The sequence below is a fragment of the Piscibacillus salipiscarius genome (assembly GCF_042685285.1).
In the GTDB taxonomy this organism is placed as follows: domain Bacteria; phylum Bacillota; class Bacilli; order Bacillales; family Alkalibacillaceae; genus Piscibacillus; species Piscibacillus salipiscarius.
Genome location: NZ_JBHUMZ010000052.1, coordinates 1 through 57,671 on the forward strand (window position 1 = coordinate 1; position 57,671 = coordinate 57,671).

The 57,671-nt window shown below is 37.3% G+C and carries 59 protein-coding genes, 1 pseudogene and 1 riboswitch (1 of these 61 running past the window's edge); of the genes and pseudogenes, 49 read left to right on the forward strand and 11 right to left on the reverse strand.

Annotated features, from left to right (window positions below; translation table 11 throughout):
• Positions 1-464: 464 nt before the first annotated feature.
• Positions 465-1,850, forward strand: coding sequence for a 23S rRNA (uracil(1939)-C(5))-methyltransferase RlmD (gene rlmD / locus ACFSW4_RS14960; RefSeq protein WP_054753379.1), 1,386 nt, complete (start codon positions 465-467; stop codon positions 1,848-1,850).
• Between the two features lie 143 nt (positions 1,851-1,993).
• On the opposite strand, the gene ACFSW4_RS14965 is transcribed toward rlmD, so the two are convergent.
• Positions 1,994-2,770 carry a Uma2 family endonuclease gene (locus ACFSW4_RS14965; protein ID WP_377330266.1) on the reverse strand — a complete coding sequence of 259 codons (777 nt, stop codon included), beginning with the start codon at positions 2,768-2,770 and terminating at the stop codon, positions 1,994-1,996.
• Between the two features lie 68 nt (positions 2,771-2,838).
• Positions 2,839-3,405 carry a choline uptake/conversion transcriptional regulator CudC gene (gene cudC / locus ACFSW4_RS14970; RefSeq protein WP_377330268.1) on the reverse strand — a complete coding sequence of 189 codons (567 nt, stop codon included), beginning with the start codon at positions 3,403-3,405 and terminating at the stop codon, positions 2,839-2,841.
• Between the two features lie 223 nt (positions 3,406-3,628).
• Between cudC and betB the strand changes: the two genes are divergently transcribed.
• Together betB and betA are read left to right on the forward strand one after the other, a co-directional pair.
• Positions 3,629-5,095, forward strand: a complete 1,467-nt coding sequence (betB, locus tag ACFSW4_RS14975) for a betaine-aldehyde dehydrogenase (RefSeq protein ID WP_377330270.1) — start codon at positions 3,629-3,631, stop codon at positions 5,093-5,095.
• Positions 5,096-5,125: 30 nt separating this feature from the next.
• Positions 5,126-6,811, forward strand: a complete 1,686-nt coding sequence (gene betA, locus ACFSW4_RS14980) for a choline dehydrogenase (RefSeq protein ID WP_054753375.1) — start codon at positions 5,126-5,128, stop codon at positions 6,809-6,811.
• 377 nt (positions 6,812-7,188) lie between these two features.
• Here betA and ACFSW4_RS14985 read toward each other — a convergent pair whose 3' ends face one another.
• A complete protein-coding gene (locus ACFSW4_RS14985; RefSeq protein ID WP_054753374.1) occupies positions 7,189-7,407 on the reverse strand; it encodes a hypothetical protein in 219 nt (72 codons plus the stop codon).
• Between the two features lie 169 nt (positions 7,408-7,576).
• Between ACFSW4_RS14985 and ACFSW4_RS14990 the strand changes: the two genes are divergently transcribed.
• The 4 genes and pseudogenes from ACFSW4_RS14990 to ACFSW4_RS15005 all read left to right on the forward strand — a co-directional run bounded on the left by ACFSW4_RS14990 (position 7,577) and on the right by ACFSW4_RS15005 (position 10,144).
• Entirely contained in the window at positions 7,577-7,723 is a 147-nt protein-coding gene (locus tag ACFSW4_RS14990) for a hypothetical protein (RefSeq protein WP_279401577.1), read from the forward strand.
• 338 nt (positions 7,724-8,061) lie between these two features.
• Positions 8,062-8,796 (forward strand): DUF899 domain-containing protein, encoded by a 735-nt coding sequence (locus ACFSW4_RS14995; protein WP_369404897.1) that lies wholly within the window; start codon positions 8,062-8,064, stop codon positions 8,794-8,796.
• A gap of 278 nt (positions 8,797-9,074) precedes the next feature.
• Positions 9,075-9,485, forward strand: a pseudogene (locus ACFSW4_RS15000) (penicillin-binding protein); the annotation flags it as partial.
• A gap of 17 nt (positions 9,486-9,502) precedes the next feature.
• A complete protein-coding gene (locus ACFSW4_RS15005) occupies positions 9,503-10,144 on the forward strand; it encodes an HAD family hydrolase (RefSeq protein WP_377330412.1) in 642 nt (213 codons plus the stop codon).
• A gap of 54 nt (positions 10,145-10,198) precedes the next feature.
• Here the strand turns inward: ACFSW4_RS15005 and ACFSW4_RS15010 are convergent, their stop codons facing one another.
• On the reverse strand, positions 10,199-11,080 hold the full coding sequence (locus tag ACFSW4_RS15010; RefSeq protein ID WP_377330273.1) for a glycine betaine ABC transporter substrate-binding protein: 882 nt from the start codon (positions 11,078-11,080) through the stop codon (positions 10,199-10,201).
• A gap of 424 nt (positions 11,081-11,504) precedes the next feature.
• Between ACFSW4_RS15010 and ACFSW4_RS15015 the strand changes: the two genes are divergently transcribed.
• The 12 genes from ACFSW4_RS15015 (at position 11,505) to ACFSW4_RS15070 (ending at position 19,894) form a co-directional block, all read left to right on the forward strand.
• Positions 11,505-12,194, forward strand: a complete 690-nt coding sequence (locus tag ACFSW4_RS15015; RefSeq protein WP_377330275.1) for a TMEM164-related integral membrane acyltransferase — start codon at positions 11,505-11,507, stop codon at positions 12,192-12,194.
• Between the two features lie 48 nt (positions 12,195-12,242).
• The gene (locus tag ACFSW4_RS15020; protein WP_377330277.1) at positions 12,243-12,449 is read left to right on the forward strand and encodes a hypothetical protein; all 207 of its coding nucleotides are present in this window, start codon (positions 12,243-12,245) and stop codon (positions 12,447-12,449) included.
• Between the two features lie 20 nt (positions 12,450-12,469).
• Positions 12,470-12,964, forward strand: coding sequence for a hypothetical protein (locus tag ACFSW4_RS15025; RefSeq protein WP_377330279.1), 495 nt, complete (start codon positions 12,470-12,472; stop codon positions 12,962-12,964).
• Between the two features lie 64 nt (positions 12,965-13,028).
• The gene (locus tag ACFSW4_RS15030) at positions 13,029-13,724 is read left to right on the forward strand and encodes a response regulator transcription factor (protein ID WP_054753366.1); all 696 of its coding nucleotides are present in this window, start codon (positions 13,029-13,031) and stop codon (positions 13,722-13,724) included.
• Between the two features lie 2 nt (positions 13,725-13,726).
• On the forward strand, positions 13,727-14,662 hold the full coding sequence (locus ACFSW4_RS15035) for a sensor histidine kinase (protein ID WP_054753364.1): 936 nt from the start codon (positions 13,727-13,729) through the stop codon (positions 14,660-14,662).
• Positions 14,663-14,804: 142 nt separating this feature from the next.
• A complete protein-coding gene (locus tag ACFSW4_RS15040) occupies positions 14,805-15,728 on the forward strand; it encodes an ATP-binding cassette domain-containing protein (RefSeq protein ID WP_377330281.1) in 924 nt (307 codons plus the stop codon).
• Positions 15,721-16,395: an ABC transporter permease gene (locus ACFSW4_RS15045; RefSeq protein ID WP_054753362.1), complete on the forward strand. Its 675-nt coding sequence runs from the start codon at positions 15,721-15,723 to the stop codon at positions 16,393-16,395. The genes ACFSW4_RS15040 and ACFSW4_RS15045 overlap by 8 nt, the downstream gene beginning before the upstream one ends.
• Before the next feature lie 164 nt (positions 16,396-16,559).
• The gene (locus ACFSW4_RS15050; RefSeq protein WP_054753360.1) at positions 16,560-17,477 is read left to right on the forward strand and encodes a class I SAM-dependent methyltransferase; all 918 of its coding nucleotides are present in this window, start codon (positions 16,560-16,562) and stop codon (positions 17,475-17,477) included.
• A gap of 28 nt (positions 17,478-17,505) precedes the next feature.
• Positions 17,506-17,946: a pyridoxamine 5'-phosphate oxidase family protein gene (locus tag ACFSW4_RS15055; RefSeq protein WP_054753358.1), complete on the forward strand. Its 441-nt coding sequence runs from the start codon at positions 17,506-17,508 to the stop codon at positions 17,944-17,946.
• Positions 17,947-18,019: 73 nt separating this feature from the next.
• The gene (locus tag ACFSW4_RS15060) at positions 18,020-18,481 is read left to right on the forward strand and encodes a DinB family protein (protein WP_377330284.1); all 462 of its coding nucleotides are present in this window, start codon (positions 18,020-18,022) and stop codon (positions 18,479-18,481) included.
• Between the two features lie 128 nt (positions 18,482-18,609).
• Entirely contained in the window at positions 18,610-18,933 is a 324-nt protein-coding gene (locus ACFSW4_RS15065; RefSeq protein WP_054753356.1) for an ArsR/SmtB family transcription factor, read from the forward strand.
• A 13-nt stretch (positions 18,934-18,946) separates the two neighbouring features.
• Positions 18,947-19,894 carry a cation diffusion facilitator family transporter gene (locus tag ACFSW4_RS15070; RefSeq protein WP_377330286.1) on the forward strand — a complete coding sequence of 316 codons (948 nt, stop codon included), beginning with the start codon at positions 18,947-18,949 and terminating at the stop codon, positions 19,892-19,894.
• 46 nt (positions 19,895-19,940) lie between these two features.
• Here the strand turns inward: ACFSW4_RS15070 and ACFSW4_RS15075 are convergent, their stop codons facing one another.
• The gene (locus ACFSW4_RS15075) at positions 19,941-20,381 is read right to left on the reverse strand and encodes a cell wall hydrolase (RefSeq protein ID WP_054753354.1); all 441 of its coding nucleotides are present in this window, start codon (positions 20,379-20,381) and stop codon (positions 19,941-19,943) included.
• 251 nt (positions 20,382-20,632) lie between these two features.
• On the opposite strand from ACFSW4_RS15075, the gene ACFSW4_RS15080 reads away from it, so the two are divergent.
• The 8 genes from ACFSW4_RS15080 (at position 20,633) to ACFSW4_RS15115 (ending at position 31,101) form a co-directional block, all read left to right on the forward strand.
• Entirely contained in the window at positions 20,633-21,310 is a 678-nt protein-coding gene (locus tag ACFSW4_RS15080; protein WP_377330288.1) for a hypothetical protein, read from the forward strand.
• Between the two features lie 95 nt (positions 21,311-21,405).
• Positions 21,406-21,933, forward strand: a complete 528-nt coding sequence (locus ACFSW4_RS15085) for a hypothetical protein (RefSeq protein ID WP_377330290.1) — start codon at positions 21,406-21,408, stop codon at positions 21,931-21,933.
• Positions 21,934-22,026: 93 nt separating this feature from the next.
• Positions 22,027-23,223 (forward strand): DUF6361 family protein, encoded by a 1,197-nt coding sequence (locus tag ACFSW4_RS15090; protein ID WP_377330292.1) that lies wholly within the window; start codon positions 22,027-22,029, stop codon positions 23,221-23,223.
• A complete protein-coding gene (locus ACFSW4_RS15095) occupies positions 23,216-24,982 on the forward strand; it encodes a hypothetical protein (RefSeq protein ID WP_377330294.1) in 1,767 nt (588 codons plus the stop codon). Before ACFSW4_RS15090 ends, ACFSW4_RS15095 begins: the two co-directional genes overlap by 8 nt.
• The gene (locus tag ACFSW4_RS15100; RefSeq protein ID WP_377330296.1) at positions 24,982-28,242 is read left to right on the forward strand and encodes a DEAD/DEAH box helicase; all 3,261 of its coding nucleotides are present in this window, start codon (positions 24,982-24,984) and stop codon (positions 28,240-28,242) included. Before ACFSW4_RS15095 ends, ACFSW4_RS15100 begins: the two co-directional genes overlap by 1 nt.
• A gap of 63 nt (positions 28,243-28,305) precedes the next feature.
• On the forward strand, positions 28,306-28,740 hold the full coding sequence (locus ACFSW4_RS15105; protein ID WP_377330298.1) for a hypothetical protein: 435 nt from the start codon (positions 28,306-28,308) through the stop codon (positions 28,738-28,740).
• A gap of 146 nt (positions 28,741-28,886) precedes the next feature.
• On the forward strand, positions 28,887-30,824 hold the full coding sequence (locus ACFSW4_RS15110) for a DNA/RNA helicase domain-containing protein (protein ID WP_377330300.1): 1,938 nt from the start codon (positions 28,887-28,889) through the stop codon (positions 30,822-30,824).
• On the forward strand, positions 30,778-31,101 hold the full coding sequence (locus ACFSW4_RS15115; RefSeq protein WP_377330302.1) for an NUMOD4 domain-containing protein: 324 nt from the start codon (positions 30,778-30,780) through the stop codon (positions 31,099-31,101). Before ACFSW4_RS15110 ends, ACFSW4_RS15115 begins: the two co-directional genes overlap by 47 nt.
• A 76-nt stretch (positions 31,102-31,177) precedes the next feature.
• On the opposite strand, the gene ACFSW4_RS15120 is transcribed toward ACFSW4_RS15115, so the two are convergent.
• From ACFSW4_RS15120 to ACFSW4_RS15130, 3 genes are read right to left on the reverse strand one after another with little or no spacing between them, the layout of a single operon-like run.
• Positions 31,178-32,062, reverse strand: a complete 885-nt coding sequence (locus ACFSW4_RS15120) for a fumarylacetoacetate hydrolase family protein (protein ID WP_054753336.1) — start codon at positions 32,060-32,062, stop codon at positions 31,178-31,180.
• 23 nt (positions 32,063-32,085) lie between these two features.
• A complete protein-coding gene (locus ACFSW4_RS15125; RefSeq protein ID WP_377330304.1) occupies positions 32,086-34,050 on the reverse strand; it encodes a sodium:solute symporter family transporter in 1,965 nt (654 codons plus the stop codon).
• A 1-nt stretch (position 34,051) separates the two neighbouring features.
• Complete coding sequence (locus ACFSW4_RS15130) at positions 34,052-34,828, reverse strand: cyclase family protein (RefSeq protein ID WP_054753329.1); 777 nt, start codon at positions 34,826-34,828, stop codon at positions 34,052-34,054.
• A gap of 141 nt (positions 34,829-34,969) precedes the next feature.
• Here ACFSW4_RS15130 and ACFSW4_RS15135 point away from each other — a divergent pair, with 141 nt between their 5' ends.
• The 13 genes from ACFSW4_RS15135 (at position 34,970) to ACFSW4_RS15195 (ending at position 48,582) form a co-directional block, all read left to right on the forward strand.
• Positions 34,970-35,668, forward strand: coding sequence for a VCBS repeat-containing protein (locus tag ACFSW4_RS15135; protein WP_377330307.1), 699 nt, complete (start codon positions 34,970-34,972; stop codon positions 35,666-35,668).
• An 87-nt stretch (positions 35,669-35,755) separates the two neighbouring features.
• On the forward strand, positions 35,756-36,358 hold the full coding sequence (locus tag ACFSW4_RS15140; RefSeq protein ID WP_377330309.1) for a TetR/AcrR family transcriptional regulator: 603 nt from the start codon (positions 35,756-35,758) through the stop codon (positions 36,356-36,358).
• A 55-nt stretch (positions 36,359-36,413) separates the two neighbouring features.
• Positions 36,414-37,658, forward strand: coding sequence for an MFS transporter (locus tag ACFSW4_RS15145; protein ID WP_377330311.1), 1,245 nt, complete (start codon positions 36,414-36,416; stop codon positions 37,656-37,658).
• Positions 37,659-38,050: 392 nt separating this feature from the next.
• Entirely contained in the window at positions 38,051-38,584 is a 534-nt protein-coding gene (locus ACFSW4_RS15150) for a glycerol-3-phosphate responsive antiterminator (protein WP_377330313.1), read from the forward strand.
• Positions 38,585-38,846: 262 nt separating this feature from the next.
• Positions 38,847-40,865: an alpha/beta fold hydrolase gene (locus ACFSW4_RS15155; protein ID WP_377330315.1), complete on the forward strand. Its 2,019-nt coding sequence runs from the start codon at positions 38,847-38,849 to the stop codon at positions 40,863-40,865.
• A gap of 63 nt (positions 40,866-40,928) precedes the next feature.
• On the forward strand, positions 40,929-42,419 hold the full coding sequence (glpK, locus tag ACFSW4_RS15160) for a glycerol kinase GlpK (RefSeq protein ID WP_377330317.1): 1,491 nt from the start codon (positions 40,929-40,931) through the stop codon (positions 42,417-42,419).
• Positions 42,420-42,587: 168 nt separating this feature from the next.
• Entirely contained in the window at positions 42,588-44,228 is a 1,641-nt protein-coding gene (locus ACFSW4_RS15165; RefSeq protein ID WP_377330319.1) for a glycerol-3-phosphate dehydrogenase/oxidase, read from the forward strand.
• Between the two features lie 77 nt (positions 44,229-44,305).
• A complete protein-coding gene (locus tag ACFSW4_RS15170; protein WP_054753327.1) occupies positions 44,306-45,421 on the forward strand; it encodes an MBL fold metallo-hydrolase in 1,116 nt (371 codons plus the stop codon).
• 137 nt (positions 45,422-45,558) lie between these two features.
• Positions 45,559-46,038: a GNAT family N-acetyltransferase gene (locus ACFSW4_RS15175; protein WP_054753325.1), complete on the forward strand. Its 480-nt coding sequence runs from the start codon at positions 45,559-45,561 to the stop codon at positions 46,036-46,038.
• A 53-nt stretch (positions 46,039-46,091) separates the two neighbouring features.
• Entirely contained in the window at positions 46,092-46,352 is a 261-nt protein-coding gene (locus ACFSW4_RS15180; RefSeq protein ID WP_054753323.1) for a hypothetical protein, read from the forward strand.
• Between the two features lie 280 nt (positions 46,353-46,632).
• On the forward strand, positions 46,633-47,130 hold the full coding sequence (locus tag ACFSW4_RS15185; protein WP_377330321.1) for a hypothetical protein: 498 nt from the start codon (positions 46,633-46,635) through the stop codon (positions 47,128-47,130).
• Positions 47,131-47,151: 21 nt separating this feature from the next.
• Positions 47,152-48,027, forward strand: coding sequence for a phosphotransferase family protein (locus ACFSW4_RS15190; protein ID WP_054753314.1), 876 nt, complete (start codon positions 47,152-47,154; stop codon positions 48,025-48,027).
• Positions 48,028-48,099: 72 nt separating this feature from the next.
• Positions 48,100-48,582 carry a GyrI-like domain-containing protein gene (locus ACFSW4_RS15195; protein WP_054753312.1) on the forward strand — a complete coding sequence of 161 codons (483 nt, stop codon included), beginning with the start codon at positions 48,100-48,102 and terminating at the stop codon, positions 48,580-48,582.
• 717 nt (positions 48,583-49,299) lie between these two features.
• On the opposite strand, the gene ACFSW4_RS15200 is transcribed toward ACFSW4_RS15195, so the two are convergent.
• Entirely contained in the window at positions 49,300-50,016 is a 717-nt protein-coding gene (locus tag ACFSW4_RS15200; RefSeq protein WP_377330324.1) for a GNAT family N-acetyltransferase, read from the reverse strand.
• Between the two features lie 133 nt (positions 50,017-50,149).
• On the opposite strand from ACFSW4_RS15200, the gene ACFSW4_RS15205 reads away from it, so the two are divergent.
• The 4 genes from ACFSW4_RS15205 to ACFSW4_RS15220 are packed head-to-tail and all read left to right on the forward strand — an operon-like array spanning position 50,150 to position 52,341.
• Positions 50,150-51,382, forward strand: a complete 1,233-nt coding sequence (locus ACFSW4_RS15205; RefSeq protein ID WP_377330326.1) for an MFS transporter — start codon at positions 50,150-50,152, stop codon at positions 51,380-51,382.
• Positions 51,382-51,828, forward strand: a complete 447-nt coding sequence (locus tag ACFSW4_RS15210; protein ID WP_377330414.1) for an NUDIX domain-containing protein — start codon at positions 51,382-51,384, stop codon at positions 51,826-51,828. The genes ACFSW4_RS15205 and ACFSW4_RS15210 overlap by 1 nt, the downstream gene beginning before the upstream one ends.
• 19 nt (positions 51,829-51,847) lie before the next feature.
• Entirely contained in the window at positions 51,848-52,138 is a 291-nt protein-coding gene (locus ACFSW4_RS15215) for a hypothetical protein (RefSeq protein ID WP_377330328.1), read from the forward strand.
• Entirely contained in the window at positions 52,135-52,341 is a 207-nt protein-coding gene (locus ACFSW4_RS15220; RefSeq protein ID WP_054753300.1) for a hypothetical protein, read from the forward strand. Before ACFSW4_RS15215 ends, ACFSW4_RS15220 begins: the two co-directional genes overlap by 4 nt.
• Before the next feature lie 92 nt (positions 52,342-52,433).
• On the opposite strand, the gene ACFSW4_RS15225 is transcribed toward ACFSW4_RS15220, so the two are convergent.
• Entirely contained in the window at positions 52,434-53,141 is a 708-nt protein-coding gene (locus tag ACFSW4_RS15225; RefSeq protein WP_377330330.1) for a DUF421 domain-containing protein, read from the reverse strand.
• Between the two features lie 206 nt (positions 53,142-53,347).
• Between ACFSW4_RS15225 and ACFSW4_RS15230 the strand changes: the two genes are divergently transcribed.
• The 5 genes from ACFSW4_RS15230 (at position 53,348) to ACFSW4_RS15250 (ending at position 57,461) form a co-directional block, all read left to right on the forward strand.
• The gene (locus ACFSW4_RS15230) at positions 53,348-53,875 is read left to right on the forward strand and encodes a GNAT family N-acetyltransferase (protein WP_377330416.1); all 528 of its coding nucleotides are present in this window, start codon (positions 53,348-53,350) and stop codon (positions 53,873-53,875) included.
• A gap of 136 nt (positions 53,876-54,011) precedes the next feature.
• Positions 54,012-54,461: a DUF2243 domain-containing protein gene (locus tag ACFSW4_RS15235; RefSeq protein ID WP_377330332.1), complete on the forward strand. Its 450-nt coding sequence runs from the start codon at positions 54,012-54,014 to the stop codon at positions 54,459-54,461.
• Positions 54,454-55,014 carry a DUF1541 domain-containing protein gene (locus tag ACFSW4_RS15240; RefSeq protein WP_377330334.1) on the forward strand — a complete coding sequence of 187 codons (561 nt, stop codon included), beginning with the start codon at positions 54,454-54,456 and terminating at the stop codon, positions 55,012-55,014. Before ACFSW4_RS15235 ends, ACFSW4_RS15240 begins: the two co-directional genes overlap by 8 nt.
• A 100-nt stretch (positions 55,015-55,114) precedes the next feature.
• Positions 55,115-55,216, forward strand: a riboswitch (purine riboswitch).
• Positions 55,217-55,349: 133 nt separating this feature from the next.
• Positions 55,350-55,940, forward strand: a complete 591-nt coding sequence (locus tag ACFSW4_RS15245) for a xanthine phosphoribosyltransferase (RefSeq protein WP_054753293.1) — start codon at positions 55,350-55,352, stop codon at positions 55,938-55,940.
• Positions 55,941-55,943: 3 nt separating this feature from the next.
• Positions 55,944-57,461, forward strand: a complete 1,518-nt coding sequence (locus ACFSW4_RS15250) for an NCS2 family permease (protein WP_377330336.1) — start codon at positions 55,944-55,946, stop codon at positions 57,459-57,461.
• A gap of 110 nt (positions 57,462-57,571) precedes the next feature.
• Here the strand turns inward: ACFSW4_RS15250 and ACFSW4_RS15255 are convergent, their stop codons facing one another.
• Positions 57,572-57,671: the 3' portion of an exodeoxyribonuclease III gene (locus tag ACFSW4_RS15255; protein WP_377330338.1), read on the reverse strand. 653 nt of this gene lie beyond the right edge of the window; the window shows 100 of its 753 coding nt (coding positions 654-753); its start codon lies off the right edge, out of view; its stop codon occupies positions 57,572-57,574.

A 57,671-nucleotide genomic window follows, 5' to 3' on the forward strand; every position in this document is an offset into this window, starting at 1 on the left:
AATTATATACGACCTTTTTCAAAATTAAATTGCCACAGCCCTGTTGAATACAGGACCGTGGCAGCATAGGTGTTTTTTCTTGTCTCATTTCCCTGGGTCAGTTCACAAGTCTAGTAGCTTTTTCTTTTTGTTTAATCTATTTATTTTTGATAGAACGACCAAGATAGCATTAAAGTATTATTTATCTTTAGGACTGATTGATTGTCGATAGGAACAGAGTGAATGTAGTTAGAAACATGCAAAATAACATTAGAGATCAAAAAATAAAGATGATTTTTTTGTCATTAGTATTCTGAATCATGTACAAAAAAATTTTAGCTCATTTATAATTGTAAGAATTGAGATAAGGAAGCTTTTGCGTGCGCGCAAAAGCATCTTTTTAATATCATCTAGAGTTGAAATATGGTATTTTCTATATGTACGATTGGAAAAGCTATTGGTGTGAAGTTAAGGAGGATTTACATATGTCCGATGAAAATAGAGAAGAGTATCAGGCTAAAATCGAAAGCTTAGACAGGAGAGGTTCTGGTCAAGCAGTGGTTTGGCGGGAAAATGAAAAAGGAAATCCGAAGAAATTAAAATTAGTCGTTCCGCAAACTATTCCTGGTGAAGAAGTGAAAGTGGACGCTTTGTATCCAACTAAAAAGTGGAGCAAAACAGAACTAAAAGAAGTGGTAGAAGCAAGTTCCGAACGTACGATTGCGCCGTGTCCTCATTTTGATATATGCGGCGGGTGTGTTTGGCAGCATTGGGAATACTCAGGACAGTTAAAGCATAAAACTGAATACGTTAAAAGAGCGATTGAGAGTCAAGGTTTTGATCCTGAACTCGTGAAACCAACGATCGGTATGGATCGTCCGTGGGATTACCGTAATAAGATGGAATTCACTTTCTCACCTGAAGGTAACATGGGCATGCATGAACAAGGTAATTTTAGAAATGTCTTTGACCTTGAAACCTGCTTAATCGCAAGTGATGATATGGTCAACGCATCGCTAGAAGTCTCCAAGTGGGCTAAAGACCATGACCTAAAAGGTTACGAGAAAGAAGCACACACTGGTTTATTACGACATTTAATGGTTCGCCAGTCCTTTACAACAGGTGAAATCATGCTAGCTTTAATTGCAACTCAGCCACCGAGCGGTGAACTTAAAGAAGCTGTAAACGACTTGGTTGATCGAATCAGTCCATATAAAAAAGTCAAAAGCTTAATGTGGTTAGAAAATACGCTTTGGGCTGACCGGGTTGATGCAGAAGCAATTCATGTGTTAGCAGGTCGTGATTTTATTTACGATGAAATTTATGGTTATCAGTATCGCTTATGGTACGATACATTCTTCCAAACAAATCCGACTCAAGCTAAGAAGTTAATCGACTTAGCATTAGAGATGGGACAACCTAAAGAGCATGAAACGATGATTGATTTATTTTGCGGAGTTGGGACGTTCTCATTACCATTTGCGAGCAGAGTTAAGAAACTTGCGGGTGTTGAAATCGTTGAAAGCTCTATTGAGTCGGCGAAACGAAATGCTGAAGAAAATGGCATTGATAATACTTATTTCTTGGCGCAAGATGCACGAAGAGGAATCGACCATGTATTAGAAGAATTCGGTCAGCCTGATATCTTATTATTAGATCCACCACGTTCAGGTGCAGGTGGAAAAGTTATGCGCCGAATTGGCCGTTCAAAGCCGAAACGAATTGTCTACGTGTCATGTAATCCAAGTTCATTTGCGGAAGATGCTGCTGAGTTAAGGCAGTTTAACTACGAACTAAAATCTGTGCAACCAGTAGATCTGTTTCCTCATACGGTGCATGTGGAATTAGTTAGCATTCTTGAATTAAAATAAATTATTTATTAGAGCATCATAGACGGATTAAGTCTATGATGTTTTTTATATACGCGCAGGGTTTTATCATATTGAATTAAATCACTACAAGTGAGTTGATCAAGAATTTATGACAAAGAAAGACCAGAAGTCTTGAATAAGAACTATGCTGTTCTAAATATTTTAAGCAAATCTATTTCTAATCCTGTAAATATAAACGAACTAGCTTTCTCGTCATTTTTATATGTTTTGTATTTTTTAATATTAAAATTGTCAAAATGATAAATCATAACTTCTTGGTTATCAGGGTTTACGATCCAATACTCTTTTACACCGCATGACATATAAAGGTTTAGTTTAAAGATTAAGTCTTTCTTTTGAGTTCTCTTTGAAAGTACCTCAACAATTAATGAGGGGACTCCTTTATAATAATCATCTTCTCCAACATGTTGATAAAGATCGCAAATCACCATTAAATCAGGCTGAACCATATTCTTTTCTTCTGTTGATTGCCTTTTGACTTCAATATCAAATGGCGCGACAAATGGTAAACATTCTCCATTATCAAAATAAACTGAGAACATCGTCAGTAATTGAGTAACTGTGTATTGATGAGCAACTTTAGGTGAGGCAAGTAAATAAATGTCACCATCAATATACTCATATCGTCTGTCAGAATCATGTCGAAGCTGTAAGAATTCCTCATATGTAGCTTTATGACCAACTCCATACAATGGTAAATTCTCGTGTACTATCCCTTCAAAATGAGACGATAGCCTTGCCACTTCAACGTCGTCTCGTGTAATAATCACGTCTTCTGTTGAAGCTAACTTTAAATACGTTATAAAGTTTTTCTGTAACTCTTCAACAGTCACTCTCATCACAGCACCTAATTTATTAAGATTAATTTTATTATACAAAGTTTTAATTGTAGCTACCATATTAAAGTACATACTAATTTTACTTAACGAAAAAACAGCCTCTCCACATCTGGAGGGGCTGTTTCGCATTACTCTTTCTTAGATTTTTCCTCATCAATCGGCAAGAACTCAAAAATTTCACCTGACTCAATGGAATCGGCCAGTCGTTCTAGCCAGTGGCAATATTTACGATAATCTTGAAGCTGTTTTAAATCGAGTTCGGCGCGTTTTTTGACCTCATCATTGGCCTTCTCATCGTTAAGAACTTGATTAAGTTGATCTTCAGCATGATCAATAGCAGATAGGTTAATCTTAGCTTCGCGTTCCCACTTATCTCCGAAAAAATGCGAGAAGTACTGGAAGAAATCCTTCTCAGCAGTAAATAAATCCTTGCGAGAGCCTCGTTTCCAAACCTTCTTAACAATATTAATTTCCTGCAGCTTTCTTACAGCTGTACTCATACTTGGTTTACTCATGCCAAGATCATCTTTCATATCATCCAGCGTTTGTGGGTCGTGTTTGAAATACATCGTTGCATATAACCGTCCGATGGAAGGCGTCACTCCGTATAAGTCCATCGTCTCGGCGATCGCGTCAATGACAGCCCCTTCAGCTTCTTCAAGCAATTCTTCACTTCGATTGGTTTGATCGCTCAAAGTCATCCCTCTTTTCGTTATTATGTTTTCCAAGTTTTGTTCATTTAACATGTTAAATATAATTTTAACTACTTTAATTGTAACTATAACTGATTGTCAGTAAAAGTCAAAAATTAATTTTATGCAAAAGTCGTTGGTTTACAAAGCATTTTTGCTATGGTATATTAAAATTATTAAATACGTTAAAAAATAATTTAACAAAATAAATTTAGGAGGCTCATTCATGAAACAGATGTTTATTAATGGTGAATGGACGGACGCATTGAACGGAAAGACGAGAGAGATTATTAATCCATATAACCAAGAGGTAATTGAGGTAGTTGCTGAAGGCAATGAAGAAGACACCAAGCAAGCGATCAAAGCAGCTCGCGAAGCTTTTGACCATGGTGACTGGAAATCTACGACTGCTACGGAAAGAGGCGAGAAGGTACTTCATATTGCTCAGTTAATCGAACGTGATAAAGAGGAACTAGCCAAACTCGAATCACTAGATACAGGAAAAACATTGACAGAAAGCCGTGAAGATATGGACGATATCGCAGGGGTTTTCAGATACTTTGCAGGTCTTGCAGACAAAGATGGTGGAGAGATCATCGACTCGCCAATTCCGAATAGCCAAAGTAAAGTCGTTCGTGAGCCAGTGGGTGTATGCGGTCAGATCACACCTTGGAACTATCCACTGCTGCAAGCAGCATGGAAAATTGCCCCAGCACTTGCAGCAGGGAACACGATCGTGATGAAGCCAAGCGAAATTACGCCACTTACAACGATTAAAGTAACAGAACTCATGGAGGAAGTTGGTTTTCCAAAAGGTGTTGTGAACTTAGTTCTAGGTGAAGGCGCAACTGTTGGTAACGAGCTAGCTGTGAGCCATGAGGTTGACCTGATTTCATTTACAGGCGGCATTGATACAGGTAAGAAAATTATGCAAAATGCAAGCGGCAATGTGAAGAAGATTGCGCTTGAACTAGGCGGTAAAAATCCAAACATCGTCTTTGCAGATGCTGACTTTGAAACAGCAGTGGACCAAGCGTTAAACGCCGTCTTCTTCCATGCTGGTCAAGTTTGTTCAGCAGGTGCGCGCTTACTTGTTGAAGATTCGATTCATGATGAGTTTGTCGAAGCGTTAGTTGAACGTACGAAGAACATTAAGTTAGGTAACGGTTTTGACGAAGATACGCAGTCAGGACCATTAATTTCAGCAGAACATCGTGCAAAAGTAGAAGAGTACGTTGAAATTGGCAAAAAAGAAGGCGCCAAAGTCTTAGTTGGCGGCGCTCGCCCACAAGACCCTGAACTTCAGGATGGCTTTTTCTACTTGCCAACGATTATGACGAATTGCACATCGGACATGAGAATTGTGCAAGAAGAAGTGTTCGGTCCAGTTTTAACGGTTGAACGATTTAAAGATGAAGATGAAGCGGTTCGTCTTGCGAATGATACGATTTATGGTCTTGCAGGAGCTGTGTTCACAACGGATATCGATAAAGCAGAACGCGCAGCAGCTCAGCTACGTATGGGAACGGTTTGGATCAACGATTTCCACCCATACTTTGCGCAGGCTCCGTGGGGCGGATATAAACAGTCAGGTATTGGACGCGAGCTCGGTAAACCAGGGTTAGAAGAATATACAGAAACGAAGCATATTTTCAGAAATACAAAACCAGAGCCGATTCATTGGTTTAAATAAAAAGAAAAGCATTCAAGGAGGTTTCATAACATGACAGAAAAATTCGATTACGTCGTCATTGGTGGCGGGAGTGCCGGTTCGGTAATGGGTAACCGCCTCAGTGCATACGGAAAAAGCAGTGTATTAATTTTAGAAGCAGGACGTAGTGACTATTCATGGGATTTATTAATTCAAATGCCAGCAGCTTTACCATTCCCAGCTGGCAAGAGCTTATATGACTGGAAGTACGAGTCAGACCCTGAGCCGTATATGAACGGACGCCGCATTAAGCATGCCCGTGGTAAAGTGCTTGGCGGGTCAAGCTCAATTAACGGCATGATCTATCAGCGCGGAAACCCAATGGACTATGAACGCTGGGGTTCAGATAAAGGGATGGAAACGTGGAACTTTGCGCATGTTCTTCCGTATTTCAAACGTTTAGAAAATGCACTAGCTGCTGATTCAGATGATCCTTATCGCGGGTTAAATGGTCCAGTAAAACTTGAACGCGGTCCGGCTAAAAACCCGTTATTCCAAGCATTTTTCGATGCAGCCGTTGAAGCAGGATACAACCGCACGCCGGATGTTAATGGCTACCGCCAAGAAGGATTCGGTCCATTTGATAAACACGTTTACAAAGGGCGCCGCTTTTCAGCATCTCGTGCTTATTTAGATCCAGTTAGACATCGCCGTAATTTAACGATCCGCACACGTGCGTTCGTATCAGGAATCGAATTTACTGGAACGAAGGCAACAGCTGTTAATTACCGCCGAAATGGTAAAGATCATCAGGTTGAAGCAGGAGAAGTGGTGCTTGCAGGTGGCGCAATTAACACACCGCAGCTTCTTCAGTTATCTGGAGTCGGCGACGCTGAGCACTTGAAGTCACTTGGCATTGAGCCAGTAGTTGACCTTCCAGGTGTTGGTGAGAACTTACAAGACCACTTAGAAGCATATATTCAGTACTCATGCCCTGAACCAGTATCAATGCAACCAAGCTTAAACAAATTACGCATGCCTTGGATTGGCCTACAGTGGTTACTTGGACGTACAGGACCAGCCGCAACGAACCACTTCGAAGGCGGAGGGTTTATCCGTTCGAACGAAGATGTTGACTATCCAAACTTAATGTATCACTTCTTACCAGTAGCGGTACGTTATGACGGTCAAAAAGCTGACACGAAGCACGGCTTCCAAGTGCACGTAGGCCCAATGTATTCAGACGCACGCGGATCGCTTAAGATTCGTTCAAAAGACCCGAGGGAGCACCCAAGCATGGTGTACAACTACCTATCAACTGAACAAGACAGACGCGAATGGATCGAGGCTGTGCGCCTAACAAGAAACATTATGGCGCAACCAGCAATGAATCCTTATAACGCAGGCGAAATCTCGCCAGGCCCATCTGTTCAAACAGATGAAGAAATCTTAGAATGGGTAAAAAATGATGCCGAAACAGCACTACACCCATCTTGCACAGCGAAAATGGGACCAGCATCAGACCCAATGGCCGTGGTTGACCCGAACACCATGAAAGTCCACGGACTCGACAATGTCAGAGTCGTAGACGCATCAGCTATGCCATACGTCACAAACGGTAACATCCACGCACCTGTCTTAATGCTTGCCGAAAAAGCAGCAGACTTAATCTTAGAAAAAGAACCACTCGAAGCAGAACATGTTGATTATTACCGCCACGGCGTCGATTCACCAGACGCAGGCGTGGTGACAAACTAATTACCCCTTATTTATATATAAAAGATGAGCATCGATTAGCTAACGCTAGTCGATGCTCATTTCTATTATATGGCGAATTTATCGGCCTCTTTTTGAGGTTATCGGTCACTTTTTGGAATTTATCGATCACTTTTCAAAATATATCGGTCATTTCTTAAAGTTTATCGGTCACTTACGAATCTATTAAATATTCACTACTTCAAAAATGCCACTCAATTATTATTCAGCTTAAACGTCTCACTCTCATCATCCCACTCAATAGTTATCTCAACTTCATCATTTTCATAAGTGACAGCACAACCTGAACACGAACTTAACTTTGAATTCAGAACACCTTGTTCCAATGTAGTATTGGTCCCCTCAGCCTCTCCTGAACTTTAAACAATTCGATAGTCGATGCGTTCTGGCGCCTCGCCCTCACCAATGTATTCGACATAAAGTCTATTCGTTTCTTGATCATCACCCTTAACGGTTGCTGTGTATTCTACTAACCAGTTGTCTGATTCATTTTGAAAAGTTAATTCCTTTGAATCTTCTATACAGGCAGTTAGAACCAATAACGTAAATAGTGCTAAGATTACCCCTTTTATCTTCAAGTTGATCCCCCTCTAAAATATAGTCCATATACAAGAAAAGAATCTATATTTCCTGCGTATATACTATGTTCAAAAGTTATTAGGAATAAATATGGTAAAATAAGTTAAAAGATGTTGTTCTTCTAATGGCAGTAATGTTGAATAAAGTTTATTAGATTGGAGGGTGAGTATGTTTGTAAAAGTTTATCAATATCATATTCAAAAGGATAAAGTGGATGAGTATTTAAGTATTCAAGAAAGAGCATCAGAGATTTATGGAAAGTATTTGGATTTTAATACTGTTTATCTTCAAAGCAAGGATGATAGTACGAAATGATTGGAAATTTCAAAATATAAGGATAAGGATGACTACCAAAATAGCATTGACTTAATTAACACAGAGAAAGAAATACAAATATTATTTGGTGAATTTCAATCTTTATTAGTTAGTGAGAAACAGGAGATAATAGAGGAAAACTTTTTAGAAAAGAAAATAATAAATAATTATTAACAAATTCCCTTTTTTACTGGGACAATAGTTGAACAACAAGATCAATAGTAAGCTCGTCTTTTTCTTAGTAAAAATATCTGAATATTATGTTAAAATTATTTAAAGAAGGTAAAGATTGGGTTAGTGCTTTGTGTATTCCTTACAATGAAAGGAGTAGATATTCTGTGGAGAATAGTAACAAAGGCGCAACCATGCCTAGAGTCGTTACTCGAGAGGAATGGGAGAAAGCACGCAAGGAACTCTTGGCAAAGGAAAAAGAACTCACTCGCGCAAGAGATGCACTAAATGCCGAGCGTCGTCGACTTCCAATGGTCGAACTTGATAAAGAGTACATCCTTGATGGAAAAGATGGCAAAGCAAAACTAATAGATTTATTTGAAGGGCATAGTCAGCTCATCGTTTATCACTTTATGTTCGATCCAAGTTGGGACAAAGGGTGTGAAGGCTGCTCAATGATTGTTGACAGCATGGGACACCTAGCTCATTTGCAAGCCCGTGATACTTCATTGATATTAGTATCCCAGGCTCCATTTTCCAAAATTGAACCGTTTAAGAAACAAATGGGTTGGAACGTACCGTGGTTTTCATCGTATGACAGCGATTTTAATTATGACTTTGAAGCGACATCTGATGGGGTACAGCATCAAGGGGTAAGTGTATTCTTACGTGATGGTGACAAAATTTATCATACTTATTCTACATATTTACGAGGTGTTGATATACTCTTTACTCCGTTCAACTATCTTGACCTGACACCATTTGGACGTCAAGAAACTTGGGAAGACTCGCCTGATGGTTATCCGCAGAAACCTCCTTATGAGTGGTGGCGCCATCATGACAATTATGATCATTTGCAACATCATCATTCTTGTTGTCATTCGCGAAAGGGAAATTCATAATATTTCCTATAAAAGGAATCAACCATCATATAGATTATAATGAAAAGTTGCTTCTAAAGAAAAAAAGTGATAAATAAGATTCGGGCTTGCCAATGTTTTCAATCATATGCCTACCACAAATACCGCGCGAGATAGTATAGAGAAATAATTTATAGAGATACCCTATTAAGATTCCTTTTTGTAGTTATACGTTGCTCAATTGGCAAACAGAAACTAATGATGCACTAGTGAAAGAAATTATTACTGCAAATGAAGAGGAATCATATAAGATAGGGCAAACGAATGATGGAACAGAATCAAACCTTCATACAACAGCTCGTGAATTTGCGGAATGGGGAAATTTACATCTAAATAAAGGGCTCGTGGAAGGTAAACAAATCGTTCCTAGGGAAGTAATAGAATTAGCTACTCAAATTAAGAGTCCGATCTATAAGAATATTAATCTGCCAAGAAATGGTCTGTTTTGGTACGCTCAAGGTACACCCAGCATTCAAAGTGAGATTGGTGAGAGAGTCCCTAAAGGGTCTTATCAAATCCTTGGAATAACAGGCCCGACTCTATTAGTGATTCCAAAATACAACCTTGTTGTAGCCAAAATGTATAATAAACGTTATAACTATGGAGGTGATCATTACCTACATTATTTAAGAGAGTTTAGTAATCTAGTGGCTGATATATTTAAACCTTAAAATTAAAGGGAAGTGTTATTATTAAAGCTATTATATTTGATTTTGATGGTACTTTAGCTGATACGCTACCGGTTTGTTATTATGCGTTTCAGGCAATATTTAAGGAATTCGATAATGTTGAACTTACATCTGAAGAAATAAAAAGTATGTTTGGTCCATCTGAAACGGGAATCATTAGAGAGAATCTTGTTAATACAGATCATGACAAAGCAATTGAGCTCTATTATGAAAAATACAGTGAAAAACATCACGAACTTGTCTTTAAGAATGAAGAGATACAACTGTTGCTACATCAATTAAGTACACAAGGTTATAAATTAGGAATTGTAACTGGAAAAGCGAGAAGAAGCTTACTCATATCTTTAGATCATCTAAAAATGAATGATTTATTTGACGCCATTATCACAGGTGATGATGTTATTGATCCAAAGCCCCATCCAGAAGGGTTGAAAAAGGCATTAGCGTATCTAAACGTCGATCACACAGACGCCATGTTTATAGGAGATAGTGAAGCGGATATTTTAGCGGGGAAACAAGCTAACGTACATACAATTGGAGTGCAGTGGTTATCAACTTATCAAACACTAGAGTTTAGTACTAAGCCAGACCAGATATTTAATCGTGTGGGAGATTTTACTAAGTCAATTCAGAAGATATAATTCGAAGCGTATAAAAAACTGGCCTCACAGCACGTGAGGCCAGCTCTTTATCTATTACTCTTTAGTCCATTCATTAATTAACTCTTGGTTTTCGTTAACCCATTTTTCAGCACCTTTAATAGGTTTTTCTGCGTTTTCAACAGAGTTGATTAATTCACCGATTTGCTTGTCTGTCATTTTCCAGTTCTTGAAGTACTCGCTAACTTTTGGATATTCATCCGCAAAATCAGTTCTTGTTGCGTGGTGGATCTTCTCAACTCCACCGTATACTTTTTTCGGATCTTCTAGGAACTTAAGGTCATATTCAGCGAAAATCCAGTGTGGACTCCAAAGTGGCGCAACAATTGGTTCTTTATTTTTAACTGCTTCACCAATTTGAGTGATCATTGCAGGCTCAGAGCTAGATGTTAACTCATAGTCAAGATTATAATCTTTAATTAATTCCTCTGTCACTTCCATCGTACCTGCACCAGGGTCAAAGCCGATAATTTGGCCATTAAACTTGTCTTTGTTTTTGTTTAAGTCTTCAATGCTGTTAATATCTTCCATATAAGTTGGAACAACAAGTCCTACTTTAGCATTGTCATACCAAGTAGCGTCTGAGAAATTAACGGTATCTTGATATTCTTTTAAGTAATTCTTATCTTGAACAGGTAGCCAAACTTCTAAGCTTACATCTAAGTCGCCACTTTCTAACGCTTTCATCATCGTACCCATATCAAGTAATTGTAACTTCACGTTGTAGCCTTTTTCTTCTAGAATCACTTTCCACATGTTTGTAACAGCAATGTTCTCAGCCCAGTTAATTTGACCGATTGAAATCTCGTCCTGGTTTACTTCTGAACTAGACTCCTCACTGCTTCCGCCGCAAGCTGCTAATGTAACCACAACTAGCAATGCAATGCTAAGCCCAAGTATTTTCTTCCAACTATTCATAATTAAAAAACTCCCCTTTTTTTAATTTGTTGTTATTTATTTAAAATACTTCAAAACGTTTAATTTGTTTAGAAATATTTTAATAAAAGTTTCAAATAAAAACTCATCTCTAACCAGAGATCAGTCACTCGTTACTATAGACATGACTTATCATGATGACTGATGTATGACACTTTAGTGTGAGTCATGCCTGAATCACATCTACTGATTATAATAGTGATTCGGCTTTAATTCAACATAACCAAACGTTTGGTAAGTTTGTTAAATTATTTTTAAACGTTTTGTACAGTTTTTATGTTAACGTACTGAGATTTAATGTCAAGGGTTAGGATGAATTTAAATTCAGTATAAGTTCATATCAAAAAATACCGAAAATTATGATAAAGTTAACTTAAAATAGATTATATTAGAAGGAATGGTTAATTTGAGCCGTGGCGAATTTATTCCACTCTTTGGATTCGACCATCTCATTTATATAGCCGGGCTAATGTTAATAGGCTTTTGTCTGTTTTTCTTTCGCCATAAAATAAAAAAGAAACGAACACTCATCACGATCATCATTCTCATCTTAAGTCTCACGCAGCAGGTGCTACTCTACGGTTCATACGCAGTCATCATGAATTTTGACCTATCCGAATCATTGCCACTACATATTAGCCGCATCAACACAATTTTAGGCATCATTTATTTAATCACCAAGAATGAAAAGTTATTCAAAGTCCTGTGCTTTTTTAGTTTGTATGCGTGGACCAGTTTTCTGTATCCAAGCCGGGTATACGGCATCAGTCATCCATTAGGTATAAGCTTCTTTGTCAATCATGTAATTACATTGTTATTACCTTTTTACGCCATGATTTCCTATCAAGCTAGAGTTAGGTTAAACGATAAATACCTCTCATTCTTATGGTTTATCGTTTATCTTATGGTCGTTTTAATGGTTAACCCATTAGTCGATGGCAATTATTTTTACTTAAAACATAAACCAGTTTTCCCTAATTTGACTGACTGGCTTTACATACCAGGCACACTAATTGTTACGTTCATCTTATTTGGGCTCGGGGAGAAGCTGTATTTGACTGTTCAAGACCGGTTAAAAATTCCTTCAAAGGAGTGATAAAATGAAGAATCTTAGTTTGATGTTTATTTTCTAGGCGTATTGTTAATGGCGCTTAGTGGATTAGAAAAAGTGATCATATTTGCATCATTTAACGGAGAAGTTCACGTGATGCAAGCTGTTAAAAATCTAACTCCAGACTATATCTGGAACATAACCAATATAACGTTTTGGTTAGGGCTGATTGGATTTTTAATTGGACTGATATCGTTTTTTTCTGGAAAAGACATTGCGGAAAGGTGGAAGGAGTTTTAAGTTACACTTATTGATAGGAGATGATCAATATTAAAAAGGTTGCATTAGTTCTTATCAGTCTTGCATGGATTGTGGTCGGATGCACTTCACAAGAATCAGAGATTCAATTACCTGAAGATGCACCTGAATTCGTAGAGAAGAGCCATTTTGAGGAAATCGATTGGGAGAATAAAGCTGTAAGATTTCAAGGCAATATCATCGGAAATAAAAATAAATCAGGAGTGATAGGTGTTGACATGCCGAGTGTTAATCAAGGTCAGAAGTGGATGTGGCACCTCTGGGGAATTGAAGAACCTCTAGCTGTTGATTTAACGGTGGTAGGTATGCACAAAGCAACAAAAGAAGTACACCAAGTGCTGACAAATGGGTGGACGATTGGACTTGCGGGCGAGAATAATGGAGCGGATGCACATTCACCGTCGTCTGTTAATCTACCAGAAGCGGGAGTGTGGGCTATACTGCTTTATACAAACGGTGAACTATTCGATACGTTGATTTATGAGATAGAAAAGTAAATTTTTTCTGATAAAGCACTTTATTAGGAGAAACAGTTCTGGACAAAAGGAGTCAAATTTAATTATGAAAAAGAAGATCTTAATAGTAGAAGACGACAAAGAAATAAGTGAACTTGTTACAAGCCATTTAGAACAAGAACATTTTACAGTGATGACTGCTTTTGACGGGGAAGAGGCGCTTCAACTTTTTCAAACTACACAAATTGACTTAGTACTACTTGATTTAATGCTCCCGAAGCTCAATGGCATGGAGTTTCTGAGAAAAATTAGAGAAACAAGCGTTGTTCCAGTACTTATTATTTCAGCAAAAGATAGTGAGTTCGATAAAACGTTAGGTCTCGGTTTTGGGGCGGATGATTATATCAGTAAACCATTTTCCGTAATTGAACTGACAGCAAGAGTTCAAGCTGCTATTCGAAGAGCAACACGCTATGTTTCTGCAGGTGGAAATTCATCTTCAAACATGATTCAATTCAAAGCCCTGACACTTAATTTAGAAACCTTTACTGCACAAGTAAACGGGAAAAATATACAGCTTACCTCTAAGGAATTTTATATCTTAAAGCTTTTTATGATGAATCAAAACAGAGTATTTACAAAAGAGCAACTATATGAGTTGATTTGGGAAGATGATTACTTTGGCAATGAGAATGTGATTAATGTTCACATTCGTAGATTACGAGAAAAAATTGAAGAAGATCCCTCAAAACCGAGTTACATTCAAACGGTTTGGGGGATTGGCTATAAATTAGGGGAGTAACTATGAATTTTTTACTATTTTCAATTATAGTAGTTTTGCTGATCATTATTGGTGCTCAATATTTATCAAATAAACAAACCAATATGCAGCTTATTCAAATACGCGATAATTTATCTCATATCGTTGAGAAGGAAACCTCTGAAAAAGTATTTCTTCAAACAAATAATCACTCTGTTCGAGACATGCTTATTCAAATTAATCGTCTGTTAAGCTATAACCAGAAGGTGGCTGCTGACTTCGCAAGAACAAACGAAAGTTTAAGAAAGATGATTTCAAATATGTCTCATGATTTAAAAACGCCTTTAACCGTTATTTTAGGATATGTCGAGAAATTAAAACATGATGACAACCTGTCAGAAGAAGAGCGAAGAGAACTCGTTGGTCGTCTTCATGACAAAATATTAAGTGTCATCGATTTAATGAACCAATTTTTTGACCTTGTCAAACTTGAGTCAGGTGATGTTGATTTTCCGATGAGTCGTTTATCGATTAACGAAATTTGCCGGAAGAACGTATTAGACTTTTATCATTTAGTGCAGTCAAAAGGTCTTCAAGTTAAGGTCGATATTCCAGAACAGGATTACTTTATTCTCGGTAATGAAAATGCGTTGAATCAGATTCTGAACAATTTAATATCTAACGCAATTCGTTACGGTAGTGATGGTGACGTGGTTGGGTTAACGATTCGAGAACAAGGCGAAAATATAGCTATTGATATTTGGGATCAAGGTAAAGGTATAGCTGAAAAACATCAGAACCGTGTGTTCGAAAGGCTATATACCCTAGATGATGCGAGAAATCCTGAATTTCAGGGTAGTGGTCTGGGCTTAAGTATTACGAAACGTTTAATAGAGGAGATGAACGGTGAGATTAAGCTAGTTAGTAAACCGTTCGAAAAAACGGTATTCACATGCATTTTTAAGCGGGTAACATATTAGAGGTCTCAAAGAGGTGTTCATAAAGAATTACCTCTTTTCTTTATGAATAAATAATAAACTTAAGGAATTTGTAAGGAACAAGTAAGAAAAAAGTTGTTTTTAACCATTATGATTAAGATAGCCGAATGAAAGGGATGAGATGATGGAATATGTCATTCAGACTAATAATCTAACGAAAAAAGCCAAAGGGAAGGAACTTGTTTCAGATATAAATATTTTGATTAATAAAGGTGAAATTTACGGCCTTCTTGGTCAAAATGGTGCAGGTAAAACAACGATTATGAAGATGCTTACGGGACTAAACAATCCTTCAAAAGGGGAAATATTGCTATTTAATGAGAGGCTCACCAAAAAAACAAATTCCTTGCTAACTAAAGTTGGAAGTATTATTGATTATCCAGTATTTTTTGAGCATTTAACGGCATTCGATAATTTGAAGCTACATTGTGAGTATTTAGGATTTTATGATGAAAATGACATGAAACAAGCACTGCAATTGGTAAACTTAAAAGGAATTGAAGACAAAGTAGTAAAGGATTTTTCGCTTGGAATGAAGCAGCGGCTTGGAATTGCGAGAGCCATCATAACAAAGCCTGAATTAATTATTTTGGATGAACCGACAAATGGGTTAGATCCAATTGGAATTAAAGATATGCGACACTTAATTCGGATGCTGAATAAGGAATATGGGATGACGTTTGTACTTTCGAGTCACATATTAGGAGAATTAGAGCAAATTGTTGATAGAGTAGGTATAATTCATCAAGGCAAATTACTAAACGAAATAACGATGACAGATGTTCGAAAAGCACGTTCTGACTATATTGAGCTTGAGGTCAGTGATGTCACGCGAGCCGTTTATTTATTAGAGAATGAACTTCATATTCACAACATGAAAGTCTTAGAAAAACGAAAAATTCGTATTTATGATATGACTTATACGCAAAGCGATATTTCAAAAATGCTTTTACTTCATGATTTAGAGATTGAAGAAATTCGGAGACACTCCAACTCGCTGGAAGACTATTTTTATCATCTTATTAATGGAGGTGATATAAATGATTAAATTAATGCAATTAGAGTGGAAGAAACTAAAACAAAAGTCAGTCATAAGTGAAGTGATTATCTATACTTTGATATTAATGTTCTTGCCAGTATTTTTTATAAAAGCTGTTAGTACTGATTTTGGTCAGAACTATGCTACCGTTATTGACTTGATCTCAGAAATTCAAAAAGGTTTTATCTTATTTGGAGCATCATTGATTACCCAGGTATTTATTGATGAATATAAGAATAAAACTATTTCTTTATCTTTTAGGTATCCAATAAGCAGGCAGAAATTATTTGCTGCGAAAATACTTTTTATAGCAACGTTTGTATTTCTTCTCACCATGGTTTCGTATTTGTTAACTGGAACAGTGACTTATTTAATTGATCAAGTTCAGCCAATAATTAAAGGGAATCTGACTCGTACAGACTTAACTACCTTTCTTAATCAGATGATTGTTCGTTCTCTAGTAATTACGTTAATTACTTTTATTCCGCTTTTTTACTTTGGGATTTGGAAAAGAATGACGATTCCAACTGTGATTTGTGCGATTGTCTTGATGCAAACACACTTTGCACAACTGATAAACCTTAATTATGATTTAGTCATTACAGTCCTATGTATAATGGGAGCTCTCAGTATATTTCTTTCAATTATTTCAGCGGATAAAATCGGGGAGATATAAATCTATTGTTAATAATTAGATATTACTTATCACGGTTATAATGAGAAGCGAAATATTTGACAAAAAAATCTATTTATGCTATAATTTACAATTAAATAATAAAAGTATATAATAGGATTCTCCTGGCCAGGGGAATCCTATTTTTTTGTTTGAGGAGTGTGTCTATGAAAGAAAATAAGTCCAGTATGACCTCATTAATTTCTGCTTTTGGTAGAGCGTATCACAGCCGGTTTGACTCACTTAAAATCTTTGATGATTATGTCGTTAAGGATTTAATCACTCAAGAGGAGTTTAATAACATTAAGGAGAATATGTTACAAGGCGTTCAATTCTTCAACCCAGATATTGCGCAAAAACTAAAAGAGAACAAAGAAGAAATATTAAAATGGATTACTCAAGTTCAGCTTTCCCCAACACCTTTGGCTCGTGCGGCTTACGCAGAAAAAGTATTGCTCAATGAAGTTGATCTCGGCGTAGAACAATATGTAAATTTAGGGGCAGGCTTAGATACGTTTAGCTATCGGCATCCCGAACTGGAGACAACTCTAGACATCTTCGAGATAGATTACCCACCTACACAAGAATTCAAAAAGCATAGATTAAAAGAAGCAGGATTTAACATTCCAAGTCATCTTCACTTCATCCCAATGGATTTCACTAAAACGTTTTCTGATAAAGATCTAATTAATCAAGGATTTGATGTAAATAAAAAGACATTTTTTAGCCTTTTAGGAGTTTCTTATTATTTAACTAAAGAAGAGACCTCGAAATTAATTGCTCATCTGTTTAACAAAGTTCCTAATGGTAGTTCGATTGTATTTGATTATGGCGATGAAACGTTATTTACGGAAAAGGGATATTCTAATAGAGTCGAAAACATGGTTAAAATGGCAGCTGCAAGCGGGGAACCGATGAAAACTAGTTTTTCTTATACAGAATTAGAGAAATTTCTAGAAGCAGTCGGTTTGCTAATCTATGAACATCTTGAGCCGAGTAAAATAAATGAGCTATATTTTAGTAATAGAAACGACTACTTAAAGGCTTTTGAAACCATTCATTACGTTCATGCTGTGAAAAAGTGATGTTTGTTTGACTTGTAAGGGGGTTAAGATGAAAGTTATTAAAGATACTCGTAAAAGCTTTGATTTAGAAGAATTGCTTTCGAAACCTTTGGTGGCCCACTTATCTACAGTTGAAGAAGATACTCCTAAGGATTCACCAGTTTGGTTTTTGTGGTATAACAACAGATTATGGATAATCGGTACTGCTTCAGATACATTTCCAAAAAGGATTAGAAGAAATTCAAAATGTGCTATTGGTATTGTTGATTTTAATCAAGAGACAGGTTCGTTTTTACATGCAGGATTTAGAGGAAGAGCTACGGTAGAAACTTTTGATAGAAAAATTGCTAACCAGTTGCTAGCTCGATACTTGGGTCCAGAGATGGATCAGTGGGATAGACGTTTCAAAAGGTTTGACGAGGATAATGTATTAATCTGTTTTAATCCCGAAACTGTTGTGGTTCGAGACCAATCTTATAAACTATCATGAGTGATAAATATAATTACTTTTCATCTTTGAAAAACTTTTATGAAGCGTGGGCAACAATTAGGGGGTTAAGACAATGATTAAATTTCTTAAATATAACTGGCAGGTTCGAGATGAATGGTTTGATTGGTGCGAACAGCTGACCTTGGAAGAACTGTTAAAAACGAGGGTAGGTGGAGTCGGCAGTATTTTGTACACACTTTTTCATATTATAGATGTGGAATACAGCTGGGTACGGGGCATTCAAGGTAAAGGCGATTTAGTCATTCACTTTGAAAATTATAAAACGCCAGAGAAATTAAAATCACTATCAGATGAGTTCCGAAAAGACATCAACGATTTTCTGGAAACAAATCTAGATGACTTAAAAGGTAAAGTAGTCACGGTGCCATGGGACGATGAAGCGTATACTGCTGATGAGATCGTTCACCATATCGTTGCCCATGAAATTCACCATATCGGCCAGCTATCGATCTGGTCAAGAGAACTTGGCCTTAAGCCACCATCCGCTAATTTTATAGGAAGAAACATAACTTAAACTTAGAATGAACAGTCTCCTCGTGGGATTGTTCATTTTTTGTATTATTTGACTATTTCGACTATCATTTATAAAATATGAACATATACTAATATACACATATAAGGACCTTAACAGGAGGTTTTAAAATGTCTAATGAAGACCAATCTGAGTTTGAGTATAACGATTTAGATGAAGAGACGTTATTTGTCGTCTCGCAAACGTTTAAAGCTCTTGGAGACCCGACCCGGGTTCGCATTCTTCATTTGCTTTTTGAAAATGAATATTCCGTGAATCAAATTGCGGAAACGCTCAGTTTAAGACAATCGACCGTTTCACATCAGCTTCGTTTCTTAAAAAATTTACGTCTAGTTAAATACCGAAGAGAAGGCACGACGCTTTATTATTCACATGATGATGAGCATGTGATGAATGTACTTGAACAAACGATTAAGCACGCATTGCACAGTTAAAGGAGGATAAATCATGGGACACGATCATGGTCATGATCATACACATGGTGCCAATAAAAAAGCGTTAATGATTAGTTTTTTCATTATTACTGGTTTTATGATCGTTGAAGCGATTGGCGGTTTTATCACAAACAGTCTAGCCCTTTTATCAGATGCCGGGCACATGCTTAGTGACTCCATCTCTCTAGGGATTGGTTTACTTGCTTTTACGCTTGGAGAGAAAGTAGCGGACTATAGTAAAACGTATGGGTATAAACGATTTGAAATCTTAGCAGCTGTCTTTAATGGTGTGACGCTCGTTCTGATTTCGCTTTATATCTTCTATGAAGCTTATCAACGTTTTACAAATCCACCTGATGTTGCGTCAACAGGCATGTTGATCATTGCAACACTAGGTTTGTTAGTAAACATTCTGGTTGCATGGATCTTAATGAGGCAAGGAGATACAGAGGATAACTTAAACTTACGCGCTGCCTTCCTTCACGTATTAGGTGACTTACTTGGTTCTGTTGGGGCAATTACTGCTGCATTACTCATCATCTTCTTTAACTGGGGATGGGCGGATCCAGTTGCGAGCGTTATCGTTGCCATACTTGTCCTAATTAGTGGATGGCGTGTCACAAAGGAATCTATTCACGTGCTGATGGAGGGGACGCCTAAAAATATTGAGTTAGATGATGTGATTAAAACCATTGAAAATGTCAAAGGGATTATGGGCATTCACGACCTGCATGTGTGGAGCATTACAAGCGGGAAAAACGCTTTATCTTGCCATGCTGTTGTCGACGGACAGTTGTCAATCTACGAGTGCCAAGACCTTCTAACAGAAGTTGAACTTGAACTTCAGCATAAAGATATTGGCCACGTCACGATCCAGTTAGAGTGCGAAGATCATCCTCATGACAGTTCAGTGATGTGTCAGAACAAAGATGAATCAACAGGACATGGTCATCAACATTAATTAAAATTTAACGGAGCAGTGTTTTAAGAACCTGCTCCTATTTAAATTAAAAGCGATAAACACTTGCGCATGTGCCTGCTTGTGGTTCGTAGTAACAATGTTCTTTATACTGCCCTGTAAATGGCTGACCGAACCACGTCGAAGGGCACTGACCATACGGGTTAAAATACCAAAGAGCATACTGAGCAGGGTGCTGTCTCCAGTAATCTAATACCTGCCGAGCCAATTTTTTCTCTGTCCCTCTAGCGCGATAATAAAACATATTCCCTTTTTGAACAGCTTCAAATGAGTAGTTCCCGCCTTGTACTTGATAGATGACATCCTCAATCGACCTTAAATCTTCAAAATCTAAACAATCCGCAGCAGTCCGGTTCACAATCACATTCCCGACCATGAGCATACCTAACCGGCCTTCACCAACAGCTTCAGCTCTCATCATTCTCGCAACTAAATTAACATCATTTTCATTATAAGCCACTCTTGCCAACTTCGATCACCTCAAAATAAAGTGTGTAATATAAAGATAAGAACATAATATTGTATGGTTTAAGATGTGGGGAGGTGAATGGAGAAGTATCGATACATAAATTTTAGACTGTTAGGAGCCTAATAAATAATAAAGGAAATATACATTTTTTGTCGAAGATTGAAAATGCAAGAAATTACATCTGATAAAAATTCGAAGAGTCACAATTTAAGTAATTCAAATAATGATAATCAATTTGGGGGGAGATAAAAATGTTTGAAATAGGTAAAGTTCTAAGTTCATTGTCATCACATAGACCTATTTTTCATTCTGAAGCGGATTTCCAACATGCTTTAGCATGGGAGATTAAACAATATTATCCTGATAGTGATTTGAGACTTGAAACTAAAGTTCACGGTAAAGACTCAAAGATTTATTTGGATTTATTAGTTGTCCATAATAAAGAAAAAATTGCTATTGAGCTGAAATACAAGACTAAAGCGTTAATTCAAAATGTTAATAATGAAGAATATGTATTAAATCAACAAGGAGCTCATGATACTGGAAGATATGATGTATTAAAGGATTTTCAGAGAGTCGAGCATATGATTGAAAATGGTGTAGTTGATAAGGGGTATGTGATCTTTCTAACGAATGATCCATCCTATTATCAACCACCTAATTCTTATCGAAACACTGTAGACAAGGATTTCCGAATTCATTTTGGGCAAAAAGTTAACGGAGAGCTGAGTTGGGCTGATAACACTGGTGAAGGCACCAAAAAAGGAAGAGAAAAAGCTATTAGTTTATTAGGTGATTACGAGATGGAGTGGTCGACTTACAGCAAAGTCAATGAGTTTAATAATGGCCATTTCCGCTATATATGTATCCCTATGACTATTAACTCTGATATTGCTAAGTCTGCTTCAAAAATGACGAATCTAATATAAATAACTTTAATGAATTCTCGACTAATGTTCCTTGGTTTGATTCTTTTAAGGAGAAACAAGAAATTCCACAGTCCCAGAGAGATTTAAGAGACCGTTTGGCCAATCACCTTCGTTCATTAGGTTATCAAGTGAGAATAGATTATCCTATGCAAAACCATAAAGTTGATATATGGGCAGATAAAAATGGCCGTAAACTTCTTATTGAAATGAGATTTAGAACTTCTTTGCTTAAAACCATATATAACGGAAACCATATTCACCTAAAAAAGCAAGGTGCTCTAGATGTTTCTAGATATGATTTTATTAAAGATGTGAAAAAACTAGAAGATATTACTAAGACAAGAGCTGACTACACTGGTTATGCCTTGTTAATTACAAACGAACATTTATATTGGAAGCCTTCTCCAAAGGGTGATGCAGTAGATAAGGATTTTCATATTCATCAAGATCGCATATTAACAGGTAATTGTTCTTGGGATGAAAAAGCATCAAAAGGAACAACTAATCGCCGAGAAGAGCCTATTCATCTAGTAAATCAATATCATTTAAAATGGAAAGATTATTTAACGCTTGGAACAAGTATAAATGAACAATTTAAAGCGTTGTTAATAGAGGTAAGATAATAAGTTATCTATAACTAATAGATTACAAGTTTGAAATATCTTACTATTCTTTGATTAAATAGAAATAGAGTTAATTTAATTGGGGGTACGACGTTGAATACAATAGAAATCGGTTGGATTGATTATTCAACAGATCATCGTAAAAAGGTTCTGTCTGTTTTACATGCTTTAAGTGAGCCAGGAGCAGTTGATGAGCTAGGAATAGGCATGATTCGTGATGGATTTGCAGATATATTATTTCCTGGAACTTCAACCCTACAAACGCGTGCTAAGTATTTCTTTATCGTTCCATATATCTTAATGGAACTAGAGAAGGAAAACTTAAGTGCTGTTAAATTACAAGAGAAATTAGAACGAACTGAAGTTGAGTTAATAGAGATACTTAAGAAAAATAATAAACGTGGTGTGATCGGAGGCCGAGCTGGGACAAGCCTTAAAAGGAAGCCGTCCAGCATTTATTGGAATGGGCTTAGGACATTTGGCTTTTTAAAACATCAAGGGTTGTCTTTAAGTCATTACGCTAGAGCGGTTACCTCACTGAATAAAGATATGGAACTTCTGAAGTCATTAGGGAATGAAGAACAAGATGACTCTGGTTTCTCAAATGAGTTATCAGGGACTTTTTGGCGATGTCTTCTACCACCAAAGGATTGGAAAGAACATATTGATATGGATCTTACATATGAAGAAGCTTTATATCTGAAGCAGCGCATTATGACTTCTCCTCTTTCAAAAGATAGTCTATTCTCACACCTACTGCAATATGACGAGGAGTTCGTCAGACAATTAGAGGGATTTGATTGGATTGGAGAACTAACGAACCTTCCGTCTCACATACAAGAGGACTATTCATTAGCTGAACGTTTTAATCAGTTTATTAAAGGTGCAAATATCAGATATAACGTTCTTCTTTCTAACGGAGAGAACCACAAATCTGTCGATAAATGGGAACAATGGCTGAACAGTGAGTTTGTGTTAAATGAGTTTGGAACGTTTGATTACCATCAAGTACTTAGAAGATTAGGTATTCATAATATGAAGTTAATGCGTTTTCTTGGTAATTGGAAAAAGGCGGTCGCATCTAAAAAACTTGAAGAAATCGACAGTTTGATTATCAAACGTGAAATTGAACTTAAATCAAGAGACCGTGCGAAGCTGAATAATACGAAGAACTATGTCTACAAAGATGAAAACGATTGGGTCGGTTCTGAGAATCTTCATTATCGCTTTAACGATGCGAAAAATATAATGATGGATATTTTTGAGGGGTTGAAACAGGAAGATGCTTAATCCAGGAGAAGATCGGTTAAATTACAGTAAAAAATTAATCCCACCAGAAAGTTACGAATTAGACTTTGCCATGGGGACTACGTTCTCGCTTGACCTAGAGGCATTAGTAGGTGTGCCACTAGCTTTAAGCTTATCGTCAGAATTAGATGATTTTAGCGATGAAAATCCGTACTATATGTTAGAAGCATTACGTAAAAGCGCAGATAAGTTTGCGATCTTTTGTGAAGGTGGTCAGATCCAAGTGCCGCAAAATGCGAACTCAATCTTCTCTTTAATGGAAAACAGTGTATTCGAAGTCATGCTTCCAAATAACAAATCGTTTCATCCTAAAGTATGGCTGATTAAGTATGTAAATTCTGAAGGTGAGTCTTTATTTCGGTTAATCGTCCTATCAAGAAATCTAACCTTTGATCGAAGCTGGGATGTGGCTGTGAATCTTGAAGGGAAGCTCACTAAACAGAAATGGGATAAAAACAAACCATTAATAGATTTCTTCAATTATATTAATACGCATTCAAATCCGGATAAAAGTACGAAAATCCAGTCTCTTTTAAATGAGTTGGAGTATGTCGAGTTTCAGACCGATAAAAACTATCCTGACTTTGAATTCATGCCACTCGGGATTAATGGATATGAAGACAAACATTCAAATCTATTTGACACGTATCATGATTTACTAGTTATTTCGCCGTTTTTAACAAATTCCATGCTTCAAAAACTGAATGATAAGTCTTTATCGAATCCATCTAAAACGTTAATTACGAGACGGTCTGAACTAGCAGGCATAGACGAGGAACTGTTTGAGGAATTTGATATATATGTTTTAAAAGACTTGGTCGTAGAAGGAGAAGGCTCATTAAGTGAGGAACAAGAAGAGCTAGAACAATCACAGTTTCAAGACATTCATGCCAAATTTTATGCACGCTCAAAGTATACGTGGCATGAATTTTATATTGGGTCTGCGAACCTAACGAATAGTGCTTATTACGGGAACGTTGAGTTTCTATTAAAGCTTCAATATCGCAAAAGAGGTTTCCGTATTCAGGAATTAATCGAGGACATCATTGGTGAAGATGAACTGGAATCTCCTTTCGAAAAAGCAGTCAAACCTGACCAAGCAGACGAAACAGAAATGGATCTAACTGAAGAGTTAGAACGAAAGATAAAAGAGTTAACTCGCGTAGAACGAAGAGCTTCAATTGTTGAGCATGATGATGGATATGAACTGAAACTAACTTTTGATTCATTGCCAGAAGATGTGACATTTAAAATTGGCTCAATCAATAGTAAGAAGGATGTGCCATTAGAGCATGAAGTGAGTATGGAGAACCTTAGTTTACTCGAGCTAAGTCAGTTCTTTCGTGTAACGGCTATGGTGGAAGATAAGGAAGTTAAAAGAATCATTAAGATACCGATTGAGGGGCTTCCAGATGATCGAGTCAAAGCCATCTTTAAATCAATTATTCAAGATAAATATACATTCTTAAAATACGTTGCCTTCTTACTCGATGATGAATTCCTCTTATCTATGATTGAAGAGATGGAAAGAAAGCGAAGCGGGAAAGGAAGATGGGATGATGCCTACTCGGATTATCCAGTCATCTATGAAAACATGCTAAAAACGTCTTCTAGAACTCCAGAAAAACTCGATGATATTCAAAAGGTTATGGAATATATCAATGACAATGACGTCATTCCAGAAGAATTTGAAACATTATACCGAACATTCCTTAAATCAGTTAAAAGGGTGAAAAAGTGATGGATCTAAAGCGTAAAGAAGCGGAAATATTAGATGGTTTAATGGATTTTCAAAGGGCCACAGTTGAGCGTGTTTTTGACTTGTTTAAATCTGACTATTCTAGAGTACTTGTCGCAGACGAAGTAGGGCTTGGAAAGACATTAGTGGCAAGAGGAGTAGTCGCAAAAACGGCTCGTTATTATAAAGAAGATTTAGATGATGATTTATTTAAAGTCGTTTACGTCTGTTCCAATCAAAGCATTGCGGGTCAGAACCTGCAAAAGTTAAAGATTGACGAGAACGTCACCCTAGAATCAATGGAAGATACAAGATTATCCATGCAGCATTTAAAAATCTTTGAACAGCAATTTGAGAAAGATCAATCTTATATACAATTAATTCCTTTAACCCCTCACACATCCTTTAAGATGACAGGTGGCGGGGGAAGTGTGCGCGAGCGAGCATTATTATTTGCGATATTGAAATGGTATAAGCCTATCGAAGAGCATTTAAACGAGATTGATTTACTGCTTGAATATACGGCCACTAAAAGCTGGAATCAGTGGGCTAAAAACTTCTATGAACAAAAGGTTCAAGAATGTGATGAACTAAGTGATGGCAAGTATTTAAAAACAATTCTTTCTAAAGTAGACCATTACTTTCATGAACATCCTGAAATTTTAACAATGATTAACCAAGTGGCAAACGACATTAAAGAATCAGGCTCAACCAAAAACATCAATAACACTTTAAGGCTCATACATAAGTTGCGGAAGATGATGGCTGAAATCAGCGTTGATTTAATGGATCCAGATTTAGTCATCATGGATGAATTTCAACGGTTTCCTGAACTCATTCGGTCGGATGAAGACAATGAAACGGCACTATTAGCGAATAAATTCTTTAATTCGGAAAAGCAGGATCAGCAAGACATCAAAATTCTATTACTCTCTGCGACACCTTATAAATTGTATTCAACCTTAGAAGAAATCTCTGAAAATGAACAGGATGTTCACTACCGTGAATTTATGCAGTTAGTCGAATTCTTGTTTGAACATCACCCTGATGAACTGAAGCATTTCAAGGAAGTCTGGAACAATTACTCGGTGTCTTTAAGACAATTAGAACTTGAAGACTTCGCGATGGTCTCAGCGTTGAAAAAGGAAGCGGAAGACAAACTTTATAAAGGAATCGCAAGAACGGAAAGAATGTCGGTCCCCAATTCAGATGACTTAATAGATATTAAGCAAAATCACTTTCTTGATATTTCAGAGGGTGATATTCTCTCGTTTATTGAAATGGATCAGATGCTGAATCAAACTGACTTAAAACAAAACTTGCCGATTGATTATGTGAAGTCTTCTCCATTTTTAATGTCATATATGGAGAATTATAAAATTAAGAAGAATCTATTAAACTATTTTAAAGAAAACAAACAAGAATTAAATATCGCGAATAAGCCTAATTTGTGGTTGAAACGTAATCAAATCAAAAAGTATAAAAAACTTCCTGAAACTAATGCAAAACTGAAGGGATTGCGTGATTTGGCATTTGAAGATGAAGCACATAAGTTACTTTGGCTTCCGCCTTCACTGCCATATTATGAACCACAAGGGCCATACAAACATGCGAAAAACTTCTCTAAAATCTTGGTGTTCTCAGCGTGGGAAATGGTGCCTCGTGCTATCGCGACATTATTATCCTATGAATCAGAGCGTCTATCAATTGGAGAATTAATTAAACGAACGCCGAAAAATAAGAAAGAGAACAGAAGTTATTTTGCGAAAAATAGGTTTCCTAACCCAAGGATTAAGTTTGCGATTAAAGATGATGAGCCAGCTAACATGAATCATTTATGTTTGGCTTATCCGTCTGTTACTTTAATGAACTTATTTGATCCTATTGATGCGTTAAATCAACAGTTATCTTTATCAGAAATTAAAGATAAAGTACGTAACGACATAAAAGACTTATTAGACCAATTAGAAATGCCAGTCATTGAGGATTCTAACAGACAAGATGAACGCTGGTATTACCTCGCACCTATGTTATTAGATTTGGATAACGAAAAGGTTAATGATTGGATTAGATCTGATGAATTTCTATCGACGTTAAGCTTAGAGGATGATTCTCAAGATGAAGCTCAAATTAAGAGTGATAAGTTAGTGTTCATTAAACACTTTGAGAAATTAAAAGACTATTATCTGAATGGGATTCCTGTTCTTGGAAGAAAGCCTGATGATTTAGTAGAAGTGTTAACAGATATGGTACTTGGATCACCGACAATTTCAGCTCTAAGAATGTTTAATCATGTGAATTCAGCGACATTAGGTTATGCCGTCCAAATTGGCAAGTCCATTATAGATCGTTTCAACACCCAAGAAGCAACAGCCGTTGTTGAATTAGAATACGGTAGCCGAAAAGTTCACTGGAAAAGCATCTTAAAATACAGCATCGACGGTAATATTCAAGCCATGATGGATGAATATAGACATATGCTCCTTGAAGAAGGTGGACTTAAAAATGTTGAAATTCATCAGCAAAATCTAGAAGTAACCAAAAAAATGGTTAAAGGCTTAAATGCCCACTCGGCTAGCTATAATGTGGATACGTATCAAGGGTTCAAACAACGAGCCAAAGGCAAGTCAAAAGAACAAGATAGCATGAAAATGCGGACCAATTTTGCTGTAGGATTCTTAAATGTTAAATCTCAAGAATCCAGCGATCAGAGAAAGGATAGTATAAGACTAGCATTTAATTCACCATTCAGACCATTCGTTCTAGCAACAACCTCAATTGGACAAGAAGGACTAGATTTCCATTACTATTGCCGAAAGATCGTTCACTGGAATTTACCGTCTAATCCAATTGATATTGAACAACGAGAAGGTAGAATTAACAGGTATAAAGGACTTGTTATTAGACAAAACATTGCAGAAAAATATAAAGACTTAGAATTTCAATCAGACGCATGGAAAGAAATGTTCGATGAAGCTAACACTCAAGAACGTAATCAAATGACAAGTGAACTTGTCCCATATTGGTGCCTACCTAATCATGAAGGTATCAAAATCGAACGCCATGTTCCCATGTATCCGATGAGTAAAGACGGCGCGAAGTATGAACGCTTAATAAAAATATTGACCTTATATAGATTAAGCTTAGGTCAATCGAGGCAAGAAGAGTTATTGGAATATCTGTTTGAGAATCAAGTGGATGAAGAGAAGTTGAAAGATTTGTTTATTAATTTGAGTCCGTATTATAAAAGGGCAATATTTTAAGTTTAATAAGAAAAAGGTCAAATATTATGGTTCAACTGTGAAATAAAAAGGGGGGAGAAACATTTGGTTATACTTGAATGGGTAAATGCAAATGGTTGGATAATGACTGTAATAGCACTACTTGCAGGTGCTTTCTTAACTAAAAGAAGAGAGTTATATCTTAAATTAGCGGAAAAGAAAGGAGAGCATTATTCCAAGTATTTTGATATTTTATATGCACCTCAATTTAATGATAGACTTTATTATTATCAAAAAACTAACATTGTATTATATGGTTCAAGAGAAGTATTAGAAAAACTCGCTGTCTGTGAGAAAAACGGAATAAGTATAACGGATCAAAAAAGAAATCTAGAATTTTATGAATTAATATATGAGATGAAGAAAGACATTGAAAAGCCTAGACTTACTTTATCTTTATTTAAAAGAATTTTTCATAAGAATAATTTAGAAGAAAACGTGAAAGACATTTTATTTGATTATAAAAAGAAGTCAAATTAAATATGATTTTGGTGGAACACACCATGCTGCATATAGAGTTTTCAGGTTTTGTATTTTTTTGACAAAATGGTACTTCCATGTTTCTAATATCATTTTAAGAGTTTAAAAGTTATAAAACATTATTAAATATTTAGTGAGGGTTAAATATGATAGTATACGAAGCTAGTAAAGAAGAGTTTCTTACACATGTTGATAAAGATGAACTTGTTTCACACATCCTAGACCAGTTTGAATTAAAACTAGGAAGAACTAGTGAGTCTGAGATACGTTCATGGGATAACTCAATGCTACATATGTACCGAGTTCTAAATGATCAATCTATTCCCAATGATGCTGGTGTGGCAATAGAATTTAAGATTCCTTACACATCAAAACGTGTAGATTTCCTTTTGTCTGGTCATGATGGTGACAATGATTCAGTTGTTATTGTAGAGTTGAAACAATGGTCTGAGGTTGAAAAGGTTGAAGGGAAGGAAGCGATTGTTAAGACTGCAATTAACCGAGGCTTTCGTGAGGTAACACATCCTTCTTATCAAGCTTGGTCTTATGCTGTCTTGATTGAAGATTATAATGAAAATGTTCAAGATCAATACATCCAGCTTAAGCCTTGTTCGTATTTACATAATTATCGCAAGCAACAAGATGACCCTTTAACAGACGATTATTATGAATACTATTTGAATTTGGCTCCTGTTTACGCTAAAGGTGACGTAGAAAAATTAAGGAACTTTATTAAGAAGTATATTAAGCATGGAGACAATAAAGAAATCCTATATCAAATTGAACAAGGAAAAATTAGACCTTCCAAATCACTACAAGACTCTTTAGCAAGCATGCTTAAAGGTAATCAAGAGTTTGTTATGATTGATGAACAAAAGGTTTTCTATGAAACAGCTTTAGAACTTGCTGAAAGAGCAGTAAAGACTGATACGAAACAAGTGATGATTGTTGAAGGTGGCCCTGGGACTGGTAAATCTGTCTTAGCTATAAATCTCTTGGTTGCTTTAACCAATCAATCATTGACATGTCAGTATGTAACGAAAAATTCTGCACCTAGAAGTGTATATTCGACTAAACTTAAAGGTGACTTCAAGAAAACTCGAATTGATAATTTGTTTAAAGGGTCAGGAAGTTATACAGATACCGAGGAGAATGAACTAGATATTTTAGTTGTTGATGAGGCCCATCGATTAAACGAGAAGTCTGGTATGTTTCAAAATATGGGTGAAAACCAAGTAAAAGAAGTGATACACACTGCAAAATTGTCTGTGTTCTTTATTGATGAAAATCAACGTGTCACCTTAAAAGATGTTGGAAATGTTGACATGATTAAGAAATTTGCAAATGAATATGGTGCCGAAATTACTTATGGTGAATTAGCATCACAATTTAGATGTGATGGTTCTGATGGGTATATTGCTTGGCTAGAAGATGTTTTGCAAATTAGAGAAACAGCAAATGCCAATGATATGGGTTTAGATTATAACTTTAAAGTTTTTTCAGATCCACATGAAATGAAGCGAGAAATTCTTGAGAAAAATAAAATTAATAACAAATCTAGAATCGTCTCAGGATATTGCTGGGAGTGGCCAAAAGATAATCGTTCAAAATCTGAGTATCATGATATTAGAATTGAAGAATATGATTTTGGCATGAGTTGGAACTTAGATAACACATCTACTTGGGCTATAGATGAAGAGTCCATTCATGAAGCGGGTTGTATTCATACCTGCCAAGGCTTGGAATTTGACTATGTGGGAGTCATAATTGGTGATGACTTGAGATTTGAAAATGGAGAAGTTATCACTGATCACACCAAAAGAGCTAAGTCGGATCAGTCATTAAGAGGGATTAAGAAGATGTTGAAAGAAGAACCTGAAAAGGCAGAAAAAGTAGCAGATCAAATTATCCGTAACACTTATCGAACACTGATGACTAGAGGACAAAAAGGGTGTTATGTATATTGTACTGACAAGCTGTTAGAAGGTTATTTAAAGACTAGATTAAACCGAGTAAAGTATTATAAAGAGGTTAATCATGGAGATGAACTGGTTGCTGAAGAAAAAGGTAATTATGATAGTTAATATATTATTAACAATTAAGAAAGGACGTTTTACATTGGAAGATAAAAAGACAATAAAAGGTTATGAAGGTCACTATTCCATAACTCAATCTGGTAAAATTTATTCACACAAAAGAAAAAGAACTATGAAAAGATGTGGTGATGAATATGGTTTCCATATAGTGAAACTATCTAAAAATGGTGAAGCTACTAATCATAATGTTTTTGAATTATGGAAGAAGCATTATCCTGAGCTTAATGAAAGTGAATTTAAAGGTGCAAGAGAGGCTATTTATTGATAATTTTTACACTTAACTCAAACATAAGCTATGAAAAAAAGCTCCCTAAAATTTTAAATAAGGGAGCTTTACAGCATTATACAACTATATTCTTTAGTTTCCCAATCCCTGTAATCTCAAGCTCAACTGTATCCCCAGGCTCGAGCCACTTACCTTCTGTTCCTAATTCCAAGATGCAACCAGTTCCAACCGTTCCAGATCCGATAATATCTCCTGGATAAAGCGTGACGCCATCTGAAGCTCTTTCGATCATGTCACCAAAGGTATAATGGATGTCTTTGAAGTTTCCTTTTGATAGCTGAGCACCATTCACTCTTGCGACCATGTCTAAGTTATATCGATCACCTAGTTTATATGGTTCTAGTTCATCTTTAGTTACGATATATGGACCAATCGTTGTAGTAAAATCTTTTCCTTTTGCAGGGCCTAAGCCGACTTTCATTTCTTTAGCCTGCAGGTCTCTTGCTGACCAGTCATTAAGAATTGTGTATCCAAAAATATAACTTTCTGCTTCACTTGTTTTAATGTTTTTGCCTTCTTTTCCAATGACACAAGCCATTTCTAACTCATAGTCTAAAGCCACACATTTTGGTGGTCGCTCTATGTGGGCCTGATGCCCTGATACGACTAGATGATTGGTGAAGTAAAAAGCCGGAATTTCATACCATGCTTCTGCCACTTCCATTCCAATTTGTTTAGCTGCGTTGACGATATGTTCTTCAAATGCCATGAAGTCTCTAATACTTGGTGGATTCGGTAAAGGGGCTAATAGATTGACCTCTTCTAGAGAATACGATTTGTCTAGTTCGTTCATCTTTAGTTGAGACATATATTGATCATGGTTTTGTATGAACTCTAGCATCGTTCTAGGGTAATCCGGGCCTAAAGGATACACATGTACCTCATCCGTGATGCCGTATTGAGTGTTTCCTTGTGGGTCTTGAAAGGTCACAAACTTCATCTTTTTCACCTCTATTCTAAATTTTAAGCTGTTGTCGCTTTAATCGAATTCAAGTAATTTTGACCGCTTTCATTGAGCTTGACTTTTCGTCTCCAGATACCACTTTCATGCAAGTAACCTTGTCGGATAAATTTTGATAGAATGACAGATACCTTTAATGAGTCGTATTCGTTCGTTTGAATAAACGTTTTGAAGTTGTCTGTGCCTTTTTCAATTTCTTTCAAGAACATAACGTCTTCGCGAGATAGTTGAGCGACTGTGTCGTATGTTTCGTCGTGTTTAACTAGTTTTTGTCCAGCTTCTGAAATGTAGAATGTGTAGAAGCCAGGGCCTGAGTATTTTTTACGGTAAATAATTTTGTTCTGATCGAGTTTTTCTATAATTTTATTACTGACAGCTGAATCAACTCCTAACATGTCACTCACCTCTGCCATGGTGTTATAACCATTCGCAATGAGGGTTAACACTTCTAATTCTTTCTCATCTAGTTGGTAAGTAGTCGTGTGATTGCCGTTATTTTGCCAATCGGACTGCCCATAATAATTTGGAGTGGTTAATAAGCTCACGATCACGGTTGCGAGTATGGTGGTAATTAATCCAACGACACCAATATGAGTATATTGAGATAGCACGAAGATATTTGTGAGTTCTAAGATGGTGAAGAGTGTTGTTAGACCAATACCGACGACAGCACCTGTAAAGGCACCTGCCATTGTGGTTCGCTTCCACCAAATTCCTAGTAAAACTAAGACAGAAGGTGGGCCAAGCCATGCGGTTGAAAAGGCGAATAGAAATAGTGGACCACCCGGGTAAAAGCAAAGTACCCAAACAAGTAGGCCTAACACCATCGTAATAATTTTAGAAGGAACAGTTAATTCTTTTGGTGTGGCATTCGGTCTGTAGTACTTTTGATAAATATCACGAGTTGCTGTACTTGATGCGCCAATTAGGGATGTTGTTGATGTTGAGATTGAAGCTGCTAAAGCACCTAGTAACGCGAAAGCGGCTATCGCAATTGGAAGTCCTTTTAAGACAACCCCAAAGGCGGACATTGGACTTACATCTCCATTAGGTGCGAACGTGTCCGCAAATGCTGTACCTGCATAAAGCCCTGATAAGGTTAAGATTAAGTATGGACCAACTGCTAAAATAATGGCTGCATAGACGAATGACTTTTTAGCTGTTGATTCACTTCTGGTTGATGATACACGTAACCAGTAATAATTGTTCCCCCAAACAAGGAAACACGCGAATAATATAATAAACGTTAATAAACTAGGATATTGAAGTGAGAATAATGGAAGACTACCATTTGTAATTCCAGAGGTTAAATAACTTAAGTCACCTGGCCAGTTATTGCTGATGAAACTGAACCCACCGTAGTTGGTCATTAACCCGATCAACATCGCAGGGAGGGCGACAAGGCCAATACACATCTGAATAAAGTCTGTCATCGAGATTGCCCAGAAACCACCTACATAAGTGAAAATTAAAAACATGAGGAAGATGGCACTTAACGTGGCGATGAGTGACCAGCCTGTAAAGCCTGTTGTAACTAATGCCATGGATAGAACGTTGTTTGCCATAATACCTAACAACCCGAAAATACTAGATAGCGTAATAAGTATTCTAGTTTTGGAATCGAACCGCATCTCTAGCCATTCTGGTAAAGTATGAGCCCCTGATCTACGGATATATGGGGCAAAAAGCAGGCCATAGAGTGCTAGGCCACCAAATAGGTAAGCCATCCCAAAACCATAGGATCCCCAAAAGCCACTTTGAATCGCTAATCCTGGTCCGAGTGTAATAATGGTACCGGCGAACCCAATCGCCGCAACTCCGAAAATATTATTTAGAACACCAACTTCACGTCCTGCGATAAAGTAATCATTTGAACCTGACACCCATTTCTTTGTGATCCATCCACAGACGACTAAGACGATAGTAAATAGGATAAAGATAATGGAGAAAAAGCCATTAAACCCCATGTTAATCCTCCTTTATAATGGCAACAGGCCTTGCCCAACCTGCACTAGCGCCTTTGACTTTAACTGGGAAGACGGCGACATCAAATCCATAGCTCTGAGGTAATTGTTCTAAGTTTGCAAGTTTCTCAATCTGACAATACTCTTGGTCTTTTCCGACATAATGGGCTGCCCAAAGTACGTCATCTCTTGGATTGCTTTTATAGTCTTGTACTTGGAGGTTTAGTGGGATATCCCATCCCCAGCCATCAGTCCCCATTACCTTGATGCCTTGGTCAATGAGCCATCTAGTAGCATCGGCTGAAACACCAGCATGTTTAAAGGCGTAATGTTCTTCGTACAGCTTTTTATCCGCATCGGTTCTGACTAAGACGATGTCATAAGGTTGAAGCTCGTAATTCATCTCTTCTAATTTTTCTTGTAGATCCTCTGTTTGAATCTCATATCCTTCTGGTTTATCACTAAAATCGAATAGCACACCATTACCATAGAACCATTCTAGTGGCATTTCATCGATGGTTCTGGCGCGTTCGCCTTCTGAGGTTGGCCAGTAGTGCCATGGTGCATCGACGTGTGTGCCTGTGTGAGTGGTGAGTGTGACTTGCTCGTTTGCCCATGCTTTACTCTCAGGAAAGTCTGATGGCTCAAGGCCAAGAAGATTCGCAGCTTGTACAGCCCCTTCTTCGTGCTTCATGTACTCAATCTTAGGTGGCATTGGTTCTTTAACGTCATTGTCTAGTGGTGAGCTCAAGTCTATGATGCGAAAGTTTCGATCGTTCATGTGTATTCCCCTTTCAATTTAAAAAAATAATGTCTTTTACTCTATTAGTATTAGACAAGCTAGGTAATCATGAATTTTTTAATATACGGCGTTGACGTGCATAAACTATTACACCATGACTTCAAAGGAGAACTGCCTACAATGTATGAGATCGTTGCGATGACTCAAGGGGATGTGACGGGGGATGGGATTTCAGACACTGTGTATGTGATGGGGTTTAGGGAGTCTGATGTGTCGATTATTCGAAAGATGTCGCTGGTGATCAATGACGGAGCGACCAATCTGCTTACGAATATATATTTAGAAGAAGATATGGGTTATGACCCTGGTTTGTTTTTGGGTGATTTCACCGGTGATGGCGTGAGTGATATTTTCTTAAACATACCATCTGGTGGAAGTGGGGCGACGAGCTATAATTATATTTATTCGTTTGTGAACCAACAGGCTCGTTTGCTGTTTGACTCGAATGTTTACAATGCGGAGTACTCATATACTGTGACCTACCAAGATGATTACAAGGTCGAAGTGGTCAGTGAGAAAAACCAAGCACGATACATGATTGATTTATCTTTGCGAGATTCAGAGTATTTAAATGAAATCTATTATGAGGATGGGACGTTGAAAGAGCCAATTACGGGGTGGGTGGATCCGGTTAGTGGCTTATATCCCATTGGGTATAGTTCCAGAAGTCCGGTATATTTATTATTAGCCTACCAACAAATCGCAGGAAGATATCACGCTGATTCAATAGGTTATGTCCAAAATAGACTGAAGTGGGATGGAGAGTCGTTTGTATTGGACTTTCAATATGTGGGGATTTTTGGTTCGCAAATAGATTAATGGAAAATTCTTCTGTACAAATCTTTCCATCTTCGTTATAATAATTATGATTGAATAATCAATCATTCGTAAAAGGATGTGAAATAAATGCCGTTATCAGAAGAACAAAAAGTCAATATGATGAAAAGACGAGAGAAAATTATGGAAGTTGCAACGGACCTGTTCGCAACTGAAGGGTATGAGGGAACGACGATTAAAAAGGTATCGGAGGCTGCGAATATTAGTTATGGCAGTGTGTTTACATATTTTAAAGATAAAGAAGAGCTTTTTTATAAAGTAATCACTGAGCCGCTCACGGATTTATCGAATGATTTATTTAATTTTAATCCAGATGCAGATGATCCGATTACGGAACTAGAAAAGATGATTGAGAAACATATTAAGATCTTTGCGGGGATGAATACGTATTTAACGTTAGTTGTCTTGATTGTAGGGCAGCACACGCGTTTTCCTAGTGTTTTCGAAGAGTTAGATCAGTTTCATAGTCAGCTATTAGAGAGAATCAGCCAGCTTGTCGAAAATGGTCAAAACAAAGGCTTGTTAGTCGAACAAGATTCGTTTAAAGTTGCAACGTTATACACAAGTTTACTAATCGGCATTCGTTTGAATACGACTGATTCACGTTTTAGTGAGCTGTGGGGGAGTTACGTTTCATCAGTCTTAAATCTTTTTGGACCTATTTACAAATAGGTTCTCTTTTTTACATTACAAACGATTGATTAATCAATCATTGGTGGGGTGGAGTATGAGGTTCAAATCGTTTGATCAGACGATTCAAATTCGATTAGCTTTAATGTTTATGTCGACGACGTCCATGATGGCCGTCATGCCGTATTTAATCATCTACTTTTCTAAGCAAGTTGGAAGCTTGATCACAGGGGTCCTATTTCTCATCGTGATGATCTCGAATGTTCTTGGATCGGTTTTGGGTGGTTCATGGTCAGACAAAACAGGCCGGAAAAGGATTATTCTTTTGGCAGAGCTGATTATTTTTCTTGGGTATATGGGCGTTGCTTTTTCTAATTCGGTATGGGGAGTTTATCCTTATATCTCGTTCTTATTTTTTGTGCTTATACAGTTTAGCCACGGAATGGTGAATCCAGTGTATCAGGCACTCATTATTGATGTGAGTTCCCCGCTTGAGAGGAAGGCGATTTACACGTATTCCTATTGGCTTCGTAATATCGGAATTGCGATTGGCAGTATGGTCGGTGCCTTTTTATTCTTCCATTATTTGTTTTACTTGTTTTTAGGTGTTGCGGCGGCGACGTTACTTTCATTTTTCATTACCTTATTTTTTATAAAGGAGACTTATGTTCCAGATCAAGACTATGTGAATGAACATAAAGGTAGGCGCTTTAAACTGCTTAAATCATATACGAACATGCTAGGGCATAGAATGTTTGTGGTGTTTTCTTTCGCAAGTCTTCTGATTATTTCAGTTGAAGAGCAGTTAACCAATTACATCGGGGTGCGCCTTGCGAATGAGTTTCCTGAACCTATTCAATTTGTGCCCTTTCTTCCGCTTGAAGTTGATGGCGTTAACTTACTAGGTATTCTAAAATCAGAAAACACAATTCTCGTTGTGTGCTTGACTATGATATTGACAGGACTGTTGCGTAAACGTCATGATCAATCGGTTTTATTAGTGGGATTGGTCTTGTTTTTCATAGGATATACCGTAATTAGTATTAGTCAGTCGCCAGTCGTTTTGATCGTTGCGATGTTGTTTGCATCAATTGGGGAGATTATGTATATTCCTGTTTCTCAGGCGATGTTAGCTAATATGGTGCCGGATCATGCCCGTAGTACGTATATGGCGGTGTATTCGATTGCCATCATGATTGGCGTTAGTTCTGCGGGGATTTTTATGATTATAAGCAGCTGGGTACCGCCGATTGTTTTAACGGGATTAATAGCGTTAATGGGAGTCGTAAGCATTCATTTATTTTATCGTTTGGGTCATAATATGAGTCGTGAAGGGAATTAAGCATCATGTTTACTCTTATACCTCTATGATAGGTGAAATGAAAAGTAGGGTTTCATATTATGACTTTTGGGTCTTGTACACTTAATTTAATGGCAAAGCTATTCCTGCAAAACGGTGGGCATAAAACAATCAGTTCTAACTGACTTTAATTGCCTAAAATCGGAAAGCCCATCGCTCCTATTTTTTGCTCACCAATATTCCTCCTATTTTTGAAGGTATTTTCTGAAAGTTTATCAGAGGTGAAGAGTTATGGACAATTATTAGGCCAGGCTTAAGAGTGTTATATTAATGTTTGATTTTGTTTGATAGGTTTAAAGGTTATTATTCTTTCTGCACTCATAAATTTGTGTTAGTATAATGGTCTTATAAATTTTTTGTCTTGGGGTGATTGAATGAACAATTGTGTTATTCCAGCTCTACGCAATATGAAAGATTTTGAGAAAGTTCTTAAGACTGATCATGAATTAATTATTTTCCTTGAGACGCGATTATCTCAAGTCGAAAATATTGTTAAGTATGCTAAAAAGTATAAGAAAAAAGTTATTATGCATGCGGATTTAATTCAAGGTTTAAAAGGTGATGAATACGGTCTTGAGTATTTAGTTCATAATGTGAAGATAGATGGAATTATATCTACTAAAGCAAATGCAGTATCCTTTGCTAAAAAACGTAATATTATCGGGATTCAGCGGTTATTTGCGTTAGATAGTCATGCGCTCGATCACAATCTGAATGTATGTAAGAAGATACAACCGGATTATATAGAAGTTTTGCCTGGTATTGTTCCAGGTGTGATGAAGGAAATTAATGAGAAAACAGGGATTAAAGTGATCGCTGGTGGTCTGATTCGAACAGATGATGATGTTGACAACGCAGTTAAAAATGGTGCTTATGCGGTAACCACTTCTAATAGAGAGCTTTGGTAATTTATGAGATTTTAAAATACCTGGGAATTATAAAAAGTATTCATAAAATTGACAACGCTTTCAAAACAATTTATACTATTTATAAAGTTAATATTTTGTGAAGAGATTGGAGACACATTTAAATTCTTTGGGATGCCAAAGTTATTTTAATGTGTCTTTTTTTAATCTTTAAACCTTAAGGTAACTGCACTAAGGAGGTGTATCTATTTAGGTTACTATTAGTTATTTGTTCTAAGATTATTAAATTTTAGGGGGAGATTAAATGAGTAAATTTAAGAAACCAAGTATATTGTTAGTCATTTCTTTATTGATTGTTTTTATTGGAAGTTTTATAGCTTATCTGTTTAATAGTTCAAACGGGGATGTAGATGTATCCCGAATTTATTTTGAAACTGAAAGAGGCGAGCTTTCTGGATTACTATATAAGCCAGATGGAGCAGACGATGAAGCTAAGCCTACACTTGTAACAACTCATGGATATTTAAACTCTGCTGAAATGCAGGATGCTCAAGCTATCGAAATGTCCAAAAGAGGTTATGTTGTTTTAGCGTTAGACCAATATGATCATGGTCATTCAACAGGAACGATGGAGAAACCTGTTCCATTCTTTTCCTTCTGGCCAAATGCTATACATGATGCTGTACAATACATGTACGAACAAGATTATGTATTAAAAGATGAAGAGGGTAACGGTATTATTGCTGTTTCTGGCCACTCTATGGGTGGTTTCTCTTCCACACATGCCGTTATGTTAGATGAAATGCAGTATGAAGAGACTGGTATACGTAAGATTTATGCGTCCTTGACCATGGGTTCAGATTATCAGTGGTTAAACGCTATGGACTATACGGATAAAGAAATCAATAGCTTTTACGGACCACGCACATCTGGAAAAGTTGCAGGGCAGTATGATGAATTTTTCTTTGATGCAAAAGCAGCTACTAGTGGAAAAACCGTTGTGAAAAAAGATTATGTTAGTACAAAAGAAGGTAAAGGGTTTTTAGGTAATCCAGAAAATCCTGAGGCCGGTAAGGTTTACGAAGTTGATGGCGGAGAAAGAATTATTTATCAGCCCAATGAAATACATCCTTGGAATCATTTCTCAAAAGAATCAACAGGTTATGCAATAGACTTCTACGATATGGCGTTTGCTGACTTTAGTGATCGGGTTCAAATCGGTGAAGATGGTCAGACGTGGATGTTTAAGGAGTATGCATCATTTATTGCTTTAATTGGCTTCTTTATGTTGTTTATTCCAGTCATCTTATTATTATCAAAGCTACCATTCTTCAGAAACATTTTTACAACGAAGCCAGCTCCATTACCTGAGCCTAAGACTGATGGTGGGAAGCTTGCTAACTATATAATTATCATTCTAGGTGCCCTATTCCCAGCACTGTTTTTCTCAGCTTTATATGGGCAAGATTTCTATGGAATGCGTTTATTAAGGCAAATCAGTATGATCACGATTTCTTTCTCTGGTCTGGCATTGATTTATTCGCTAGTGAAAAATGTTGATAAACGTATTAAAACAGGTTCGGCTGTCATGGTAGTTTTAGGTGTAGTTCAGTACATTTTCTTAAGAAGTCAGAGTGATTTTATTAAAGTCTCTGAATTCTTTGGAGGACCTACAGTTAATCCAATTGTCTACTGGGCAATTAACGTGGCGCTAGTTATTTTAATGGTTATGGTCGCTCATCACTTTGTATCTAAGAAGCCTGAAAGTGCGACGGTTGAAAACTATGGTATCAAAGCTAGCTTCAAAACAATCATTTCTGCTTTAGTTACTGCAATAGTAGCAGTTGTGGTTGGTTATGCTGTTCTTTACTTAATCGATGCTATATTTAAAGTTGATTTCCGTTTATGGACGTTTGCAGTTAAGACTTTTGAAGGTCAACATGTCTTAGCTTTACTAAAATATGCACCACTATTCTTTATTTACTTCTTTATTGTCGGTATTTCAGTCAATGTTAATACCGCAAGTGAGAAGTATGATGGTATAAAGGGCTACATTATTGCGATTTTACACTTCATTGGAGGTTTAGTGCTATATCTTGTCTATCATTATGGATTATTATTTATGAATGGTACGGCAGGTTACTCAGGTGAATCACTATCTTCTATTCTAGTAATTGGTCTTGTACCAGTTTTATTAATCGCAGCTATCTTTAACCGTTATCTATTCAGAAAAACAGGTAATGTTTATGTTGGTGCATTCTTAAACACTATTCTTATGACGATGATTACGGTTGCAAATACTGCATTGTATACGATTTTATAATTTATTCTGGCGAAATAACTGCTCACAGCATATGACACTTGAGAAATAAGGGAGGAATTTCGATTGGAACAATATATTCTAGCACTCGACCAAGGTACCACTAGCTCAAGAGCGATCTTATTTAACAAAAACGGTGAGATTGTCGACATAGCACAACAAGAATTCGAGCAGTTTTTCCCTAAGCCAGGTTGGGTAGAGCATGATGCGAATGAAATTTGGAATTCAATTACGAATTGTATGGCAGAAGTAATTCGGAAGGCAGAGATTGTTCCTTCTCAAATAGCAAGTATCGGCATTACCAATCAGAGAGAGACAACAGTCGTTTGGGACAGACGTACGGGTAATCCGATTTATAGAGCAATCGTTTGGCAATCAAGGCAAACGGAGGATATCTGTCATGACCTTAGAGAACAAGGTTATCAAGATCTTTTCAATAGAAAGACTGGGTTATTACTAGATCCATATTTTTCAGGTACTAAAGTTAAATGGATTTTAGATCATGTAGATGGAGCTCGTGAAAAAGCCGGAAATGGAGACTTACTATTTGGAACGATTGATTCTTGGCTCGTTTATAAATTGACTGGTGGAGAACAGCATGTGACAGACTACTCTAATGCTTCCAGAACGTTAATGTTTAATATTTATGATTTGGATTGGGATGACGAGTTGTTAGATATATTGTCTGTTCCTAGAAATATGTTGCCTGAAGTACGGCAGTCTTCTGAAGTATATGGGCATACGGTCGATTATCATTTCTTTGGCTATAGTGTTCCTATTTCTGGAATAGCTGGAGATCAACAAGCAGCACTATTTGGTCAGGCTTGTTTTGAAAAAGGTATGGTAAAGAACACATATGGTACAGGTTGTTTCATGTTAATGAACACGGGTGACGAAGTCGTTCAGTCTAAACATGGTTTACTAACAACATTAGCCTGGGGAATAAATGGTAAAGTTGAATATGCACTTGAAGGAAGCATTTTTGTGGCAGGTTCAGCTATTCAATGGTTGCGTGACGGTATGCGAATGATAAATCAGACATCTGATAGTGAGGGTTATGCGACGAGAATTGAATCGACAGAAGGTGTTTATTTTGTTCCGGCTTTTGTGGGCTTAGGAACACCATATTGGGATAGTGATGCTAGAGGTGCTGTGTTTGGATTAACGCGAGGTACAACAAAAGAACATTTTATTCGTGCCACACTCGAATCTTTGGCTTATCAAACTAGAGATGTGATAGATGCGATGGTATCTGACTCTGGTATTGACTTGGAAACGCTTCGTGTTGATGGTGGTGCGGTTAAGAATGATTTCCTCATGCAATTTCAGAGTGATATCTTAGGTGTTCCAGTTGATCGGCCAGTTGTCAATGAAACAACGGCTTTAGGGGCAGCGTTTTTAGCTGGGCTAGCAGTCGGATACTGGAGCGAAAAAGAAGAAATTGCTAAACAATGGAAAGTTAAGCAAACGTTTAGGGAAAAGTTAGCTGAAGAACAACGTGAAATGTTGTATAACGGTTGGCGTAAAGCTGTAAATGCAACACGCGAATTTAAATAATGTTTATTAACTTTAAGCATTTTCCACAATGTGGTATACTAATGATAAGTTAATATTTTGGGACAGAGACTTTGAGAGACCACTGTAATCTATTTCTTGTTAGATAGATTTGCTTTGTGGTCTCTTTTTTTGCTTTTATAAGATTTCGAACTAGAAAGGACCGATTGTATGGAGTTTACAAACTTAAACAGATCTGCCATTAAAAATACTTTTCAAAGTGATTCTTTAGACTTACTTGTTATTGGTGGTGGTATTACAGGTGCTGGTATTGCTTTAGATGCGGCTGATCGAGGGTTAAAAGTTGGTGTTGTGGAAATGCAAGATTTTGCGGCTGGAACTTCGAGTAGATCGACTAAACTTGTTCATGGTGGTTTACGTTATTTAAAGCAATTTGAGATTGGAGTTGTAGCTGAAGTTGGAAAAGAGCGTGAAATTGTTTATGAAAACGGCCCACATGTCACTACACCAGAGTGGATGTTACTTCCGTTTTATAAAGGTGGGAATTTTGGTCCATTTACGACTAATGTTGGGTTAAAAGTCTATGATTTCCTAGCTGGTGTTAAGAAAAGTGAAAGACGAAAAATGTTAAAACCTTATGAAGTGAGTGATATGGAACCACTTTTAAAGTCTGAGGGATTGAAAGGTGGAGGTTACTATGTTGAATATAAAACTGACGATGCTCGTTTAACGTTAGAAGTTATGAAAAAGGCAGTTGAACAAGGTGCCTTAGCACTAAACTATATGAAGGTGACAGACTTAATCTATGAAGGTAATAATGTCAGTGGGGTTATCTGTGAAGACATGATAGATGGTTCTGTACAAAAAATTAAAGCAAGGAAGGTTGTAAATGCAACTGGTCCATGGGTTGATAATTTAAGAGAAATGGATGGATCTAAGAAAGGTAAAACTTTGCAATTAACGAAAGGTATTCATTTAGTGTTTGACAGTCGGCATTTTCCATTAAAACAGGCCGTTTATTTTGATTCACCAGATGGCCGAATGATATTCGCTATTCCGAGAGATGGAAAGGCTTACGTGGGAACAACCGATACAACATATCAAGGGGATATAGCTCAACCTAAAATGACAGTTGACGATTGTAATTATATTATAGAATCTATCAATCACATGTTTCCTGAGGTGAATATTTCATTTGATGATGTTGAATCAAGTTGGGCTGGTATTAGACCTTTAATTCATGAGGAAGGAAAGTCTCCTTCTGAAATATCTAGGAAAGATGAAATTTTTGAGTCGGATTCAGGATTTATTTCCATTGCTGGTGGCAAATTAACAGGTTACCGTAAAATGGCGGAGAATATTGTAGATTTAGTTACAAAACAGCTTTATGAGGAGTTTGGATTAACCTTCCCGAAATCACAAACGAAGCATATTCCAATATCTGGAGGGGATGTTAATGGTTCTAAAGGGTTTGAATCATTTTTACAAGATCGAATTAAAAAAGGAGTTGAATGTGGTTTGGATAAGTCTGTAGCTAGAAAGCTTGTCTATCGTTATGGTACGAATGTCGATGAAGTTTTTAACAATATGAAAAATACTGATACGGACTTAGATCCTGTTGTTTATGCGTGTTTAAGGTATGCTATCGACCATGAGCAGGCGTATAAACCAGTGGACTTTTTTGTAAGACGGACCGGTGCATTATTTTTCGAAATTAATTGGGTGCTTGAACATAAAATGCAAGTATTAGCATTTATGAGAAATGAATTTAATTGGACTCAAGAGCAGACTAATATGTATCAAGAAGAGTTGGAACAATTAATTTATGAAGCCACAAATCCAGTGGCGTAATGAATCTTCGTTTGATTTCATACCTTTAGGGGGATGTTATAAATGGATGAAATTATTGATAAACGGAGGGATTCTAAATGTCTATTACAGTAAAAGAAGTGGCGCAGAAGATTTTAAACCATGAAGATGTGTTTATTTTAGACATTCGTAAAGAAGAAGATTTTAGTGATTGGGCCATTAATGGCAAGAACGTTAGTAGTGTAAACGTTCCATTTAAGAAGTTAGAACAGGATTTTGATGAGGTGAAAGATCAGTTTCCAGCAGATCAGCCGGTTTATGTAGTGTGCGCAAAAGGGATTTCGTCGCAGAAGGCGGTGGACTTTTTACATGAAAAAGGGTTAACGGAAGCAACCTATGTTGAAGGCGGCATGACGGCTTGGAGTGAACATTTAGAGCCGGTTAAAGTAGGGAACCTATCAGATGGCGGTGAGCTGTATCAGTTCATCCGAATCGGGAAAGGCTGCCTGTCATACATGGTCATCGCAAATGGTGAAGCAGCTGTCATTGATCCCGTAAGAATGACCGATACGTTCAAGTCATTTGCGGATGAGAAGAAGGTGTCGATTCAATATGTCTTTGACACCCACCTTCACGCCGATCATATTTCGGGCGGGAGAACGCTCGCAAGTGAAGCGGGTGCTGATTATTATTTTCCGTCTAAAGAGGATGAAGGCGTCTCATTTGAATATAAAGACGTTCAAGACGGAACGACGGTTAAAGTCGGTAATTCTGTTGAGATTTCGGCCTTTTATTCACCAGGCCATACGATCGGAAGCACGAGCTATATCGTTGATGAGCAGTATCTACTCACTGGCGATATCTTATTTATCGAATCGATTGGCCGCCCAGACCTTGCGGGTAAGGCAGATGCATGGGTAAGCGACCTTCGCGATACGCTTTATGAACGGTATAAGAAGCTTGCGGATGATCTGGTGGTATTACCTGCTCATTTCGGGGAAATGAAAGAGATTAATGACGATGGCACGGTTAAAGATACGATTAAAAATATTTACGAAAAGAATGATCGCCTTCAGGTTGACAGTGAAGAAGAATTTAAAAGTCTTGTGACTGATAATCTTCCGCCTCAGCCAAATAGCCATGAGGAAATTCGCAAAACGAACATGGGTCAGAAAAATCCAGAAGAAGTTGAACGCCGCGAGATGGAAGTTGGACCAAATCGTTGTGCGGTGTAAGGAGAATAATTTTGAAGCACGTGGATTCTAGTTTAGAGTCCACGTGCTTTATTTTTATCTTATAAATGATTAGAAAATTATGTTAATATAAGTGTAAAGTCAAATTTATTTTAGGTCGATTAATTAGGAGGGGCTTTATGTACCAAGTTTCACTCAGGGATATTCAAGAAGATGACCTGCCGATTTTCTTTGAACATCAGAAGGATCCTGTCTCTAGTCACATGGCTGCGTTCACTTCTAAAGACCCAACGGACTGGGGTTTATTTTCGAATCACTGGAATCGTATTTTAACGGACAACAACATCATTAAGAAAAGCATTATTCACGAGAATCAGATAGTAGGTCATGTGATTAGTTTTGAGATGTTCGGTGACCGCGAAGTGACTTATTGGATTAACCGTGAGGACTGGGGAAAAGGTATAGCGACAGTTGCGCTTAAACAGTTCTTGAATTTAGATCCAACACGCCCATTATACGCCCGAGCCGCAAAAGATAATATCGGTTCTAGGCGAGTGCTTGAAAAATGTGGATTTACTATTATAGATGAAGATAGTGGATTTGCGAACGCTCGTGATATGGAAGTTGAAGAGTTTGTTTTTATATTAAAGCATCAATAAATTTACTAGGAAACACAATAATAGATTAACCAATGAAATAGGAGCGAAAATACATGAAAAACTACAGTTTGATTTCTACCACGTGCTTAGGATTATTTATTGTTTTATTCTCATTAATGATTAATAACGTTTCTTTCGGTTCATTTGGCAAGGTCGTCATCATTTCAATGTGCTTACTACCACTGTTAGGAACTATATTTGGCTTAAAAAGTAAAAAGGGTATAAGCAAATGGCTTTTAATCATTTTAAACATAAGTGCATTAATCACAATGTTATACATTCTTGTGCTTGGTTTTGGAATGGGTGAAGTATAAAAAGTAATAAATATTAATTACGTTTTAATGAGTTAGTTGAGAAGCGGAGGAGTTATGATGGTTAAAAAACCTTTTATGCTATCGCTACTTATAGGCTTGGTTGCTTTCTCTTTGACATATTTGGTGACTTATATTATTAACTCTTCCCACCCCTTTTGGGCGAGTATGTTAATAGGTCTTCTCATCTTCGAATTATGTTACTATTATTATTTCCATAAAACTAAGAAACAAGATGAATTTTAATTAACATTAGTATTTGGACATCTGAGGTGATTACATTTTGTTAAAAAGAACTAACTTAATTTACATAATAGGATTGATCTTGATAGTTTCTTTCCTTGTTAGCTGTGAAAATAGTGAAGAAGTCATTAAAAATAATTACTACCTGTCCTTATCTGGCGAAAGTAAAAATTGGGAAGTCGATTCATACGAAGTCGTAATTAAGCCGGATACGTTTAGTGCGGGCAATGGTAAGTTAACGATGAAAAATGATAAAGAAGTAACGTCACATTTTTTTAGCATTAAAGTTCATGCGGTGATCAATGGACGTGACGAAGTTGTTCAAGGAAAGTCAGTAACTGTGACTGGTGGTGAGGAAAATATCGCTCAAACATCGATTGGAACCATTGAAGGTGGAACCTATTTTAAGGAAAATGGTGATCCCATCACGCTTAAAGATGTTAGTGACATCTACATGATTATTCAGTGGCAAGATGGCAACCAAGACATGGAAGAAAGAGTCGACTTATATAATCAAAAAGAGAAGTTTAGCTTTTAATTTTAAAGGATGTATAGCCCAATGACTCATAAACATATCAAAACGATTCAGAAACACTATCCAGAGTTACATATTGAGGATTACTACATAAATGACATCGGTCAAAATAATGATGTCTTAATTGTGAATGATTCCTTAGTATTTAGGTTTCCAAAATATCAAGACGGCATTGATCAACTACGAACCGAAACTAAAATTTTGAACTATATTAAAGACAAAGTTTTACTCGCGATCCCAAATCCAATCTATTATTCTTTTGATAAGTTAGAGCCAGGCGACGTTTTTACTGGTTATGAACTCATTGAAGGCGAACCATTGTGGAAGAGTCAATTTGAATCGATTAAGAACAGTGAACAGGTTCAGGCTCTAGCTGATAATCTCGTTTCGTTTTTAATAGAATTACATTCAATTTCAATAGGTCGAGTCAGGCAAGAGTTGAATTTAATTGTGAATAATCCTTTTGAGCAAATGAATCAATTATACGAAAAGATCCGGCTTAAATTATTTCCGTACATAAGGGATGAGGCTCAAAAGGAAATCTCTCATTCGTTTGAAACATTTCTTAAAGGCGAGAGTTTTAAGGCTGCAGACCTATCCCTTATCCATGGCGATTTCGGTGCATCTAATATTTTGTGGAACCCGGAAGTCAGTAGAATATCGGGGGTTATAGATTTTGGCGGATCTGGTTTAGGAGACCCGGCTTATGATTTCGCGGGTATACTTTCTAGCTACGGAGAAGAATTTTATCAATTGTGTCTTAAGAAATATCCAGATAGTGATCTTTTAGACAAACGAGTAAAGTTTTACAGAAGTACTTTTGCGTTGCAGGAAGCTTTGCATGGGATTGAAAATAATGATCAAGAGGCGTTTGAGAGTGGAATAAAATATTATAGATAAATTATAGGAAGCAAAATTGTCCATTTTCCGGTATATAAACATTTGATAAAAAAGTTAAAGGAGATTAATAGAATGGAAAATAAAACTACACCTATTACGTTTCATGGCATAAAAGAAATTGAAGAAAAGAAACTAGTCGGATTTCGTGTTGTCTGTAATGATATGGCAGGTTACGGAGAAAAGATTCCTAAAGCTTCAATGTTATTAGAGCAGCGTAAGGGCGAAATCAAACATCTGGTTGAACCAGTGAAATTAATAGGTGCTTTCATGGCTGCTGAGTCAACTGAGGATGAAGATGGGTACTGGGTTTGCTTCGAAGTGAATGATTTTGAAGATCTCCCAGAAGGAATGGTCAGTCTGATTGTACCAAAACAAAAGTATGCCGTATTAAATTTTAAAGGGCATGCTTCAGAGATATTTCATGTCTACTCTCATTTACATAACTGGATTGACGAAAATGGGTATCAGAGAAAGCCGAATAAGTGGACATTAGAGATCTATAACAGTTGGTCAGGCAAGGAAGATAACGTAGATTTGTGTGACCCGGTTTATTAGAATTTTTGGAGGTACACTATGGATTGATTTTAAGACTTATACTGGTAATGATGATGATCATAACGATGTACATAATTGAACTAAATTATCCCATGAGGATTGATTTAAATGCGTTAGTTCTTATACTATTTACTTGGCTTTTTCTGATAGTTGAGGCCTATCATGATCTTCGTGTTAATAACCATTTTAAAGTGAAGTTAGCAATAAGTTTTGGTGTCATAACCGTGGCATTCATTTATGTTTCTTGGTCAGTCATGTACAGTTAAAAAAACGAGCCGATATTTCGAGCTCGTTTTTTTCTTGACGTTTAAATGGGAAAATTTGACGTTAAAATTCAAAAACTTGACGATAGTTTTGAAAAACTTACCGTATCTTCAATACTCAACCCGGCTTTTTCTCTTGATTCATCGCTATCACAAAAATCATTAGTATGATACGGTGCCACCCACTCCCCAGAAGAATGCCCCTGTTATAACGAGTAAAATTCCCTTTTTTCTGTTCATGATGCTTCTCCACCTTAACTAAAATCTTAGAGGTAGTTTGAGAAACCTGCAGGTAAATTTCGAAAACCTGCCGATAATTTTCGAAAACGTGCAGGTAAATCTCAAAAACATGACGATAAAACTCAAAAACCTGCAGGTAAAATTAAAAACATGACGATAAATCCCGAAAACGTTCAGGTAATTTTAAAAGTTGATATATCAATAACTTGACCAGTTACGTTTTATACTCCAGCGTCAACACGCGGTGGTCTTCCACGCAACCATTAGCTTGCATGGTTTTCCTCATAGGTAGGTTTTCGACTTCAGTTGCGCCTAGATATGTTTTGGCTTTAAAATCTGCACGCAACCTTTCAAGGCCGATGAGGTGTAAATGGTTACCGAGCCCTTTTCCACGGTGTTTTGGGTGAATGCCAATCCAAAATAGTCGCCCTTCTTGATCGCGACCTGGCTCCAAATGGGGAAGGACGACTCCAATTGGTTCAGAATTGATTTTATAAACGGTGAACATGTTTTGGTACTGAGATGGCAGTTCGACCATCATGCTTTTTAGGAACTTCTTTGTGACTTTCACACTTCTCCCCATCACTTCAGATAAGAATGAAATCGAATTTTCGTCAGTGGGCGACCAAATCTCGTAATCTAGTGGCGCGCTCTCCAAAGGTGTTTCTAATGAACGTTGATAGATCACTCTTTCGCCTTTCATACCCATCTGTTTGCCAACAAGTTTTAGTTGATTTAAATATTCTCTTGGGCATACTAGCAAGACTTTCTTAAACTCCGTACCTTTGATGCATGAATTCAAATGGTCGATTGTCTCATTGACTAGGTCTAACTGTGTTACGTCTTCAAGTATCTCTAAGATGATTGCTTCATTGCTGATTAAACTGTGTACACCGAGCTTTTTTAGTTGATGGAGTATGGATTGAATCATAGTTAGTCCTCACTTGTCTTAAATTAAAACTATTGTAACATGCAGATGTTTATATGTGTTTGTAATTTTTTGAAAATTGTAGTACCATTTCCTTGACTAATTTATTCCATATTATAGAAACGAAGGTCATAGAATGGTTTTATATCACTTATATAAAAAATATCCTGCCTATGGGTTGTTACAAGTTGCATCAATCATAACTATTTTAACAAACTGGGCAGCTTTTCTGGCAATGCTCGTGTTGCTTGATCGCCTTACTGAAAGTGGTCTAGCATTTGGTTCCTTATGGGCTGTGAGTGGGTTGATTCCACTTGTTTTAGGCTATTTTTCAGGTGTATGGATTGATCGGTTAAATGTTAAGCGGTTGATTGTAGCGACAGAGGTTACGGCTGCCATTGGGTTTGGATTCTTTTTAGTCATGTTTAGTACGCCAGGTGACTGGCAGTGGGTTGTGTTTTTAGTTGCGAGATTGTTCATTCTATTATCTGGTAACATCAATGGAACCTGCGTTCAAACGGTGATTCCGGATATTGTTGAAAAGGATGATTTAGTTAAGGCAAATTCGTTTAGCTTTTCGCTTAATAATGTGTTGAGGCTGACTGGGGCTTCGCTAGGCGGGGTGCTGCTAGCTGTTTCAAGTTTAGAGTTTGTGTTTCTATTAAATGTGATCACGTGCCTGGTGGCTGCGCTATTAAGCTATCAAGCGACCAAATATTTTCAGTTCCCAGAGAAGACGGCATCACGTAAAAACTATTTACTAGAGTTTAAAGAAGGAATCACTCAGATCAACGTGAATAAATGGGTACTGTCAGTGGTCGTGGCCGCGATTTTCTCAGGAATAATTATCGGGACGTTTAATCTGATGCTTCAACAGTTCACCTCTGATGTTTACCATGAAGAAGATTACATATTGAGTTATTTATATGTCGCGCATGGGGTTGTGGCATTCATCGTGGCTTATACACTTGCGAGGCGGAACTTTTTGTTTAAAAATCGTGTGTATTATGGTCTGAACTATATGTTGTTCGGCTTGATTTGGATGTGTTTCGGGCTGACGTCGAACTATATTCAAGGGATGATCGTGTTAATTCTGTTTGGGATTGTTGGGGCGTTCAGTGGACCTTATGAACGAACGACAATGCAACATGAAGTGCCGGACCATATGAGAGGGCGAATCTTTGCGACTTGGCAAACGACTTACTCGTTATCGATTCAGCTAGGCGCCTTTTTATCAGGTGTCATTATTACCTTATTCGGATTACGATGGGTACCGATTATTACTGGCATGATGGAAATCTTGCTTGGGGTCTTTATTGTCGTGTTGTCGATTAAAGTAGGGAAGAGGATTAATTATCAAGCGAGTTGATGAATGTGGATAAGCACAATGGATATAAATTTATTGATTTTTTATTTATAAAAGAAAGCGAAATGCATAACTATCATAGATTGGCAGGATCTTATGCTGTCATTAAATGTGATGGCAGATATCTATTATGTTATAACACCTTGAGAAAACAATGGGAACTGCCCGCGGGACGAAGGGAAGAGAATGAGTCGCCGAAAGATTGTGCGATTAGAGAGCTTTATGAAGAAACTGGTCAAAGCGTTTCAAGTATGACCTTTAAAGGATTATTAAAAATGATGAACGTAGCTACTAGAGAAGTTAAGTATAATCCCATTTATTTTACTACTCTTGATCAACTTCAACCATTTCAGGTAAATAAAGAAACATCTGAGATCTATTTGTGGGATTTAAAGAGTCAAGTTGGGTACATAGATGAGGTTGATATCAAGATATTTGATTATTTATAAATGTAGAAAGGATTTGAATATGGAATTTACATATATTATTTGGATTGCGCTATGCACTTTAGGGGTTATTTCCGGTATTTATATTATTGTCCAAGAAAAAAGGAAGGGTGCTAAAGTTTCCAGAGTGAAAAGAGACCTACAAGCTTCAATCTTCTTTACTGTTGTCATGTTTTTGACTGCGGCTGTGGCTTATGTAGGAACAGATATTACATCAGTATCTTTAATTCCATTCGTCTTCTTTATCATGGGGTTATTTATGATTATTATAAACTTATGGAAAAGGCGTAAAACAAAGGCGGAATATCTATGACAAATTGGGCTTCTCAAGCATTCACAACTGAAGATCGGCTTAGAGTTGCGAATCAAATACTAGATGTCTTAAAAGAAAAGTATAAAGAGTCATTAATCGCAGTTGCGATTGAAGGGTCGACGGCTAAAGGGTTAGATGCACCTGAGTCAGACCTTGAGCTGAGAGTTCTGTTAGATACAAAATATGATTATCACTGGATCTAGATGAAATCAATCTTGCCGTTGGTGCTCTTTGGCAGTCTTTAGTGAGTTGGGCGCACCGTGAGTATGGAATTGATCTAAATGATGATGGTCTGTTAATGGTATAAGAAAATATTCACGTTTTCATTTTCGTCTATGGTGGCAAGTAAAATATCTTTTAGCTGTACATTGCCGTAAGTTGTGTTGATTTTGTTTAATAACCAGGTTTGATCTTTTCCGAATTTATTTAGCTCATTATAGTCAATTTCTTTTTCTCGAATGACGGTTCTTGGCATTTGGAATGGCTGAATAGGTGTATTAAGAGTCGTTGGTGTTAAGGGTTGGTAACCAGATTTTAAGAAAACAGAGACTTCTCCGCTTGGTTCCCAAATAGCGAGTGCCACTTTGTTAATGTCTTCGGTTTGCTTTTTACGTAGCTCAGACAGTAAAACATCCAAAGAAATGCGGGCTTTTCTTATGTTTTTATATATAATTTGACCATTCTCGATGACTGGTAGCGGATCTGGGATAAACAGTTTTCTTGTTTTATGCGAACGTAAACTAAATAGAATGCCAATTAAGTAAAGGACTAGGATGGACCCCATGGTAATCATTGAACCTTTTAATCCTAGGCCTTCATCTGATAAGGGGTGGGCGATAATGTTTCCGATTAATAAGACAATGACGAAATCAAGCAGGCCAACCTGCGAGAGTGATCGCTGACCCATGAGTTTGGCTACGACGATAAAGAACGTAAAGCCTACGAGTGCACGGAGTAACCATTGAACAAATGTCAGAGATTCTTGTGAACTGAAAAATTCCATCTTTTCGTCACCCTTGCCATAAATTTACTCGCTTAGTTTGACCATAATTGTTGTTAATATGTTTTGGTTGGAATAAAAGATAGAGGGATATTTAAGGGAGATGCTTGAAAAGAACCAAGATGAATAAATTGTGGTGGTTAAACCAAAAGGAGTCTTGTTCAAAAAGAATCTGTTGCAAGAAGAATTAAAGGGAGGAACTTTCAATGCTGTTTAATGGAGTAAGAGTTCGTCTACGAAAAATGTCCAGTGATGATGTTTCTACTTACCATGAGTGGAGAAACGATTTAGAGGTTATGCATTTCACAAACTCCACATTAGATGTTTATACGTATGCAGACACTGAGAATTTATTTGAACAAATAACTGAATCCAATAACTCAAAAATATATATAATAGAAGAAGTTGAAGGTAATAAACCAATTGGAGTCACGTCACTTATTAATATTGATTATGTAAACCGTAACGCTGAATGTAATATAAGCCTCGGGGATAAAAATTACTGGGGTAAAGGTTTAGGGCAGGAAGCTTTTCGGCTATTATTGAATTTTGCATTCAAAGAATTGAACTTACACAAAGTGTATTTAAGGGTTTTTTCTTACAATAAAGGGGCAATTAAGTTATATCAAAAACTTGGTTTTTATGAAGAAGGAGAATTAAAAGAACATTTTTATCGGGATGGTTCTTGGCATAATGTCATTTTCATGGGCCTATTTAAAAGAAATTATAAACAGTGAGAAGTCTATTTTTTTCAACGTAATTCACCCTCAAGTTTTATTAAGTAATTATAGCTCAAATAACATTCCCAACTTGTATTTATTTGTTAATTAATGGCTATCCTTTTAAGGATGAAAAACTGAAAGGATGGTTGACATGACTAAAGAAAATAAAAATTTATTTGTAGCGGGCTTTATTTTGGGTTTAGGAATTTTAGGTGCGATTGATGGCGTTGTGTTCCACCAACTACTTCAGTGGCACCATATGATATTAAGTCCTAATATCAAGGTAGAAATTTTTACAGACGGATTGTTTACGGCTGCTTTTTCGGCGCTGATGGTTTGGGGTGCGATTAAAATTTTTCGTGATGCGAGGAAGCATGAGCTGGGTCATAACGGGAATATATTTTTGAGTGGAATTTTGATTGGTGGCGGTGTGTTTAATCTAGTTGAAGGAATTATTGATCATCACATTTTGCAGTTACATAGAGTTAGACCAATGGCGGAAAATCCACTTATGTATGACTTAGCTTTTTTAGCTTCTGGTGTCATACTTATTTTAATTGGTTATTGGCTGAAAAATCAGGGGCAGAAGGCGCATGACTAAGAAAGATGTACTTATCATTTTTGTGCTTTTTGCTGGCTTTTTTATTTTTTATGTGAATCAAAATCCTCATGTTGGTGTATTAAGTGGGGATGAAATGGCGATGCATCATCTTGATATGGTGTATGAGGGATCGTATGAGGTTCCGGATGGGTTGAAGGTTGCTGAGAATCCGACTTATCCTATTGGGAGTCAGGCATTGAGTCGGGCTGATCATATGGATGGGATGATGGATGGGGTTGAAGTAACCATTGTTGGGACGTATGAGACAATTGCTTACGCGACGACCTATACGTCAACGAACACTGGTATGCGGGTGGAAGAGCATAAGTGGGTGGTGCATGAGGAGCTCGTGGATGTTTCGGCTGGCGCTTTGAAGGACGGCGCGGAAGTTTTAACTCGTGCGCAGCATATGAAAGGGATGAACGATGCGGTACATACAATCGATTATTCCACGCCGACGACGGTTTACATGGTCGATTTTGAACTCCCTAATGGTACGAAGGTGACGAATCATAAGTGGGTTGTCGAGGAAGAACTGGAACCATTATATTAGAACACGTACATAAGACCTCGTTTTCTAAAGTTTGTTCGTTTTTTTAGAAAATGGGGTTTTATTTTTGGTCGAATTAATATATAATCACAATCATACACGAACAACTTAATAAATTAACGCTTGTATAATAGTGGGAATATGGCCCACGAGTTTCTACCAAGTTACCGTAAATGACTTGACTACAAGCGATTTTCATTATACGAACATACAAGTCTCTAGTCTTGTATGGTGTCTTGCATACTTTTTTATTAAGACAAGTCGAATGTGATGAATCGCTTATAGTCATGGGTGATTCTTGGCATTCGGCTTTTTTTATATTTAAGGGAGGCATTGACATGGAACAACTACGGAAAGCAATTGAGGAGAGAGGGTCTGTGTTATCAGATCGCGTGATTAAAGTGGATGAATTTTTGAACCATCAGATTGATACGGACTTGATGGTGGAGATTGGTCGTGAGTTTATTAAACGGTTTCAAGATGCTGGCATCACGAAGGTGTTAACGATTGAAACATCAGGCATTGCGCCGAGCTTTATGGCTGCTCATGAGCTTGGGGTGCCGCTCGTGTTTGCCCGTAAGAAAAAGTCATTAACGATGAGGGACCATCTTTACACGAGTCAAGTTTACTCGTATACGAAAGAGGAGACGAACCAGATTACGGTGTCGAAGGATTTTCTGAAGTCGGATGATCGAGTTCTCATTATAGATGATATTTTAGCAAACGGGGAGGCCGCGCTTGGGTTGGTGGACGTGATTGAACAGTCCAAAGCGAGCATTGTCGGGATTGGGTTTGTGATCGAGAAGTCGTTCCAGGACGGGCGACAGAAGATTGAAGAGACGGGTTATCAAGTGGAGTCTTTAGCACGTATTCAATCACTTGAAGGCTCGAGCGTGACATTTTTAGATGAAATAAAAGAGGAGGTTTAAGCTATGAATCAAACGGTTAACTATCCATGGTTTAAAAAAGAAGATACGGATGCGTTTTTCGCGCTTTTTCAAAATAACCTCGCGAACTTCGTGATCATTGCGGTGACAATGCTCGGAATGGGATTTCCGGCTAGTATTGTGTTTGGAAAAGTGATTCCAGGTGCGGCGGTGGCTGTGATGGTTGGGAATTTATATTATGCGTATATGGCGAATCGTTTGGCGAAAAAAGAGGGCCGAACCGATGTCACTGCGATGTCTTATGGGATTAGCACACCTGTAATGTTTGTGTTTTTATTTGGTGTGACGGCACCAGCGCTTGCGCTAACAAATGATCCTGAGCTTGCGTGGAAAGTAGCAGTGGCGGCTGCGTTTTTAAGTGGACTTATTGAGGCTTTAGTGAGTTTTACAGGTAACTGGGTGCGTAAACAGATTCCAAGAGCGGCGATGCTTGGGGCTTTAGCGGGTGTTGCGCTAACGTTTATTGCAGGGGAAATGTTGTTTAATACGTTCTCGATTCCTGTGGTTGGGCTGGTGACGCTTGTCATTATCATTATTGGCGTGATTGGCAAGATTGCGATGCCATTTAATATTCCGCCAACGTTATTTGCGATCGTGATTGGAACGGTGTTGGCGTTAACACTTGGGTATCAATCGGCGGATAAAGTATCTGAAGGTCTTTCGAATGTTGGGTTTTACCCTATTTTACCTAGCTTAGCCGCATTTGATGGAATGAGTTTGTTGTTCACGGCATTAGTTGGCTTGTTAGCAGTGATTTTGCCGATAACGTTATACAATGCGATTGAAACGATGAACAATGTGGATGCCATGGCGGCAGCGGGTGATTCGTATGATGTACGAGAATGTCAGGCTGTTGATGGCGTTGGTACGATGTTAGGTGCTGTTTTTGGCGGATTGTTTCCAACGACGATTTATATTGCAACGGTTGCGTCTAAAGAAATGGGAGCTGGACGTGGATATAGTATTTTAAATGCAGTCGTGTTCGGACTTGCAGCTGTGACAGGTGTAATTGCGGCGTTGTCTGCTATTATCCCAATTGCCGCGGTTGCACCAATTCTAGTATTTGTTGGTCTATCAATGGTCGGGACGGCGTTTCAATCGAATGAGGCAAAATATTTTCCAGCAGTGGCAATTGCGATGCTTCCGTATTTTGCGAATTATGTAATGACGCGTTTTAACAATAGTGCTGGCGAGACGGTTGCGGGCATCTCAGAAGGTATCGTGCCGCTAGGGCAAGGTGCGATGTTTACCGCGATTATCTTAGGTGCGATCACGGTGTTTGTGATTGATCGTGAGTTTGTGAAGGCTGGGTTGTTTTCGTTGGTCGCTGCGGGGCTATCTTTTGCAGGCTTCATGCACGCACCTGAGCTAGCTCTCAATGCAGCTCCTCAGTATTCACTCGGTTACTTAATCGTTGCGGGGATGTTTGTGTACTGTGCTTTTCAGGAAGCAAGTGTGAAGGTGACGAAGAGAGAAACCGTTAAGCAAAGTGTCGCTTCATAAAGGAACTCCACGGCTCGGGCCGTGGAGTTTTTACTTTTAGGAGAGGCAATGTACCATGTATTTTGTTCAATGTCTCATAAACCGGGTAGCATGACCTGAGAAGATATTTTCTATAAATCTATCTCCATATAAATCGGACAGTGGTCGCTCCCCATGACCGTTGTATGGGCGTCGGAATCTATTAATTGATCCTGAAGACGTTCAGACACA

What these genes read in the sequence shown, in the direction of transcription:
- rlmD (WP_054753379.1), top strand. Translation starts at nt 465, where the DNA reads ATGTCCGATGAAAATAGAGAAGAGTATCAGGCTAAAATCGAAAGCTTA.
- ACFSW4_RS14965 (WP_377330266.1), bottom strand. Translation starts at nt 2,770, where the DNA reads ATGGTAGCTACAATTAAAACTTTGTATAATAAAATTAATCTTAATAAA.
- betB (WP_377330270.1), top strand. Translation starts at nt 3,629, where the DNA reads ATGAAACAGATGTTTATTAATGGTGAATGGACGGACGCATTGAACGGA.
- betA (WP_054753375.1), top strand. Translation starts at nt 5,126, where the DNA reads ATGACAGAAAAATTCGATTACGTCGTCATTGGTGGCGGGAGTGCCGGT.
- ACFSW4_RS14990 (WP_279401577.1), top strand. Translation starts at nt 7,577, where the DNA reads ATGTTTGTAAAAGTTTATCAATATCATATTCAAAAGGATAAAGTGGAT.
- ACFSW4_RS15010 (WP_377330273.1), bottom strand. Translation starts at nt 11,080, where the DNA reads ATGAATAGTTGGAAGAAAATACTTGGGCTTAGCATTGCATTGCTAGTT.
- ACFSW4_RS15020 (WP_377330277.1), top strand. Translation starts at nt 12,243, where the DNA reads ATGGCGCTTAGTGGATTAGAAAAAGTGATCATATTTGCATCATTTAAC.
- ACFSW4_RS15025 (WP_377330279.1), top strand. Translation starts at nt 12,470, where the DNA reads ATGATCAATATTAAAAAGGTTGCATTAGTTCTTATCAGTCTTGCATGG.
- ACFSW4_RS15030 (WP_054753366.1), top strand. Translation starts at nt 13,029, where the DNA reads ATGAAAAAGAAGATCTTAATAGTAGAAGACGACAAAGAAATAAGTGAA.
- ACFSW4_RS15035 (WP_054753364.1), top strand. Translation starts at nt 13,727, where the DNA reads ATGAATTTTTTACTATTTTCAATTATAGTAGTTTTGCTGATCATTATT.
- ACFSW4_RS15040 (WP_377330281.1), top strand. Translation starts at nt 14,805, where the DNA reads ATGGAATATGTCATTCAGACTAATAATCTAACGAAAAAAGCCAAAGGG.
- ACFSW4_RS15045 (WP_054753362.1), top strand. Translation starts at nt 15,721, where the DNA reads ATGATTAAATTAATGCAATTAGAGTGGAAGAAACTAAAACAAAAGTCA.
- ACFSW4_RS15050 (WP_054753360.1), top strand. Translation starts at nt 16,560, where the DNA reads ATGAAAGAAAATAAGTCCAGTATGACCTCATTAATTTCTGCTTTTGGT.
- ACFSW4_RS15055 (WP_054753358.1), top strand. Translation starts at nt 17,506, where the DNA reads ATGAAAGTTATTAAAGATACTCGTAAAAGCTTTGATTTAGAAGAATTG.
- ACFSW4_RS15060 (WP_377330284.1), top strand. Translation starts at nt 18,020, where the DNA reads ATGATTAAATTTCTTAAATATAACTGGCAGGTTCGAGATGAATGGTTT.
- ACFSW4_RS15065 (WP_054753356.1), top strand. Translation starts at nt 18,610, where the DNA reads ATGTCTAATGAAGACCAATCTGAGTTTGAGTATAACGATTTAGATGAA.
- ACFSW4_RS15070 (WP_377330286.1), top strand. Translation starts at nt 18,947, where the DNA reads ATGGGACACGATCATGGTCATGATCATACACATGGTGCCAATAAAAAA.
- ACFSW4_RS15080 (WP_377330288.1), top strand. Translation starts at nt 20,633, where the DNA reads ATGTTTGAAATAGGTAAAGTTCTAAGTTCATTGTCATCACATAGACCT.
- ACFSW4_RS15095 (WP_377330294.1), top strand. Translation starts at nt 23,216, where the DNA reads ATGCTTAATCCAGGAGAAGATCGGTTAAATTACAGTAAAAAATTAATC.
- ACFSW4_RS15100 (WP_377330296.1), top strand. Translation starts at nt 24,982, where the DNA reads ATGGATCTAAAGCGTAAAGAAGCGGAAATATTAGATGGTTTAATGGAT.
- ACFSW4_RS15110 (WP_377330300.1), top strand. Translation starts at nt 28,887, where the DNA reads ATGATAGTATACGAAGCTAGTAAAGAAGAGTTTCTTACACATGTTGAT.
- ACFSW4_RS15115 (WP_377330302.1), top strand. Translation starts at nt 30,778, where the DNA reads ATGGAGATGAACTGGTTGCTGAAGAAAAAGGTAATTATGATAGTTAAT.
- ACFSW4_RS15120 (WP_054753336.1), bottom strand. Translation starts at nt 32,062, where the DNA reads ATGAAGTTTGTGACCTTTCAAGACCCACAAGGAAACACTCAATACGGC.
- ACFSW4_RS15125 (WP_377330304.1), bottom strand. Translation starts at nt 34,050, where the DNA reads ATGGGGTTTAATGGCTTTTTCTCCATTATCTTTATCCTATTTACTATC.
- ACFSW4_RS15130 (WP_054753329.1), bottom strand. Translation starts at nt 34,828, where the DNA reads ATGAACGATCGAAACTTTCGCATCATAGACTTGAGCTCACCACTAGAC.
- ACFSW4_RS15135 (WP_377330307.1), top strand. Translation starts at nt 34,970, where the DNA reads ATGTATGAGATCGTTGCGATGACTCAAGGGGATGTGACGGGGGATGGG.
- ACFSW4_RS15140 (WP_377330309.1), top strand. Translation starts at nt 35,756, where the DNA reads ATGCCGTTATCAGAAGAACAAAAAGTCAATATGATGAAAAGACGAGAG.
- ACFSW4_RS15145 (WP_377330311.1), top strand. Translation starts at nt 36,414, where the DNA reads ATGAGGTTCAAATCGTTTGATCAGACGATTCAAATTCGATTAGCTTTA.
- ACFSW4_RS15150 (WP_377330313.1), top strand. Translation starts at nt 38,051, where the DNA reads ATGAACAATTGTGTTATTCCAGCTCTACGCAATATGAAAGATTTTGAG.
- ACFSW4_RS15155 (WP_377330315.1), top strand. Translation starts at nt 38,847, where the DNA reads ATGAGTAAATTTAAGAAACCAAGTATATTGTTAGTCATTTCTTTATTG.
- ACFSW4_RS15165 (WP_377330319.1), top strand. Translation starts at nt 42,588, where the DNA reads ATGGAGTTTACAAACTTAAACAGATCTGCCATTAAAAATACTTTTCAA.
- ACFSW4_RS15170 (WP_054753327.1), top strand. Translation starts at nt 44,306, where the DNA reads ATGTCTATTACAGTAAAAGAAGTGGCGCAGAAGATTTTAAACCATGAA.
- ACFSW4_RS15175 (WP_054753325.1), top strand. Translation starts at nt 45,559, where the DNA reads ATGTACCAAGTTTCACTCAGGGATATTCAAGAAGATGACCTGCCGATT.
- ACFSW4_RS15180 (WP_054753323.1), top strand. Translation starts at nt 46,092, where the DNA reads ATGAAAAACTACAGTTTGATTTCTACCACGTGCTTAGGATTATTTATT.
- ACFSW4_RS15190 (WP_054753314.1), top strand. Translation starts at nt 47,152, where the DNA reads ATGACTCATAAACATATCAAAACGATTCAGAAACACTATCCAGAGTTA.
- ACFSW4_RS15195 (WP_054753312.1), top strand. Translation starts at nt 48,100, where the DNA reads ATGGAAAATAAAACTACACCTATTACGTTTCATGGCATAAAAGAAATT.
- ACFSW4_RS15200 (WP_377330324.1), bottom strand. Translation starts at nt 50,016, where the DNA reads ATGATTCAATCCATACTCCATCAACTAAAAAAGCTCGGTGTACACAGT.
- ACFSW4_RS15205 (WP_377330326.1), top strand. Translation starts at nt 50,150, where the DNA reads ATGGTTTTATATCACTTATATAAAAAATATCCTGCCTATGGGTTGTTA.
- ACFSW4_RS15210 (WP_377330414.1), top strand. Translation starts at nt 51,382, where the DNA reads ATGAATGTGGATAAGCACAATGGATATAAATTTATTGATTTTTTATTT.
- ACFSW4_RS15215 (WP_377330328.1), top strand. Translation starts at nt 51,848, where the DNA reads ATGGAATTTACATATATTATTTGGATTGCGCTATGCACTTTAGGGGTT.
- ACFSW4_RS15220 (WP_054753300.1), top strand. Translation starts at nt 52,135, where the DNA reads ATGACAAATTGGGCTTCTCAAGCATTCACAACTGAAGATCGGCTTAGA.
- ACFSW4_RS15225 (WP_377330330.1), bottom strand. Translation starts at nt 53,141, where the DNA reads ATGGAATTTTTCAGTTCACAAGAATCTCTGACATTTGTTCAATGGTTA.
- ACFSW4_RS15235 (WP_377330332.1), top strand. Translation starts at nt 54,012, where the DNA reads ATGACTAAAGAAAATAAAAATTTATTTGTAGCGGGCTTTATTTTGGGT.
- ACFSW4_RS15240 (WP_377330334.1), top strand. Translation starts at nt 54,454, where the DNA reads ATGACTAAGAAAGATGTACTTATCATTTTTGTGCTTTTTGCTGGCTTT.
- ACFSW4_RS15245 (WP_054753293.1), top strand. Translation starts at nt 55,350, where the DNA reads ATGGAACAACTACGGAAAGCAATTGAGGAGAGAGGGTCTGTGTTATCA.
- ACFSW4_RS15250 (WP_377330336.1), top strand. Translation starts at nt 55,944, where the DNA reads ATGAATCAAACGGTTAACTATCCATGGTTTAAAAAAGAAGATACGGAT.